Annotated in this window: 39 protein-coding genes and 1 pseudogene (1 of these 40 running past the window's edge); 28 read left to right on the forward strand and 12 right to left on the reverse strand. The window is 59.9% G+C overall.

The genetic code is table 11. The features are described 5' to 3' along the window. Positions 1–114: pseudogene (locus tag E5J99_RS15440) on the forward strand (IS5/IS1182 family transposase); the annotation flags it as partial. Positions 115–319: 205 nt separating this feature from the next. Here the strand turns inward: E5J99_RS15440 and E5J99_RS15445 are convergent. Then, positions 320–1318 carry an aspartate-semialdehyde dehydrogenase gene (locus E5J99_RS15445; RefSeq protein WP_135498715.1) on the reverse strand — a complete coding sequence of 333 codons (999 nt, stop codon included), beginning with the start codon at positions 1316–1318 and terminating at the stop codon, positions 320–322. A 129-nt stretch (positions 1319–1447) separates the two neighbouring features. On the opposite strand from E5J99_RS15445, the gene E5J99_RS15450 reads away from it, so the two are divergent. The 3 genes from E5J99_RS15450 (at position 1448) to E5J99_RS15460 (ending at position 7846) form a co-directional block, all read left to right on the forward strand. After that, positions 1448–4915, forward strand: coding sequence for a lamin tail domain-containing protein (locus E5J99_RS15450; RefSeq protein ID WP_135498716.1), 3468 nt, complete (start codon positions 1448–1450; stop codon positions 4913–4915). Positions 4916–5007: 92 nt separating this feature from the next. Beyond that, entirely contained in the window at positions 5008–6465 is a 1458-nt protein-coding gene (locus E5J99_RS15455; RefSeq protein ID WP_135498717.1) for a DUF1800 domain-containing protein, read from the forward strand. Between the two features lie 169 nt (positions 6466–6634). Next, positions 6635–7846: a DUF1501 domain-containing protein gene (locus tag E5J99_RS15460; RefSeq protein ID WP_135498718.1), complete on the forward strand. Its 1212-nt coding sequence runs from the start codon at positions 6635–6637 to the stop codon at positions 7844–7846. A 96-nt stretch (positions 7847–7942) separates the two neighbouring features. Here E5J99_RS15460 and E5J99_RS15465 read toward each other — a convergent pair whose 3' ends face one another. The 3 genes from E5J99_RS15465 to E5J99_RS15475 all read right to left on the reverse strand — a co-directional run bounded on the left by E5J99_RS15465 (position 7943) and on the right by E5J99_RS15475 (position 13015). Beyond that, positions 7943–8800: a transporter gene (locus E5J99_RS15465; protein WP_167852165.1), complete on the reverse strand. Its 858-nt coding sequence runs from the start codon at positions 8798–8800 to the stop codon at positions 7943–7945. 275 nt (positions 8801–9075) lie between these two features. Beyond that, the gene (locus E5J99_RS15470) at positions 9076–11538 is read right to left on the reverse strand and encodes a TonB-dependent receptor (RefSeq protein WP_245319041.1); all 2463 of its coding nucleotides are present in this window, start codon (positions 11536–11538) and stop codon (positions 9076–9078) included. 112 nt (positions 11539–11650) lie between these two features. Further along, positions 11651–13015 carry an Nramp family divalent metal transporter gene (locus E5J99_RS15475; protein ID WP_135498721.1) on the reverse strand — a complete coding sequence of 455 codons (1365 nt, stop codon included), beginning with the start codon at positions 13013–13015 and terminating at the stop codon, positions 11651–11653. A gap of 167 nt (positions 13016–13182) precedes the next feature. Here E5J99_RS15475 and E5J99_RS15480 point away from each other — a divergent pair, with 167 nt between their 5' ends. Beyond that, positions 13183–14169, forward strand: coding sequence for a cation diffusion facilitator family transporter (locus tag E5J99_RS15480; protein WP_135498722.1), 987 nt, complete (start codon positions 13183–13185; stop codon positions 14167–14169). Positions 14170–14497: 328 nt separating this feature from the next. On the opposite strand, the gene E5J99_RS15485 is transcribed toward E5J99_RS15480, so the two are convergent. Beyond that, positions 14498–17062 carry a gliding motility-associated C-terminal domain-containing protein gene (locus tag E5J99_RS15485; RefSeq protein ID WP_135498723.1) on the reverse strand — a complete coding sequence of 855 codons (2565 nt, stop codon included), beginning with the start codon at positions 17060–17062 and terminating at the stop codon, positions 14498–14500. 309 nt (positions 17063–17371) lie between these two features. Here E5J99_RS15485 and E5J99_RS15490 point away from each other — a divergent pair, with 309 nt between their 5' ends. Then, on the forward strand, positions 17372–22183 hold the full coding sequence (locus tag E5J99_RS15490; protein ID WP_210114460.1) for a fibronectin type III domain-containing protein: 4812 nt from the start codon (positions 17372–17374) through the stop codon (positions 22181–22183). A 76-nt stretch (positions 22184–22259) separates the two neighbouring features. Here E5J99_RS15490 and E5J99_RS15495 read toward each other — a convergent pair whose 3' ends face one another. Continuing rightward, the gene (locus tag E5J99_RS15495; protein WP_135498725.1) at positions 22260–23636 is read right to left on the reverse strand and encodes a PQQ-dependent sugar dehydrogenase; all 1377 of its coding nucleotides are present in this window, start codon (positions 23634–23636) and stop codon (positions 22260–22262) included. Between the two features lie 150 nt (positions 23637–23786). Here E5J99_RS15495 and E5J99_RS15500 point away from each other — a divergent pair, with 150 nt between their 5' ends. The 4 genes from E5J99_RS15500 to metK all read left to right on the forward strand — a co-directional run bounded on the left by E5J99_RS15500 (position 23787) and on the right by metK (position 29148). Continuing rightward, the gene (locus E5J99_RS15500) at positions 23787–24251 is read left to right on the forward strand and encodes a GNAT family N-acetyltransferase (RefSeq protein WP_135498726.1); all 465 of its coding nucleotides are present in this window, start codon (positions 23787–23789) and stop codon (positions 24249–24251) included. Between the two features lie 48 nt (positions 24252–24299). Then, positions 24300–24950: an HD domain-containing protein gene (locus tag E5J99_RS15505; RefSeq protein WP_135498727.1), complete on the forward strand. Its 651-nt coding sequence runs from the start codon at positions 24300–24302 to the stop codon at positions 24948–24950. A 118-nt stretch (positions 24951–25068) separates the two neighbouring features. Beyond that, positions 25069–27558: a S9 family peptidase gene (locus E5J99_RS15510; RefSeq protein ID WP_135498728.1), complete on the forward strand. Its 2490-nt coding sequence runs from the start codon at positions 25069–25071 to the stop codon at positions 27556–27558. Positions 27559–27885: 327 nt separating this feature from the next. After that, the gene (gene metK / locus E5J99_RS15515; protein ID WP_135498729.1) at positions 27886–29148 is read left to right on the forward strand and encodes a methionine adenosyltransferase; all 1263 of its coding nucleotides are present in this window, start codon (positions 27886–27888) and stop codon (positions 29146–29148) included. Positions 29149–29284: 136 nt separating this feature from the next. Here the strand turns inward: metK and hpf are convergent, their stop codons facing one another. The 4 genes from hpf to E5J99_RS15540 form a co-directional block, all read right to left on the reverse strand. Then, positions 29285–29587, reverse strand: a complete 303-nt coding sequence (hpf, locus tag E5J99_RS15520; RefSeq protein ID WP_135498730.1) for a ribosome hibernation-promoting factor, HPF/YfiA family — start codon at positions 29585–29587, stop codon at positions 29285–29287. 36 nt (positions 29588–29623) lie between these two features. Continuing rightward, positions 29624–30511, reverse strand: a complete 888-nt coding sequence (locus tag E5J99_RS15525; RefSeq protein ID WP_135498731.1) for a tyrosine-type recombinase/integrase — start codon at positions 30509–30511, stop codon at positions 29624–29626. Positions 30512–30647: 136 nt separating this feature from the next. Then, positions 30648–30842 carry a 30S ribosomal protein S21 gene (gene rpsU / locus E5J99_RS15535; RefSeq protein ID WP_135498732.1) on the reverse strand — a complete coding sequence of 65 codons (195 nt, stop codon included), beginning with the start codon at positions 30840–30842 and terminating at the stop codon, positions 30648–30650. A gap of 91 nt (positions 30843–30933) precedes the next feature. After that, the gene (locus E5J99_RS15540; RefSeq protein WP_135498733.1) at positions 30934–32073 is read right to left on the reverse strand and encodes an acyl-CoA dehydrogenase family protein; all 1140 of its coding nucleotides are present in this window, start codon (positions 32071–32073) and stop codon (positions 30934–30936) included. A 233-nt stretch (positions 32074–32306) separates the two neighbouring features. On the opposite strand from E5J99_RS15540, the gene E5J99_RS15545 reads away from it, so the two are divergent. The 9 genes from E5J99_RS15545 to E5J99_RS15585 all read left to right on the forward strand — a co-directional run bounded on the left by E5J99_RS15545 (position 32307) and on the right by E5J99_RS15585 (position 43463). Beyond that, complete coding sequence (locus tag E5J99_RS15545) at positions 32307–33287, forward strand: polysaccharide biosynthesis/export family protein (protein WP_135498734.1); 981 nt, start codon at positions 32307–32309, stop codon at positions 33285–33287. 65 nt (positions 33288–33352) lie between these two features. Next, positions 33353–35818 (forward strand): GumC family protein, encoded by a 2466-nt coding sequence (locus E5J99_RS15550; protein ID WP_135498735.1) that lies wholly within the window; start codon positions 33353–33355, stop codon positions 35816–35818. 31 nt (positions 35819–35849) lie between these two features. Beyond that, positions 35850–36617, forward strand: coding sequence for a tyrosine-protein phosphatase (locus tag E5J99_RS15555; protein WP_135498736.1), 768 nt, complete (start codon positions 35850–35852; stop codon positions 36615–36617). Positions 36618–36671: 54 nt separating this feature from the next. Next, positions 36672–37691: an NAD-dependent epimerase/dehydratase family protein gene (locus tag E5J99_RS15560; protein WP_135498737.1), complete on the forward strand. Its 1020-nt coding sequence runs from the start codon at positions 36672–36674 to the stop codon at positions 37689–37691. Between the two features lie 89 nt (positions 37692–37780). Further along, positions 37781–39178 carry a tetratricopeptide repeat protein gene (locus tag E5J99_RS15565; protein ID WP_135498738.1) on the forward strand — a complete coding sequence of 466 codons (1398 nt, stop codon included), beginning with the start codon at positions 37781–37783 and terminating at the stop codon, positions 39176–39178. A gap of 181 nt (positions 39179–39359) precedes the next feature. Continuing rightward, on the forward strand, positions 39360–40190 hold the full coding sequence (locus E5J99_RS15570; protein WP_135498754.1) for a phosphosulfolactate synthase: 831 nt from the start codon (positions 39360–39362) through the stop codon (positions 40188–40190). Between the two features lie 288 nt (positions 40191–40478). Further along, positions 40479–41822 carry a PQQ-dependent sugar dehydrogenase gene (locus E5J99_RS15575; RefSeq protein WP_135498739.1) on the forward strand — a complete coding sequence of 448 codons (1344 nt, stop codon included), beginning with the start codon at positions 40479–40481 and terminating at the stop codon, positions 41820–41822. Positions 41823–41950: 128 nt separating this feature from the next. Next, the gene (locus E5J99_RS15580) at positions 41951–42625 is read left to right on the forward strand and encodes a DedA family protein (RefSeq protein WP_135498740.1); all 675 of its coding nucleotides are present in this window, start codon (positions 41951–41953) and stop codon (positions 42623–42625) included. 97 nt (positions 42626–42722) lie between these two features. After that, the gene (locus E5J99_RS15585) at positions 42723–43463 is read left to right on the forward strand and encodes a shikimate dehydrogenase family protein (RefSeq protein WP_135498741.1); all 741 of its coding nucleotides are present in this window, start codon (positions 42723–42725) and stop codon (positions 43461–43463) included. Between the two features lie 361 nt (positions 43464–43824). On the opposite strand, the gene E5J99_RS15590 is transcribed toward E5J99_RS15585, so the two are convergent. After that, on the reverse strand, positions 43825–46374 hold the full coding sequence (locus E5J99_RS15590; protein ID WP_167852168.1) for a TonB-dependent receptor domain-containing protein: 2550 nt from the start codon (positions 46372–46374) through the stop codon (positions 43825–43827). Positions 46375–46826: 452 nt separating this feature from the next. Then, entirely contained in the window at positions 46827–47441 is a 615-nt protein-coding gene (wrbA, locus tag E5J99_RS15595; protein WP_135498743.1) for an NAD(P)H:quinone oxidoreductase, read from the reverse strand. A 743-nt stretch (positions 47442–48184) separates the two neighbouring features. Here wrbA and E5J99_RS15600 point away from each other — a divergent pair. From E5J99_RS15600 to E5J99_RS15640, 9 genes are all read left to right on the forward strand, one after another. Further along, positions 48185–48865, forward strand: coding sequence for an RNA polymerase sigma factor (locus tag E5J99_RS15600; RefSeq protein ID WP_135498744.1), 681 nt, complete (start codon positions 48185–48187; stop codon positions 48863–48865). Continuing rightward, positions 48846–50552, forward strand: a complete 1707-nt coding sequence (locus tag E5J99_RS15605; protein WP_135498745.1) for a hypothetical protein — start codon at positions 48846–48848, stop codon at positions 50550–50552. Before E5J99_RS15600 ends, E5J99_RS15605 begins: the two co-directional genes overlap by 20 nt. A gap of 863 nt (positions 50553–51415) precedes the next feature. Next, positions 51416–51994, forward strand: a complete 579-nt coding sequence (locus E5J99_RS15610; protein WP_135498746.1) for a hypothetical protein — start codon at positions 51416–51418, stop codon at positions 51992–51994. 42 nt (positions 51995–52036) lie between these two features. After that, the gene (locus E5J99_RS15615; RefSeq protein WP_135498747.1) at positions 52037–52612 is read left to right on the forward strand and encodes a hypothetical protein; all 576 of its coding nucleotides are present in this window, start codon (positions 52037–52039) and stop codon (positions 52610–52612) included. Positions 52613–52658: 46 nt separating this feature from the next. After that, complete coding sequence (locus E5J99_RS15620) at positions 52659–53141, forward strand: hypothetical protein (RefSeq protein ID WP_135498748.1); 483 nt, start codon at positions 52659–52661, stop codon at positions 53139–53141. 62 nt (positions 53142–53203) lie between these two features. After that, positions 53204–53923 (forward strand): lipase family protein, encoded by a 720-nt coding sequence (locus E5J99_RS15625; RefSeq protein WP_135498749.1) that lies wholly within the window; start codon positions 53204–53206, stop codon positions 53921–53923. Positions 53924–54103: 180 nt separating this feature from the next. After that, positions 54104–56137: an excinuclease ABC subunit UvrB gene (gene uvrB / locus E5J99_RS15630; RefSeq protein WP_135498750.1), complete on the forward strand. Its 2034-nt coding sequence runs from the start codon at positions 54104–54106 to the stop codon at positions 56135–56137. A 283-nt stretch (positions 56138–56420) separates the two neighbouring features. Then, the gene (locus E5J99_RS15635) at positions 56421–56804 is read left to right on the forward strand and encodes a hypothetical protein (RefSeq protein ID WP_135498751.1); all 384 of its coding nucleotides are present in this window, start codon (positions 56421–56423) and stop codon (positions 56802–56804) included. A gap of 627 nt (positions 56805–57431) precedes the next feature. Beyond that, on the forward strand, positions 57432–57671 hold the start of the coding sequence (locus E5J99_RS15640; protein WP_135498752.1) for a tetratricopeptide repeat protein. Its footprint extends 360 nt past the window's final position; only the first 240 of its 600 coding nucleotides appear in the window; it begins with the start codon at positions 57432–57434; the stop codon falls past the right edge of the window.

The following is a 57671-nucleotide window of genomic DNA, read 5'->3' on the forward strand; positions in this document are numbered from 1 at the left end:
CGGCTCATGAACCGCCTCAAACAGTTTCGGCGCGTGGCCACTCGATACGATAAGCTCGCCGATTCCTACGCCGCGTTTGTCCAACTACGCGCCATCATGCTCTGGCTAAATTGAGAACACGCCCTAGCTGTGTGGACAGTAAGAAAAAAGATCGTCCTGCCGAGCAACGTGAGACCTCTCGCGTGCGGTCGTGTGAGTAGTAATTCTACGTCCGCACGCGAGAGGTCTCGTTCGCTGCTTGATGCGCAGAATGCTCGACAGGACGTTCACTAAGCATTCAGGGCTGCTTTTTCGATTACTGTCCACACAGCCTGGTGACTTACACCTTCAGCAACCCCAGCTGAATCATGTGCTCGGCAATCTGCACGGCGTTGGTGGCGGCACCCTTGCGCAGGTTGTCGGCTACCACCCACATATTCAGGGTGCGGGGCTGCGACTCGTCGCGGCGCAGGCGGCCCACCAGCACGGCATCTTTTCCGTGGGCGTCTTTGGGCATCGGGTAGCGGTTGTGGGCCACGTCGTCTACCACTTCCACGCCGGCGGTGGCGCGCAGGATGCGGTAGACATCCGCCAGCTCGTATTCCTTTTCAAACTCCACATTGATGGCCTCCGAGTGGCCGCCCATCACCGGGATGCGCACGGCGGTGGCCGTTACCTGAATGGAGTCGTCGCCGAGGATTTTCTTGGTTTCCTTCACCATCTTCATTTCCTCCTTGGTGTAGCCGTTGTCTTCGAACACGTCGATGTGGGGCAGCACGTTCAGGTCGATGGGGTGGGGGTAGGCGGGGTTAGAGGCCACCTGGCCGGCGCGCTCTTCCAGGAGCTGGTCCACAGCTTTCTTGCCGGTGCCCGTCACGCTCTGGTAGGTGCTCACCACGATGCGCTTGATGCGAAAAGCCTCGTGCAGCGTGTGCAAGGCCAGCACCATCTGAATGGTGGAGCAGTTGGGGTTGGCAATAATCTTATCCTTCGGCGTCAGCTCCTTGGCGTTGATTTCGGGCACCACCAGCTTTTTGGTAGGGTCCATGCGCCAGGCCGAGGAGTTGTCGATAACCACGGTGCCGGCCTCGGCAAAGCGCGGGGCCTGCTCCTTGGAGATGCTGCCGCCGGCCGAGAAAATAGCGACATCGGGGCGGGCGGCCAGGGCCGTATCCATGCTCACGACCTTGTATTTGACGCCCCGGAACTCAATTTGCTGACCCACGGATTTCTCCGAGGCTACGGGAAGTAATTCAGTGACCGGAAAATTGCGCTCGGCCAATACTTTCAACATTTCGCCCCCGACCAGACCGGTGGCACCTACTACGGCTACTTTCATGGCAATTACAGAGAAAAAAGCGGCCGCCGATGGGGCCAGCCGCGTGGCAAATGTCGGGAAAAGCAAGTTACTTAGGCAGTTCCCTCGCCCAAAGGCCGGCAACGGCTCCGGAATTCTCACAAACCTACTATGCAGATACCTTCTACCCTGAAAAGGGCGGCTCTTACCCGGTATTTTAAGGCACGAGCGGTGGGGCTGCTACTGGCGCTGCTCTGGCTGACTGGCTCGGCGCAGGCGCAGCTCACCGATTCTTTTGCCGACGGCAACTTCACCCAAGATCCGGTCTGGACGGGCAACGTGGCCGACTTCCAGGTGAATGCCACCCAGCAGCTGCAAAGCAACGGCCCGGCCGTGACGCCCAGCGCCACGCAGCTCGTGACCGTGAGCCAGGCTGTTACGGGCACTGTGTGGGAATTTTATGCCAGGCTGAACCTGGCAACCTCGGCCGCCAACTACGCCGACGTATGGCTGCTGTCCGATCTGGCCGATGTGCGTGCTACCGCCAACAAAGGCTATTTCGTGCGCCTGGGCAACACGGCCGATGATATTTCCCTGTACCGCAAAAACGCCGCTGCCACGGCCGTCAGCATCATCGACGGTACCGACGGCACGCTGGGCCTCGCCACCAACAACGTGGTGCGGGTGCGCGTCACGCGCTCCGTGCAGAATGTCTGGACTCTGGAGCGGGATTTGGGCGGTACTCAGAACTACACCACCGAAGGCACCGTGACCGATGCCACCCACCAGCGCAGCAATTATTTCGGCGTGACGCTCACGTATTCGGCCACCAACAATCGTAGCTTTTTCTTCGACGATTTTCGGATAACCGACGCCACGCCGCCCGCTGTGCAAAGCGCCGTCATCAGCAGTGCCCGGCAGATTGATGTGCTGTTTACGGAAGCTGTGGCCGCCCCCCAAAGCCCCGCGAGCTACCGCCTCACTACCCCGGGAGCCCCGGCCGTGACTGCCGCTCAGCGCGACGCCACCGACCCGGGCCTCGTCCACCTCACCTTTGCCGCCGACTTGCTCGGCGGGCCCAATACCCTGGAAATCCGCAACGTGGCCGACCTCTACGGCAACGTGGCCACTGGTCCTTTCACCACTACGCTCACCTACACACCGCCCCCGGTGGCGCCGGGCTACTACCAGCTGCTCATCACCGAAATTCTGGCCGACGAGCTGCCCGTAGTGGGCCTGCCAGCTTCGGAGTTCGTGGAAATTCATAATCCGTCGGTCACGCGGGTGCTCGACCTGGGCGGGGTGCGGCTGCTGCGGGTGAGTAGTACCGGGCCGGCGGCGGTGTTTCCGGCCGGAGCCCAGCTGCTGCCGGGCGAGTACGCGGTGGTGTGTGGCAGCACTCGCGTGGGGCAGTTTGCGAGCTACGGCAAAGTGTTTGGGCTGAGCAATTTCCCGGCCTTGAGCAGTGCCGGCGACGAGCTGCTGCTGCGGGGCCGCGACGGGCGCACTGTGTTTGAGGTGCGCTACTCCGATGCGTGGTACCGCGACGCGACGAAAAAAGACGGCGGCTGGACCCTGGAAATGATAGATACCGCCAACCCCTGCGGCGGCGCGGCCAACTGGACGGCCAGCACCGACGTGAGCGGCGGCACGCCCGGCCGCGCCAACTCGGGGCGGGCCGCCAACCCCGACCGCACTGCCCCGCTGTTGCGTCGCGCCACTGTGGTCAGCCCCACGGTAGTGCGGCTGGAGTTCGACGAAAAGCTCGACAGCGTGCAGGCTGCCAATCCGGCGCTGTATAGTGTGCAGCCCGGTCTCACGATTCAGCGCGTGGCCCCGGTGCCGTTCGATTTTCGGGCCGTGGAGCTGACGTTTGCTACGCCCTTGGTGGCCCAGCGCGTGTATACCGCCACCGTGCAGCGCGCCGTTGACTGCGTGGGCAATGCCACCGGCGCGGCGGTATCCGTCACGTTTGGGCTGCCTGTGGTGCCCAGTATCGGGCAGGTTGTTATCACCGAAATCCTGGCCGATGAAACGCCCACGGTAGGGCTGCCGGCCTCCGAGTACCTGGAAATTCACAACCCGACCGCCAGCATCCTGGACCTGGGCGGCGTGCGCCTTCTGAAGCCGGGCAGCAGTAGCGCGGCCGTGTTTGCGGATACGACGCGCCTGGCGCCGGGGCAGTATGCGGTAGTGTGCAGCAGTACCCGCACGGCGCTGTTTGCCCGCTACGGCACGGTGTTCGGCGTCACTAACTTTCCCAGTCTTTCGAATGAAGGCGACCAGCTGGTGCTGCGGGCCCGCGACGGCCGCACGCTGTTTGAAGTAACGTATTCCAGCACTTGGTATAAAGATGGTGCTAAGAATGATGGCGGCTGGGCCCTGGAAATGGTGGATCCTGCCAACCCCTGCGGCGGCATCGAGAACTGGACGGCCAGCACCGACGTGAGCGGCGGCACGCCCGGCCGCGCCAACTCGGGGCGGGCCGCCAACCCCGACCGCACCGCTCCAGCCTTGCTGCGCGCCGTAGCCATTACGCCCACGGTGGTGCGGCTGTTTTTTGCCGAAAAGCTCGACAGCGTAGCCGCCGCCAACCCCGTGCTGTACACGCTTAGCACGGGTACTACCGTCACCAAAGCCGCGCCGTCGTCGCCCGATTTTCGCAGCGTTGATCTGACGCTGGGCTCGGCCCTGACGGCAAGTCAGCCCATAACCCTGAGCGTGCAGCGGGCCACCGATTGCGTGGGCAACGCTACGGGCGCAGTGGCCACGGCTACCTTCGGACTGCCCTCGGCACCAGCGGAGAATGACGTGGTTATCAACGAAGTCCTGTTTAATCCGCGTACCAACGGGGTTGACTTCGTAGAGCTGCTGAACCGCTCGGCCAAGTATCTGAACCTGCAGGGCTGGGAGCTGGCCAGTATTCCGGCCAGCTCCCAGCCCGACGCTAAGCCTATAAGCAGCGGGCCTTACGTGCTGGCTCCGGGCCAGCTGGTGGTGCTTACTACCCGGCCCGACATCGTGCAGAGCCATTATCCGACCAATGACCCGGCTGCGTTTCTGGCCATGCCGGCTCTGCCTACTTTCCCCGATGATGCCGGCACCGTGGGGCTGTTCGACTCGCAAAAACGCCCGATAGACCGCTACCGCTACGATGAGGCGCAGCAGCTGGCGCTGCTCGATTCCAAGGATGGCGTGTCGCTGGAGCGCATTCGGACCGAAGGGCCCAGCACGGCGGCCAACTTTCACTCGGCGGCCAGCACGGTGGGCTACGCCACGCCCGGTCGGCGCAATTCCCAGTACCAGGACGACCCCGGCGGTGACAAGCTGTTTCGGCTGGAGCCGGAGGTGTTCACGCCCGATGCCGATGGTCTCCAGGACTTTACGACCCTCAACTACACGCTCGATCAGCTGGGGTATGCGGCCAGCATTACGGTGTATGATGCCCAGGGACGGTCGGCCCGACGCTTGGTGCGCAACGAAACGATGGCCACCAGCGGATTTTTCCAGTGGGACGGCCTCAACGATCAGGGCCGGAAAGTGCCCGTGGGCTATTATATTCTGCACATTGAGTTGCTGCGCCCCGGCGGCGAGAAGAAGGAGTACAAGAAAACCGTGGTGGTAGGAGCGCGCTTTTGAGTCGGGAATACGGCACGACAATTTTCTGCCGCCGCCGTGGCTCTGTTGGGTAAAGTCATTAAACCATGGGCGCTTAGCTGCATCCAAGATGCATGACGAACCAACAGCAGTTGCAGCATCTGTACTGGCGCGCAGGCTTTGGCCCCCGCCCCGCCGACATTGCCGCGAACCTGAGTCCGCGCAAGGCGCTGCGGCAGTTGCTGCACGATGCCGAGCAGTACCAGCCGCTGGCAGGAGCCACCATGCAGGCGGCCCAACAGCAGGCCATGACGCCGGCGCCCACGCCCGACCTGCGCCAGGACCCGCAGGCCCCCACCCTGAAAAAAGGGCAAATGACGCCTGCGGAGCGCAAGGAGCAGAACCGCCAGATTCGGGGTGCTTTCTATGCCATGAACACGGGCTGGGTGGAGCGCATGGCGACTTCGCCGGCCCAGCTGCGGGAGAAAATGACCTTTTTCTGGCATGGACACTTTGCCTGCCGGGTGCGGCGACCCGATGCCGCGTTGCAGCTCAACAATACGCTGCGCCGCTTAGCCCTGGGCAAGTTTGGCGACCTGCTGCTGGCCGTGTCAAAAGAGCCGGCCATGCTGCAGTTTCTCAACAACCAGCAAAACCGCAAGCAGCGGCCCAACGAGAACTTTGCCCGCGAGGTACTGGAGCTGTTTACCATCGGGCGCGGCCACTATTCGGAGCCGGATATCAAGGAAGCGGCGCGGGCCTGCACCGGCTGGGGCTACGACGAGCAAGGCCGGTTTGCGTTCCGGGAGCGGCAGCACGACGACGAGGCCAAGACGTTCATGGGGCGCACCGGCAATTTCACGGGCGAGGACATCCTGAAGATTATTCTGGCCCAGCCCCAAACCGCCGAGTTTCTGACCACGAAGATCTACCGGTTTTTCGTGCACGACACGCCCAACGCGGCCCACATTAAGCCGCTGGCCACGGCCTTTTTTCAGAGCGGCTACGACATCGGCGACCTGATGGAGCGCCTGTTCTCGGCCGACTGGTTTTATGCGCCGGCCAACGTGGGCACCCGCATTAAGTCGCCGATAGAGCTGCTGGCCGGTATCAAGCGCACGCTCGGCGTGGAGCTGGCCGATAAGCGGCCCCTGATTGTATTTCAAAAAGCCTTGGGCCAAACCTTGTTTCAGCCCCCAAACGTGGCGGGCTGGGCTGGGGGGCGCAGCTGGATTGACAGCTCCACGCTGCTGTTTCGGCTGCAGCTGCCCCAGGTGCTGCTGAAAAACGCCGAAATAAACATCGCGCTGAAGGACGACGAAAACGATATCGACCCCCAGATGGCGCGGGCCGACCGCACTTTTCGGCAGCCGGTAGAGGCCAAGGTGAAGCTGGCTCCGCTGGGGCTGCTGCTCGCCGGCACGCCCGAGGCCCAGCAGCCGGCTCGGCTAAGCGAGTTTTTGCTGCAAGCACCCATTCGCCCCGACAACCTGCAGCTCGTGCAGCAAGTGGCCGGCAATGCCCCCGCCGAGGGCCGGCTGCGCACGATGGTCACCAGCCTGCTGAGTCTGCCCGAGTATCAGTTGATGTGAGAAGGTATTTCTGCCATCAACAACACTAAGAACGTCATGCTTGATCTGGCGTCCGCGCAGCCGAAGCATCTCTACCGCTTCGTTGCAATGCAACTCATTTACCACTGCGGTAGAGATGCTTCGACTGCGCGGACGCCAGATCAAGCATGACACAAGACCTAAAAATGCTATGACTACTTCCCGCCGCGACTTTCTGAAAACTTCGGTGCTGGCCAGCTCCCTGCTGTTCGTGCCCAAATTCCTGCACGCCCTCGACCGGCAGGGCGTGCAGCCGCTACGCAATTCCAACGGCAAACGCCTGGTAGTGGTGCAGCTCGGGGGCGGCAACGACGGCCTGAACATGGTGGTGCCCTTCCGCAACGACTTGTATTACAAAGCCCGGCCCACGCTGGGCATTCGGGCGCAAAGCGGCCTGCTGACGCTGGACAAAGATCTGGCTTTCAACCCGGCCATGACGCAGCTGAAGGCCTTGTATGACCAGGGCCAGGTGGCGGTGCTCAACAGCGTGGGCTACCCCAATCCCGACCGGTCGCACTTTCGCTCGATGGATATCTGGCAGAGCGGCTCGGCGGCCGACCAATACGTAACGACCGGCTGGCTGGGCCGCTACCTCGACTCGAACTGCCCGGCCTGCGCCGTGCCCTACAACGGGCTCGAAGTAGACGACACGCTGAGCCTAGCCATGAAGGGCAGGCAGCGTAAAGGTCTGGCGCTCAAGAATCCGGAGAAGTTTCACCAGGTCACCCAGAACCGGTTCATTAGGCAGGTGAGCGGCAAAGCGGCGGGCACCAGCGGCTCCGAGCTGGATTACCTCTACAAGACGCTGGCTGAAACGACTTCCTCCGCCGAGTATCTGTACCAGACGTCGAAAGTGTATAAGTCGAGCATTGCCTACCCCAACACGGAGTTTGGCAAAAACCTGAAGACAACTGCCGAGCTGATTAATTCCGGCATCGAGTCGCGGGTATTCTATGTGTCGTTGACGGGCTTCGATACGCATGTGCGGCAGCAGGAGCAGCAGGGCAAGCTGCTTGGCGACCTATCCGGCGGCCTGGGCTCTTTTGTGGAAGACCTGCGGAAAAGCGGCCAGCTGGACGACACCCTGATTCTGGTGTTCTCCGAGTTTGGCCGCCGCGTGACCCAGAACGCCAGCAACGGCACCGACCACGGCACGGCCAACAATGTGCTGCTGTTGGGCGGCGGCCTGCGCCAGAAAGGCATTCTCAACGACGCGCCCGACCTGCTCAACCTCGACCAGGGCGACCTGAAGTACCAGCTCGACTTTCGCAGCATCTACGCCACGCTGCTCCGCGACTGGCTCGGGGCCGACGACAAGGCCATTCTGGGCAGCAAATTTGCCCGGCTGCCGGGCCTGGTGTAGCCTGCACTAACCCGCCCACGGTATTTTTCAGCGCTTTTGAATACGGATTAACAGGCCCGGTTGTGCAGCAGCCGGGCCTTTTTGTAGGCTGGCTGGCTAGCGGCGGAAGCTGAAGCCCAGAAAATACTCTTGGTCAATTTCTGTGGTCAGGGCCAGGTGCGTGCCGAAATCTACGATGACGTTGTCGCTCAGATGCAGCTGGGGCCCCACATTGAAGGAGGCTTGCCAGGCCGCCTGGCGCGTGTCCCAGATGCCGACTACTTCAGCAAAAGCCGATAGGAACGCAGAAAACTCGTAGTCGATGGCCGTGCTGGGAGCCAGCATCAGAAAGCGCTGCCGCAGGTCACCATCGTAGCTCAGGTCGCTGCGAAGCTGGAGCTGGAGGTTGAGCTGTTTGCTGAAATCGTGGCTATAGGGTGCCATAAGGCCATATTCGGTGGCGCTGGTACCCACGGCGCGCCCCACCGGCAGGCGCGCGAAGCCGATAAGGGCCAGTGCGTCGGCTTGGCCGTCGGCCCCCAGCAGGTTGCGCTTCACCCGCACCGTCAGGTCCCCGAAGCCCTGGTGGCGCTCAGGCTCCTGCTGGTCCCGCGTGTGCTTTTTCCAGGAGTAGGAGCCGAACTCTGCCTGCACGTCAGTGTGCGTCGTCAGGCCCAGTTTGAGCAGCATGTAATTGAGGTAAATATCCTGCTTGCGGCCGTCTGACTCGCGCCGGGTCAGGAGCCGAAACACGTCACTTTCCAGCTGAAAATGCCCGGCATCAACTGTAAACGGGCTTTCAGAATAGCCCGGCCGGTCGGGCCGCAGCTCTTCCAGCGAGTCGCGCGGCACCGGCCGGAACAACGTGTAGGCCTGGCCTTTGGCGGGCGTATGCTGTGCCGTTTGGGCCCAGACCGATACCGATAAGGGGAAAAAGCCAGCCGTAGCCAGTGTGAGCAGTAAAAAAAAGCGCAAGAAGAAGCGGTTTAGGGTAGAGTTGGTGCAAATACGCAGCTAGCCGCCGCCAGGATATACCGCCGCCTGGAGTGGTGGCAGTAGTGGCGCCCGGCTGCTGCCGGAGCGGCCTAAGAGCGTGTTTGTAAATTTAAAAAAAGTCGATTCCGTCATGCTGAGCGCAGTCGAAGCATCTCTACCGCAGTACTAATTGACTTTATCATTGCAGTAGAGATGCTTTGACTGCGAAGCCGCCAGATCAAGCACGATATGAAAAGCAAAATCTCAAACCCGCTCTAAAACGGCACCATCACTTTCACGCTCAGGTTGCGGCCCATGTTGTAGATTCCGCTGCGGCCATCGGGTGAGGCGGTGTAGTACTCGAAGTATTTCAGGCGGTTCAGGTGCGACTGATAGGTGGTATTGAACACGTTATCGAGCTGCACGAAGAGCTGGCACCACTCGCGCCGCTGGGGCCCGGCCACGATGGTGGTGCCCGCACCCAGGCCCAGCAGCGTGTAGCCAGCCGTGCGGGTTTCGGTGTTGTCGACGGCGTAAAAATTGTTCTGCGCGGCGCTGTAGTCCACCACGGCCCGCACGTAGCTGCCCGTCAGCGGCCCCACGGCGCGGGGGCTGGTAAAGCGCACTTCGGAGCGGGTGCGCAGCGGCGGAATGAAGGGCAGGTATTTGGCCGCCGCGCCGTTGGCTTCGAGTAGCGCGGCTTCCTTGTTGAGGCCCGTTACGTAAGCCAGGCTGTTGTTGAATTCCAGCCCCGGCAGGCTTTTCGGATGCAGGTTCACGGTGGCCTCGGTGCCGTAGAGCTGCGCCCGGCCCTGCTGATATTGGTAGGTGGTGTTGCCCGGCACGATGACCACCGGCTGGCCATCCGCATCGTTTAGCCGGGCCTGATAGATGTAGTTGTCAATCTGATTGTTGAACACGCTTACGCTCACTTCCGCGTCGGGCAGGTAGACGCTCAGGCCCAGGTCTTCCTGCAGGCTGAATTCGGGCCCAAAGCTGCGGTTGCCCAGATACACGATGTGCGCGCCGGGGTCGAGGCCGTTGGAGCCCACCTCCGTAATATTAGGAGCCCGGTAGCCCCGCGCCACGTTGGCCCGCAGCACCAGCTTCTCCGACAGCAGATACGTGGCGCCCACGCTGGCCGATATGCCTTGGTAGCGGGTCCGGAAATCGGCGAACTGCGGGGGCGTGCCGGCGGCATTCTCCGCGCGGCCCTGGCGGGCAAAGCCGGTGGCCGGATTATCTTCCACGTAGAAATCGGGCCACTGCAGCGTCCGGGTGTCGTAGCGCAGGCCCCCGGAAAGGTCGAGCTTGCCGAAGGTGCGCTTCAGAAACACGTAGCCGCCCACGTCGAAAAGCGTGTAGTCCGGAATCGGGAAGTCGGTGGCATCCCGGTTGGTGTTGGTTTGGTACATTCCGTTCAAGCCTACTGTAGTTTCAAGGCCCTGCCAGGTGGGAGCGGCGTAGCGCAGGTCGTAGCTGTAGGTGTTCAGGGCCACGTGCAAGCCAGCTTGCCGGGGCGCGGTGGGGTGGTTATACTCGCGCCGGATGTTCTGCTGCGCCCCCAGCAGGGCGTTTACCTCGCCCTGGCCCAGCCGAATGCGGGTGCGGCTGAGCAGCCGGTAGTGCTGAATGTGCTGGTGCAGGTCATTGATGCGGTACGTTCCCAGCTGCTCGGTCGGCACCACGGGCCGATTCTTCAGAACATCCTGGCTGCCGTCGAAGAGCTGGCGGGTAAACCGGCGGCTCAGCGAGTCGCGGCTGCCATCCGGAATTTCCTGCAGGTTGTCGTATAGCGTGGCGTATAGGTGAGTCGAGCCCCAGGCTTTTTCCACGCCCGTCATCGTTGTCAGGTTCAGCTCCCGAAAAGCCGTGCCGTACACGCGCCCATCCAGGGCATTGCGGTAGGCCTGGGCCAACCGGTAGGAGGCGCGCGCCGCGTACTGCCAGCCGTGCTGGTTGTAGTGGAGCCCCAGCGAGGTTCCCACGAGGTTATTGTTGGTCTGATACTCACTCAGGGCTTCGCCTTGCAGCGTACCCGCCGGGCCGCTGGGCAGGCGCGGCAGCATGTTTATAACGCCTGCCACGGCATCGGAGCCATAAATCAGGCTGGCTGGGCCCTTCACCACCTCAATCCGGTCGATGTCGTATTGGTCGATTTCGATGCCGTGCTCGTCGCCCCACTGCTGGCCCTCCTGGCGCAGGCCGTTGTAGAGCGTCAGCACGCGGTTGTAGCCCAGCCCCCGAATGAAGGGCTTGGAAATATTGGGGCCCGTCGTCACGGCGCTCAGGCCCGGCACGCCCTTCACGGCCGCGTCTATCACGTTGCCACTGTTGTTGAGGCTGATTTCGCGCCGGCTCAGCACCGCTATGGGTACCGGGCTCCGCCGAATTTCGGTGGCCCGCGACACACCCGTAACGACCACTTCCGCCATGTTGGCGGGCGTGACCTGCAGCTCCGTATTCACCGTGGTCAGCTGGTTGGGCTGCACGGTGGCCGAAACCTTGCGCGTGGTGTGGCCCAGAAAGGAAAAAACCAGCTGGTAGGGCCCCGGCGCAACTTCCAGCCGATACTCACCCGCGCTGGTGGTGGTAGTGCCGGTGGTGGTGCCAGCCAGCGCTACGCTTACCAGCTCCAGCGGCTGCCCAGCCGCCGTTACGCGGCCTCCAATGGTACCGGTTTGGGCCACCGCCGGGGCCGCCCCGGCCAACAGGCTGCCGATTACGACTAGAAGCAAACGGATAGTAAGGTGTGTAGTCATTTTGAGTGCAGCTTAAAAGTATTTTTAGACTTGTCTAAAAGTATGCGTACAAAAAAGCGCAAGACCAGATCGGCCTTGCGCGTAGAGGCTACTTGAAAAAGGTGGTGAACAGCAAGTAGGAGTTGAGCAGAATGATGATGCCGGATACCGTCCAGGCCAGCACCTGCAGAGCCATATGATTGGCAAAAACGCCCATTTTGGCCTTGCTGCCCGTGAACAGTACCAGCGGCACCACCGCGAAACTAAGCTGCAGCGACAGAATAACCTGGCTCAAGACCAGCAGGTCGGCGGTACCTTTCTCACCGTACAAAATCGTGACAATCAGGGCCGGAACTACGGCTATGCTGCGCGTCACTAGCCGCCGCAGCCAGGGGCGCAGCTTCAGGTGCAGGAAGCCTTCCATCACAATCTGGCCGGCCAGCGTGCCGGTCAGGGTCGAATTCTGACCCGATGCCAGCAGCGCAATGGCAAACACGGCACTAGCCGCGCCAGCTCCCAGTACCGGAGCCAGCAGCTTGTGCGCATCGTTGATATCGGCTACGTCGAACATGCCGTTGCTGTGGAAGGCCGCGGCGGCCGTTACCAAAATGGCGGCATTCACGAAAAAAGCCAGAAACAGCGCTACCGTCGAGTCGATGGTGGCGAATTTGATGGCCATGCGCTTGCCGGGCTCGGTCTGCTCAATCTGCCGCGTCTGCACGATGCTGGAGTGCAGATACAAGTTGTGGGGCATCACGGTAGCGCCCAGAATGCCGATGGCAATGTAGAGCATGCCCGGATTGGTAATAACCTCTTTCTGGGGCACCAAGCCTTTGGCAATACCCAGATAATCGGGGTGGGAAACCAGGATTTCGTAGAGAAAGCAGCCGAAAATAATGACGATAAGCCCCGCCACAATGCTTTCAATGACCCGGAATCCTTTGTTCTGAAAAAACAGCACCACCAGCACATCCAGAATCGTCAGCACCACGCCCCAGGGCAGGGGCAGGCCAAAGAGCAGATTGAGGGCAATGGCCGAGCCAATGACTTCGGCCAGGTCGCAGGCGGCAATGGCTATTTCGCAGAACACCCACAGCACCATGGCCACGGGCTTGGAGTAATGGTCGCGGCAGGCCTGGGCCAGGTCACGCCCCGTCACGATGCCCAGCTTGGCGGCCAGGTGCTGGAGCAGCATGGCAAACAGGTTGGAAATCAGAATAACCGACAGCAGCGTGTAGCCGTAACGAGAGCCGCCGGCAATGTCGGTAGCCCAGTTGCCGGGGTCCATGTAGCCTACTGCTACCATGAGGCCCGGCCCCCAGAAGGCCATCAGCTTGCGCCAGAAGGAAGCATTGGCCGCGGGCACCTTGATGGAGGCGTATACTTCACTCAGGGAAGGAGCCCGGCGCTCATGACGCCAGCCAGGATGCTTTTCGATGGGGGTAGGGGTGGGGGTTTGTACGAGTGGCGGCATAACGAATAGAGGCAAAGCGCTCTACAAAGAAACGGATTTTTAGAGTAGCCTAAAATCTTTTTTAAGCCCACTTAAATACCGTCTCAGTCGAAAAAAGTTGCGAAGCGCCCGGGGGTAGTTTTTTTTCCTGGACCTTTGCGGGCCTTTCCCGTGCCTTTTACCCCGTTATGGCTTTTCCCCGCGCCAAGCTTCGCCTTGGAATATTGTCGCTTGTCGTGAGCCTGGGGCTGGTAGCCATCAAGTTTTACGCCTACTTTCTAACCACCTCGCAGGCAGTGCTCACTGATGCGCTGGAGTCGATTATCAACGTCGTAACCAGCGGCTTCGCGCTCTACAGCCTCTACCTGACGGACCTGCCCAAGGACGAAAACCACCCGTATGGGCACGGCAAAGTGGAATACCTGTCGGTGGGCTTCGAGGGAGCCCTGATTCTGATTGCCGGGGTCTATATCTTTTATAGTGCCGTGATGGCCGTGCTGGAGCCGCACACGGTGGCCCGCCCCGACGCGGGCATGGCGCTGCTGGCCATTACGGCCCTGGTGAATCTGGGCGTGGGGTTCGTGCTGGTGCGTTCGGGTAAGAAGATGAACTCGGTGGCAATGGTCGGCGACGGGCAGCACTTGTACATCGACGCGCTCAGCACCCTCGTGTCGTGCGTGGCGCTGGTGCTGGTTATTCTCACCGGCAACGTGCTCTTTGATGCCGGCGCGGCTCTGTTGCTGGGCGTGTTCATCGTCGTCAATGGCTTCCGGATGGTGCGTCGCTCGGTGTCGGGCCTGATGGACGAGTCGGATGTATCCACCGTGGAGCAGGTAATTGCCGAGTTGCAACGCCACCGCCTGCCGCCCTGGATTGATGTGCACAACTTGCGCGTGCTGCGCTACGGGGCCAATCTGCACATCGATTGCCACATGCAGATGCCCTATTATTTCAGCCTGGAAGAAACCCACAACGAGCTGAACCGCATCGAAGACCTGATTAAGCGGCGCTTCGACGTGGAGGTCGAAATGTTCGTGCACGCCGACCCGTGCACGTTTGTGGCCTGCTCGCTGTGCCACATGCCCGAGTGCCCGGTGCGGCAGCACGCCTTCGCCCAAGAGGTCAGCTGGAACCTGACCAACGCAGTGAAAAACGAGCGGCACCGGCTGGGCTAAGCTGCCGCAACAGCCCTGGATAGCCATAAAAAAGGCGCTACGGGTTTCGCAGCGCCTTTTTTATGTGTTACTACAAAAGTCAATTAAGCTGTGCCAACAGTACGCAAAGAGAACGTCATGTCGAGCACAGCGAGACATCTCGCGTGCCGTCGTAAGGGCGTATTTGGGATGTTGATTTTCGGGTCCTGCCTGATCTGGCGTCCGCTTGCTGAAGCACCGCTACCGCCACAGTGCTTGCGTTTACCACTGCGGTAGCGATGCTCCGCCAAGCGCAATATGACGTTCAAAACAGATAAAATGCCTGCCAAAGCGCCCCTGCTCACCGGCTCTAGCGGAACAATTCTACCCAGCCTTTGGTGGTCGTGCCGCTGGCATCGGTGAGCAGGTAATAGTACAAGCCGCTGGGTTGGGTGTCGCCGTTCCAATCGTTGTTGTAGTTAGCGGCCTCTTTTACCAGGCGTCCCCAGCGGTTGAAAATCTGGATTTTGCTGTTGGTCGGCTCAGTCGATAACACGAAAACATCGTTCAGGCCGTCGCCATTGGGCGTGAAAACGTTGGGTATTCTCGACTCGGGCACCCGGATGTTGACCTCGGCCAGGGTTTCGTCGCAGGGCGCCGCATTGCCGATGGCCACCGCCGCCCGCAACCGAATCCGGTAGATGCCCGCTACGTCGAATTGCTTGGTAGCCGCAGTGGCGGAAGTGGAAAAGAACTGCTCGTCATCGGCTGTAGGCTGCCCGTTGCCCGCCACGATGCGCTGATACGACCACCGGTAGCGGGCCGTCGTGGTGGGCTGGCTTGCAGTGGCCTTCGTGTGATTGGTGAAGGTGAAAACCAGCGGCGGCAACGAGAGGCTACGCCCCGCCAGGGCCGCCGAGTCGGCCCGGAAAGCGGGCGTGAGGGGCAAGGCTACCCGCACGAGCACGGAAGTGGTATCGGTGCCGCAGGCCGTGGCCTGGCTGCCCGTAACGGTAAGCTTGTAGCGGGTCGTGGCCAGGGGCTTGACAGTAATAAGTGCTCTATTCAGATCGTTGCTGCTCAGTCCGTTGGCAGCCGCCCACTGGTAGGTAAACGTCTCCTGGGCGTTGCCGGCGGGGCGGGTGGCGCTGGCCGTGATATTGACCGGGGAGCCGGCACACACCACGGGCTGGGCGGCACGGGCTTGGGCCTGCAGGCGCTGCTGCACGCGTACCAGCACCGAAGCCGTATCGGAACAGGTGCCTTCCCGGAAGTCGAGGCCCAGAATCCGGACTTTGTAGCGCGTCGTTACCGCCGGGGTCACTACTACATCCGGGCTGTTGAGCTGGGCGGTGGGGAGCCCCGGCGCGGCTTCCCACAGGTAGCCGTAGCGCGTCGTGGTGCCGTTGATGGAGTCGGGCCGGAAGGGCGCGGCGCGGAGGCTGACTGAGCTGCCACTGCACACTTCGGGACTAGCCGAGCCGGCCACGATTTTGGCAAAATTGCCCTGCTCGATTTTTAGAACAATAGTGCGGTACTGAATGCCTTTAATAGGGCAGGCATTGTCCTCGATTTTGAGCGGGATGCGGTACGTTTTGCCCAGAAAAGCTTTGTCGGGCTGAATGCGCAGGATAGCCGCCGGGGTTTTCGTACCATTGCCCAGCAGCTGCAACGTGGCCACATCGGACGGCAAATACGTAGGGGCGGCCAGCGTCGGGAGCGGCGGGTCCAGCTCCGGATACGACACCGACAGAATATCACTGGGGTTGAGGTCGGTGAAGCGGAAGCGGACTTCGGTGTAGTTGCAGGTGTAGGCCGTAACGAAGGTAGAATCGCGGGAGTTGACGATGCGGACCCCCGACTTGGCGAAGCCGCTGCCGATGGGTGGTTCCGGCTGCTGGTTGGTGTTGCAGTCGATAACGACCACCAGCATATCGCGCCGCACCTGGCCTACTTTGTAGTACACGCGCTGGCCGTTGGTGCTGGTGGCCCGGCGGTATTCAGCTACTTGGCCTACTACCACATACTTGTTATCGGGCGAGTTGATGGCCGGGTTATAGAGGCTAGGTGTGAAGGTGAAGCTGCCTTGGCTCGGGTCGAAGTTGAAGGCTGGGGTAGCTGCTTTCAGGGGGCAAGTCCCGGTGATGTTGAAGGATGGAATGGGGTAGGTGGGGCTGTAGGTACCTTGGCTGGTAGCAATATAGGCCCCGCAAGGCACGCCGTTCGGGGGCGTCAGATCGATGAAGCGGCCGGCCGCGGTGTAGGACTTGTAGCTGTTGGGCTCGTTGCAGCCCACCAGCGGGTTGGCCAACGTATACACCAGCGAATCGCCGTCGGGCTCGGTGGCGGCAAACGTAATGGTGCGCTGCTGCTGATAGCACACAAACGGAATCGGAATATCGAGAGGCTGGTACTGGGCCGAGGTATTCTGAATGGTCTGGCCGTTGGGCAGCAGGTTGTTCAGCCGCGCCTCCAGATAGATACGGCCCCCGTTGGCGTTGATGTTGGCGACGGTAGGACGGGCGTTGTCCGTTACGCTCAACACCCATTCGGCGGCCGGCGGCAGGGTGAGGGTTGCCTCGAATGTGCCCTTCTCGTAGTTGGTGCGTAAGCCGCTGCCGCATTGGCTGGGGCCGCCGGCAATGTTGGCGCAATACGGGCTGCCGGCTTCCACGCTGCCCGCCAGATTCATCTGCACGGTGCTGCCGCCGGCGCAGCCCGTGGCCCGGTAGTTCAGGCTTGGCTTGATGGCGCTGAACAGCTCACCGCCGCAGTCCCGGAAGATGGTGAGCGAAACCTTGTAGCGGTTGTTGCCCAGAGCTTCATAAGTGAGCTGGCCTCCCTGCAGGTGAGAAGCCTGGGCGCGCGACGCCCCCACCAGCACCATACCCCAGGCAATGATAAGAATGTAGGTAGCATAGAGAAGTTTCTTCATGCACGAAACGAAGAGGTAGGCACTAACAAGATGAGTAGCGGGAACAGGCAAAGCAGTGCCGTAAGATAGGTATATGCCGTTTTACCAGTATAGAAAACGAGTGTTGTTGTTTGCTGCCCACTGAAGTTGAATAGAAAGATGATCCAATACAACACATGCAGCCTGCCGGTTTCTGTACTTAGGCAGTATGTCTTAGCTTTAGCCCATCCGCTCCACTCCACTAGCTGTTTCGCGTGGCTCTGTGGCCCACGCCACTTCACTTCTCCCGTTTTGCCGAGGGTTTTTTCGCCCTTCCGTTCGTTTGCGTTCATGAAGAAAAAAGTACCCCAGCTAATTTTTCGGGTCACTGGCGGGGCTGCAGGTGTGCGGCAGCCATGGCGGAGCACGGTGCTTCTGCTACTGTTGTGGATGGGGCTGGTGGGGCCCGCCACCGCTCAGGTCGATACCTATGCTTTCACTTCTTCACAAGGCACTTTCACGCCCATCAGCGGCGGCACGGTGCTGCCCGCCCTGGCCGCCGATACGTATCTGTCCGGCGTTATTCCCCTGGGCTTTAGCTTCGTTTTCGACGGGGTGCCCCACACGCAGGTAAAAGCCTCGTCGAATGGCTGGCTGACCTTCAATACCAGTGGCACCAGCAATACCTCGGGGGCGCTGGCGGCGGCTCCGGCGGCTACCCGCCCGCTGGTAGCGCCCCTGCTCGACGACCTGGACGGCAACCCCGCCGGGGCCACGGCCACGGGCAGCTACCTCACTACCGGTACGGCCCCCAATCGGGTGTTCACGTTTGAGTGGTTGAACTGGGAATGGCGCTGGAATGCCGTGGGGCCGGTTATTTCGTTTCAGGTGAAGCTCTATGAGAGTTCCAACCGGGTGGAGTTCAGCTACCGCCAGGAGTCGGCCCCGGCGAATGCTACGCCCACGTTGGGCGCTTCAATTGGGTTGGCGGGCACTGGCACCGGCAGTGGTTCCTACCTCTCGCTGAGCGATGCTACCGCTGCTCCGACGGCCAGCCCAACCACCGAGAATACCAGTATCAATGCCAAGCCCGCCACCGGCCAGGTGTACGCCTTCACGCCCGCTCCGCTGGCCGCCTGCCCGCAGCCCCGCACGTTGCGGGCCACCGCGCTGACCAACACTACCGCCAGCCTGACCTGGGCCGCGGCCGGCAGCGGTACCTTCAGCCTGCAATATGGCCTCTCTGGTTTCACGCCCGGCTCCGCGCAGGCTACCACGGTGGCCACTGCCACCAATACAGTTACCCTCACCGGCCTGACCGCCAGTACCAGCTATGACTTTTACGTCACGCAGGTTTGTGGCACCAGCGGTACCAGCAGTATCAGCGCCCCAGGCACCTTTATAACCCGCGCCGTAGCTCCGCCCGCCAATGATGGTTGCGACAATGCCGTGGTGCTCACGCCCACGGCGGCTAACGCGGCTTGCTCGGCGGCCACCGGCGGCACCCTGGAAGGAGCCGGTGCCACGCTCGCGCTGGCCACGCCGGTAGGCACGGCCGACGATGACGTGTGGTACCAGTTTACGGCCACCAGGGCCCTGCACACCGTGACGCTGACGGGCACCGGCGACTACGTGCAGGAGCTGCTGGCCGGCAGCTGCGCCATGCTCACCTCAGTAGCCTTTTCCGACCCCAACGCCCGAACTTATACCGGCCTGACTGTGGGCAATACCTACTTCGTGCGCGTCTATTCTTATGGGGCCACGCTGCCCACGGCTACGGCAGCGGCGTTTACCATCTGCATTACAACTCCCGTTGCTCCCGCCAATGATAGTTGCGACAATGCCGTGGTGCTCACGCCTACGGCGGCTAACGCGGCCTGCTCGGCGGCCACCAACGGCACCCTGGAAGGGGCGGGGCCGACGGGGGGCTTACCCACGCCGGTAGGCACGGCCGACGATGACGTGTGGTACCAGTTTACGGCCACCAGGGCCCTGCACACCGTGACGCTGACGGGCACCGGCGACTACGTGCAGGAGCTGCTGGCCGGCAGCTGCGCCATGCTCACCTCAGTAGCCTTTTCGGACTTCAACGCCCGAACCTACAGTGGCCTGACCGTTGGCATGACCTACTTCGTGCGCGTCTATTCCCGCCCCGACACGCCGCCGACCGGAACGGCTGCCGGTTTCACCATTTGCGTAACAACCCCGGTTTCTCCGGCCAACGACGAGTGTGCTGCTGCCGTTACGCTCACGCCCGAAGCGTTGAACGCTGCCTGCTCGGCACCTACCAGCGGCACAGTGGAAGGGGCCGGGGCTACGGCCGGACTGGCCGCCCCGGCGGGCACGGCCGACGATGACGTATGGTATAAGTTCACGGCCACCGGCACCAGTCACACCGTGTTCCTGACGGGCAGCGACATGGTACAGCAAGTGCTGTCGGGGGTGTGTGCCAGCTTGGCCCCAGTCGGCTTCTCCTATTCCAACGCCCGCACCTACACCGGCCTGACTGTGGGCGCTACCTACTTCGTGCGCGTGTATTCTCACAGTGCCGCGCCGCCTGCCACTACCGCCGCGGCGTTTTCAATTTGCATTACTACTCCCGCGCCCGTTGTAGCGCCTGTCAATGATGCCTGTGTCGATGCGGTAACGCTTACGGCCAACGCTGCCGCCGCGTGTTCGGGTGCTACCGCTGGAACGGTAGCCGGCGCGGGCCCCACGGCGGGCCTGGCCACGCCGGTAGGCACCGCCGACGATGACGTGTGGTATACGTTCACGGCCACCGGCCCGGGCCACGTCATCACCCTGGCTGGCTCGGGCGACTATGTACAAGAGGTATTGTCGGGTACGTGTGCTACGCTTGCTTCCGTGGCTTTCTCCGATCCAAACACCAAAGCCTACCCCGGCCTCACGGCTGGAGCAACGTATTACGTACGCGTGTATTCCTACGGGGCGGCCGTACCTACGGCTGCCGCCGCTGCTTTCACGATTTGCATCACTTCCCTGCCGGTCAATGATGAGCCTTGCGGGGCCATTCCGGTTCCGGTAGCTGCCGGCTGCGTATCATCTGTTCAGGGCTCCACTAGTGGCGCAACGTTTACTACGCCCCGCGGCTATGCCACGCCCGGGTGTGGAAATGCGGCGGAGCCAGTCGACGTCTGGTTTAAGTTTGTGACGGCGGCGGCCGGCCCCGGCAGCACTGCGGGTAGCGTTAGTGTGAATGGTACGCCGGCCGGACAGGTTCGCGTATTTTCGGCGGCTTCCTGCACTGGCCTGCTCACGCAGGTGGGCTGCAAGGCAAGTGCTGCCCCCGGCGGAGCGGGTACTCTGGAGCTGACCGGCCTCGTGCCCAATACAACTTACTATGTGCTTGTGGCGGGCTATAGCTCGACCAGCGCGCCGGGCTCTTTTACGATTTGCGTAACGCCACCGGCCACCTGTGCGGCTCCTGCGGGCCTGTCGGCTGCGACTATCACGCTAAGCTCCGCCACGCTAAGCTGGACGGTAAATACTGGCAGCGGCCCCTTCACCGTCGAATACGGCCCGGCGGGTTTCACGCTTGGCACGGCGCAAGGCACGGTCGTTACAGCCACGGCGGCCACGCTGGCCCTGACTGGCTTGGCGGCTAACACCAAATACGAATTCTACGTGACCCAGAATTGCGGCGGCACCAACGGCAACAGCATTCGCTCCGGCCCGGCTGCCTTCACGACGCTGGCCCCGCCGCCAGCCAACGATGAGTGTGCTACGGCTACCAGCGTGGCCGTGCAGTTTGGCAGCTCTTGTGGCACTCGGGTCGTAAGCAGCAACGCTGGCGCTACGGCTTCGGCTGGCGTCGCTGCGCCTAGCTGCTCCGGCTACCGGGGCGGCGACGTCTGGTTTCGGGTGGTAGTGCCCGTCACGGGTAGCATCATTGCCTCCACCGACTCGGTGGCCGGCAGCGACGTTGCTGCTACGGGGCTGGTCGTTTACGCGGGTGCCTGTGGCAGTCTCACGCAGGTCGGGTGCGACAATACTAGTGGGCCTGGGGATTTCTCGTTGGTTGAGCTCAATAGCCGCACTCCCGGCGAGGTGCTGTATATCCGCGTGTTTGCTTACGATAATGCGCAGTTTGGCCGCTTCCGGCTCTGTGTGCGCTCCACTACGGTTTGCCCGGCCCCCGTGGGACTGAGCGCTACCAACGTGGCCACCACCAGCGCCCGGCTCACCTGGGCCGTAACCGACCCGATTGCCGGTGCAACGTTCAGCGTGGAATACGGGCCGCAGGGTTTCACGCCGGGTTCGACGGCGGGCACTCGCCTCACGGGCCTCACGGGTACTTTCACCGATATATCCGGCTTGACGGCCAGCACAGCGTACTGCTTCTACGTGACCCAGAGCTGCGGTGCTTCGGGGGCTACCAGCGGGGTCAGTGCTGCTGCTGGCCCGGTGTGCTTCACCACCTTGTCGCCGGTGCCGGTCAATAATGAGGTGTGTGGGGCCGTGGTGCTACCAGTTGCGGTGAACTCCTGCACGCCCGTTGCGGGCTCTACTTTCGGGGCCACGACTACCGCGCCTACCGGCTACGCAAACCCCGGCTGCTCCACCTCGAATGCGCCGAAAGACGTGTGGTTTGCAATGACGACGCCCACTGGCCCCGCCGGCTCAGCCCTACAGCTCACTACCACAGGCAACCCGGCGGGCCAGGTTCGTATTTTCACGGCTGCTACGTGTTCCACGGCGCTTACCCCGGTGGCGTGCCGGGCCAGCGCGGGCAACAACCAAACGGTAGGCTCGTTTCAGGTCGCCGTAACGCCCGGCACCCGGTATTACGTGATGGTGGCGGGCTATGCCTCCAACGATGCCACGGGCAGTTTCACAATTTGCGCCCAACAAACCGTTCTGAGCAATGCGCCGGAGCTGCCGGGTGGTGAGGTAAGCGTATTTCCGAACCCTAGGAGCGCTGGGGCAGTGCTGACCTTGCGCATTCGCGGAGCCGAGCAGGCGCGCATGGCCCAGGCCACGCTGCTCAATACGCTGGGCCAGCACATCCTGACTCAGTCGGTGGCCGTGCGCGGCGGAGTGGCAGAAGCCCCGCTGGCCGTGCCAGGACTCGCCGCAGGCATCTATACCCTGCGGGTGACGGTGGGCGATTATATTATCACCCGAAAAGTGGTGCTGGAATAGGCTGGCCGCGGGCACTAGTCGGCATAAAAAAGGCTCCACGGGTCTCGTGGAGCCTTTTCCTGTAGCAATGTCTTTCCTATTCGATTACCAGCTGCTGCGTGTACCGCGCCGTTCCGGTTTGGGCCCGCACGGCATATAAGCCGGCGCTCAGGCCGCTGATGTTCAGCTGCAAATCAGATTGCCCGGCCACGAAGTCAGCGCTATACACCTGTCGGCCCAAGGCGTCCACCACGGTGGCCTGCACCGGGGCCGCTGAAGCTATAGGTAGCCTTACTGTTACGGTTCCCTGGGCTGGGTTGGGCCACAAACTCAGCTTGGGCACGCTCGCCTGAGAGCCGGTAGCCGTGGCGACATACGCCCGGTTCTCGAGCACGAAAAGCCGGTCGTCGCGGTTGCTGGTCGATAGGTAAACGCGGCCCGCCGGCGACACGCAAATGGCCCGCAGCCGCCCGAAGCTGAGGTAGCCATTGTCGGTGGAAATGGCGGTGCCGGCGGCGTTCAGGGGCATGTGTACCAGCTGGGAGCCTTTCAGCGTGGCCATGAGCAGGCTGTTGCGCCACTCCGGTATGGCCGGGTGGTCGTAGTAAGTGAGGCCCGCCGTGGCAATGGTGGGCGTCCAGGACCGCAGGGGCTGCGCCACGTTGTTGGCCAAGCAAAAAGTTTGCTCGGCGGGCAGGTTGCAGCTGCCTTCCACATTGGGCCAGCCGTAGTTGCGCCCCGGCTCAATAAGGTTAATCTCATCATCGTTGTTGGGCCCGTGCTCCGAGCTGTAAACACGGCCACTGGGTGCCCGCACCAGGCCCTGCGGATTGCGGTGGCCCAGCGTGTACACCCGGCTGCCGGGCGTGGGGTTGTCGGCCGGAATGGTGCCATCCAGATTCAGGCGCAGAATCTTGCCATTGAGCGAATTTATATTCTGCGCTTCGCCGGCCATTTGCGCGTCGCCGGTGGTCATCAGCAGGGTGCGGTCGGGCAGAATCAGCAGCCGTGAGCCGCTGTGCGTGGTCGCCGCCGGGATATTGCTCAGCAGCACCAGCGGGCTGCCAAGGCTACTGGTAGCGGGCGCATAGGTGTAGCGCACCAGCTTTTCTTTTAGTACGCTGCCATCGGTGTAGTTATACACAATATAGATGAACGGGGAAGTGGCGAAATCGGGGTGGAGCACCATACCCAGCAGGCCACTTTCGCTGACCCTCGTCACGTCCGGCACCGTAAGCAGCGGCAGCACCTGGCCGGAAGTAGGATTGACGCGGCTAATGCGGCCACCGTGCTCTGTCATCCAGATAAAGTTGTCGGGGCCCCATATCAGCTCCCAGGGTATGTCAAGGTTAGTAGCCAATGGCGTCACCGATACGGTAGTAGCCCCCACCTGGAAAGTGGTGGTCTGGGCCCGAGCAGCGGGGTAGCTCACCAACAGGGCCGATAAGGCGGTTAGTGCGGCAAAACGTTTCATAGGTAAATAGTTGAGAGTGAAAGAATAAGAATGTACCTAAGCTAACGAAATAGCGCCACTTACGGATTAGCTTGCTTGTGAGCCAGCGGCCGGTAGCTTTGCAGAAAGTCCTGAGCGGCTACGAACCCGGCTTTTTAATCAGCGTTTCCCATGCCTTTTACCGAGTACCACCACCCGCATCAGTACCGTATCAGCACCGACCCAACCCAGCTCGACGTAACGGCCATTCACCGGTATTTGGCCGAGGATTCGTACTGGGCCGCCAATATTCCACGCGCCACCGTGGAGCGAGCCATTCAGCATTCCCTCAACTTCGGCCTGTATGCGCCCGATGGCCGCCTGGCCGGCTTTGCCCGCGTCATCACCGACTATGCGTCGTTCGCTTGGCTGTGCGACGTATTCGTGCTGCCCGAATTTCGGGGTCAGGGCCTCTCGAAGTGGTTGATGACGTGCCTATGGGCCCACCCGGAGCTGCAGGGCCTGCGCCGCAAAATGCTTGCTACCCTGGACGCGCACGGGCTGTACACGCAGTTTGGCTTCGTACCGCTGGCGGCCCCCGAGCGTTTCCTGGAGCTGCGCACGGCCAACCCCTATGGTGCACCCACTGCCAACTAGGGCCGCCGCCCGGAAATCCATTCGCTACGCAGCCGAGTACATAGCCACATGATGCCTACCACTTTGGCCGCCCGCTGGCAGCAGCTCACCGCCACGCTCGGCATATCAGATGCCTTGCGCGAAGCCACTTTCCGGCAGCTGACGGCGGCCTACGAAGGCTCCGGCCGGCATTATCATACCCTGACGCATATTCGGGCGCTGCTCGAAACGCAGGAGCGGCACAAGGAGCTGATCCGCGAACCGGCGGTGGTGCAGCTGGCCATCTGGTTTCACGACGTGGTGTACAGTCCCCGGCGCACCGATAACGAGGCGCGCAGTGCCGTGCTGGCTCAGGACTTTATGTTCCAAACCAATCTGACAGCCGAGCAGCGCGCCCGCGTGGCCTTCCTCATTGAGCGCACCAAAGACCACACCCAGCCGCAGCTAGCCGCCGATACCGACCTGCATTTTTTCCTCGATGCTGACCTGCAGATTCTGGGCGCACCCGAAGCCGACTACTGGCAGTATGCCCGGCAGGTGCGGCAGGAATACCGCCTGGTACCGGATATGCTCTACCGCCGAGGGCGTCGGCAGGTGCTTGAAAAGCTGCTGCTAGCGCCCATTCTCTACCAGACCACCCTGTTTCGGCAGCTGCTGGATACGGCGGCGCGGCGCAATCTGCGCACGGAGTTGCGGCAGTGGGAGAAAGGAAGCTTGTAAGCATCAGCTGCTGAGCCAGCAGCGCGAATGTGCCTGATTGCAACGTGCGTTGGGGCGGTGGTGTCCTTGGCCCAGGCTTGCGTATGTTGCAGGCTCTTCCCGCTTTTCTCTGCTGCCAATGCGTTCTACCAATACGATCCTTCTGCCGCTGCTGGCGGGGCTGCTGCCCACGGCGGCGACTTTCGCCCAAACCCGGCCCGCAGCCGCCTCATCGGCCACGCCGCTCACCACCCTGACGGTCGATAAAATAATGCGCGACCCGGCCCAGTGGATCGGCAGCTCGCCATCCAATATTGGCTGGAGCGAAGACAGCAAGCGCATTTATTTCAGCTGGAACCCCGAGAAGGCCCGCCGCGACTCGCTCTACTCCACCACGCCCGACGGCCGCGCCATCCGCAAAGTCAGCCTGGCCGACCAGCGCGCCCTGCCCTCCACCGCTGGCGAATACGACCAGAAATACACCCGTAAGGTGTATGAGAAAGAGGGCGACATTTTTCTGCTGGATCTAACATCCAACAAGACGCGCCGCGTAACGCGTACTGCCGAGCGGGAAACCGACCCGGGCTTTGCGTTGCAGGGCAAGCTCATCAGCTACACCCGCGCGGGAAACCTCTACACCTGGGACCCCGCCACCGGGGAAACCACCCAGCGCACCGACTTCCGGCGCGGCAGCAAGCCCGCCAGCGGCCCATCCACCGATAAGGCTGAGAAGTTTCTGCGGGCCCAGCAGCTGGCGCTGTTCGATGTAGTTCGGCAGCGCGACCAGGACCAGAAAGCCCGGCAGCGCCTGCAGAAGGCCGTAGCCCGGCTAAGCCCGAAGGCCATTTACCTGGGCCAGCAAACAGTAGAAAACCTGCAGCTCAGCCCCGACGGCCGCTTCGTAACCTACCGCCTGGCGCAGGAGCCGACCGGCGAGAAAGTAGCGCTGGTGCCCAATTTTGTTACAGCTTCGGGCTTCACCGAAGACATATCGACTCGTACCAAAGTAGGAGCCCCCCAAACGGCGTATGAGCTGGGTATCTACGACATCGGCCGCGACACGACCTTCGTGCTGGGCTATAAGGAGCTCAAAGGCCTGGATGAGCTGCCCGCTTACCGCAAGGAATACGCCTTGCCCGCCAAGGCACCCATGCCCGCCGACTCGGCCAAAAATACCGCTGCCGCCAAGAAGCCAAAGCCCGCCACCGAAGTGCGCCGGGTGGCATCCTACGGCCCGTTCTGGTCCGAGAACGGGCAGCGCGCCTTCCTTGTCATCCGCTCCGCCGACAATAAGGACCGCTGGATTGTGAGCCTGGATCCGAGCACGCAGAAAATCAGCTTGCTCGACCGGCAGCGCGACGAATCCTGGATCAACGGGCCCGGTATCGGGTACGGGCCGGGCAACGTGGGGTGGCTACCCGACAACAAGCGCGTGTGGTTTCAGAGCGAAGAAACGGGCTACTCGCACCTCTACACCGTCGACGTGACCAGCGGCCAGAAGCAGGCCCTGACCAGCGGTCCTTTTGAAGTGCAGAAAGCGCAGCTGAGCCGCGACAAAAAGCGCTGGTACATCACGGCTAATAAAACGCACCCCGGCGAGCAGCATTTCTACCGCCTGCCCCTGGAAGGCGGTAGCCTCACCCAGATTACGACCATGCCCGGCGCCAGTGAAGTCACGTTGTCGCCGGATGAGAAAACTCTGGCCGTGCGCTACAGCTACACCAACCAGCCGTGGGAACTGTATGTAATGGACAACAAGCCCGGGGCCAAAGCCCGGCAGATTACGAACTCCCTGACCGAGGAATTTAAAAGCTACCCCTGGCGCGACCCCGAAATCGTGACTATCAAAGCCCGCGACGGGGCCGATGTCTATGCGCGTCTGTATCGGCCTGCCAAAGCTGAAGCCCAGGGGCCGGCGGTTATTTTCGTGCACGGAGCCGGCTATCTGCAAAACGCGCATAAGTGGTGGAGCACCTACTTCCGCGAGTATATGTTTCACAATCTGCTGGTCGATAAAGGCTACACGGTACTCGATATCGACTACCGCGGCTCGGCCGGCTACGGCCAGGCCGTGCGCACGGGCATCTACCGCTACATGGGTGGCAAAGACCTCACCGACCAAGTAGACGGCGCGAAGCTGCTGGCCGAGAAGTACGGCGTCAGTCCCCAGCGAATCGGTATTTATGGCGGTTCCTACGGCGGCTTCATTACCCTGATGGCTATGTTCACCCAGCCCGACGTGTTCAAGGCTGGGGCCGCGCTGCGCTCCGTCACCGACTGGGCGCACTACAACCACGGCTACACCGACAACATTCTCAACGAGCCTTATAACGACAGCATCGCCTACGCCCGCTCGTCGCCCATCTACTACGCCGACGGCCTGAAAGGAGCCCTGCTGATGTGCCACGGCATGGTCGATACCAACGTGCATTTTCAGGATATCGTGCGCCTCAGCCAGCGCCTGATTGAGCTGCACAAGGAAAACTGGGAGCTGGCCGTGTTTCCCGTCGAAGACCATGGCTTCGTGGAGCCTAGCTCCTGGACCGATGAGTACAAGCGCATCCTGAAGCTGTTCGAAACCAACTTGCGGCCCGGCGCGCCGGCTGCCGGTAGCAGTGGCGGCAACTAGAAAAGCTACTGTAGTCAACAGCCCGATTACGCGAGTAACCGGGCTGTTTCGTAGAAACGAAGCGCGACACAGTAGCGCCTGATAGCCACGTTACAGGTTGCGACAAATGGCCGGGGAAAACCAGGGCGTAGGGGAAAGTGTCTTTCCCGTCGCAAACCTTAAGCCACGCTAAGCGCTGCGTAGCGTATACCGCTCGTTTTTCGTCGCATTGCCCTTTGATATTCACAACGCCTTGCTTCGTCTTTTTCCGTTAGCTTTGCGGCCCGTTGCTTGACTGTAGTGGGCCACAAGCTTTGTTTTTCGACCCTGTCGCTAGATTGAACCCTGATGCCGTATCTATTTACCTCCGAATCTGTTTCGGAAGGCCACCCCGATAAAGTAGCCGACCAGATTTCCGACGCCATTCTCGACGAGTATCTGCGGCAGGACCCGGCTTCCAAAGTAGCCTGCGAAACGCTCGTCACCACCGACTTTGCCCTCGTGGCGGGCGAAATTAAGTCGACGGCGCACGTCGATGCCGAGCCTATTATCCGGGCCGTCATCAGCCGCATCGGCTATAATAAGCCGGAATATCTCTTCAACGCCGACACCTGCGAGGTGATGAACCGCCTGCACGAGCAGTCGCCCGACATCAACCAAGGGGTGGAGCGCGCCAGCGACGAGGAGCAGGGGGCCGGCGACCAAGGCATGATGTTCGGCTACGCGACCCGCGAAACGGCCAACTACATGCCATTGGCGCTGGATCTGTCCCACCGCCTGCTCGAAGAGCTGGCCAAAATCCGCAAGACGGGTCAGGAAATGACTTACCTGCGCCCCGACGCGAAAAGCCAGGTCACGATTCGCTACGCCGACGACAACACCCCCGAGGCTATCGATACCATTGTGGTCAGCACCCAGCACGACGACTTCGACGCCTCGGAGGATACCATGCTGGCCCGCATTTCCGACGACATTCGCCACATCCTGATTCCGCGCGTGAAGGCTGGCCTCGATGCCGAAACCCAGCTGCTCTTCACCGACCAGATTACTTATCACATCAACCCCACGGGGAAGTTCGTTATCGGTGGCCCCCACGGCGACTCCGGCCTGACGGGTCGTAAGATCATCGTGGATACCTACGGTGGCAAAGGAGCCCACGGCGGCGGTGCTTTCTCCGGCAAGGATTCGTCGAAAGTAGACCGCTCGGCGGCCTACGCCACGCGGCACATTGCCAAAAACCTGGTAGCGGCCGGCGTTGCCGATCAGGCCCTGGTGCAGGTTGCCTACGCCATTGGCGTGGCCGAGCCGGTAGGCCTCTACGTGACTACCTATGGCACCACCAAAGCCAAAGGTGCCAACGGCCAACTGCTCACCGACGGCGAAATCGGCGATAAGGTCAACAAGCTGTTCGATATGCGTCCCTACGCTATTATTCAGCGCTTTGGCCTGCGCAATCCTATCTTCGCCGAATCGGCTGCTTATGGTCACATGGGTCGTCCATCGGGTACCAAGGAAGTGACGATGGGCTCCGGCGAAACCAAGATTTTCGAAACCTTTACCTGGGAAAAGCTCGACTACGTTGATAAAATCAAAGCTGAGTTCAGCCTGTAGCTTACGGGTCGCTTAAGATTCCCGCAAGTATACCCCCCAATGAGAAGCCCCGCCGGATGCATCCGGCGGGGCTTCTCATTGGGGGGTATACTTGCGTTCAGAGTAAGTGGCAACTGCCACACGGCAGCGCTTAGCGTTACAAGTGACTCGTGACTTTCTCTTTGTGCTTCGTAATCTGACGGCGCAGGTTGTCAGAAGCCGCATCGGCCGCCGCTTCAAACGAGGCGGCGTCTTCCTGGCTGAAAAGGGTGGTACCCGGAATATGAAGCTTGATTTCGACGGTCTTGTTGTCGATTCCGTCTTTGTTGTTGAGTTTCATGATTACCTCGCCTTCCGTGACGCGGTCATAGAAGGTTTCGAGCTTGTCGAGGCGCTTCTGGATGAAATCGAGCAATTTTTGGTCGGCGTCGAAGTGCACCGAATGCATCTTTACTTTCATCGGTCGTAGGGTTTTGGGTAGAAAGAATGGAAACAACTAGGCCTTCGGATGGGCCTTCTCAAATACTGACTTGAGCTTATCGATCGATAAGTGCGTGTACACCTGGGTAGCGGCAAGATTAGCATGCCCCAGCAGTTCCTTAATAGCATTCAGATCAGCGCCCTTGCTGAGCAGATGCGTGGCAAAGGAGTGCCGCAGCACGTGCGGGTGCTGCTGGGAGGAAGCTGTCGTTATCTGGCCTAAATAATGCTTCACGGTACGATACACAAGCTTTTCGTAAAGGGGCTCTAGCTTATCCGTAACGAACAGGGGCCCGCGGGCGTTGTCTGAAGCGCCAAATTCAACCTGTTTCTGCGCTATATAGCGTTCTAGCACTAGAAGCAATGTTGGGTTCAAGGGCACGAGGCGCTGCTTGTTGCCTTTGCCAGTTACGCGCACGGTTTTGCCGCTCAGGCTTAGGTCTTCGTGCTTGATGCCTATCAGCTCGGAGAGCCGGATGCCGGTGCCATAGAGCATCTCCAGAATCAGCTGGTCGCGGGAGCCGACGAAAGTGGGGGCAAACGCGAAGGAGTTCAGCAAGCCGTTGAGCGAGTCTTCGGGTACGAAGTCGGGCAGCTTCTTGGCTACCTTCGGCGACTTGATGCGCAGCATCGGATTTTTGGTAACGACTCCAGTGCGCAAAAGAAATTTGTAGTAGGAGCGCAGGCAGGCAATTTTCCGGTTCACGGTGCGTGGGTCCATTTGCTGCTGCATCAGGGCCACCACCCACGAGCGGATCAGGGTGTGGTCAGCCTCGGCGGGTTCTGCTAGCTCAAACTCCGCTTTAAGGTAGGCGCTAAATTGCCGCAAATCAGTTTGGTACGACAGCACCGTGTGCGGACTATACCGTCGTTCGAACCGCAGATAATCAAAAAATAATTCCATACGCTGGCTGTCCTGCCGCTGGGGCCGGATACCCAATGTATGGAATTAAATCGGAAAGTACGAACGCGAAAAAACCGCCTGATTCGCTTGGAAAAGCAAATCAGGCGGTTTTTTCTACGAAGCAGCAAGCTGCGCCCTAGTAGTTATCGGTAGCGTACATCGTCTGCTTATACACCGCCTTTTCCTTCTGCTTACGCTTGGTAATAGAAGGCTTCTGGAAGAACGTGCGACGACGCAGCTCTTTCAGAACGCCGGTGCGCTCGAACTTCTTCTTAAAACGCTTCAAGGCACGGTCAACAGACTCGTTATCCTTAATCTGGACGATGATCATATGCTCAGTTGGAATGAAAAACTTTCTTCTTTAGGGGTTGCAAAGGTAACAGGCTCTTTCTTACTACGCAAGCCCTAATGAAGTTGCTTACTTACTTCAGTAACGTGCGGGCAATTACGAGCTTCTGAATCTCGGAAGTGCCTTCGCCGATGGTGCAGAGCTTGGAGTCGCGGTAATACTTTTCGGCCGGGTAGTCTTTGGTGTAGCCGTAGCCGCCAAAGATTTGCACGCCTTCGTTAGCGCAGCGCACGCACACTTCGGACGCGTACAGCTTGGCCATTGCCGATTCCTGGTTCACGTTCAGGCCCCGGTCTTTCATGTCGGCGGCGCGGTAGGTGAGCAGGGAAGCCGCTTCGATTTCGGTAGCCATATCGGCCAGTTTGAAGGAGATGCCCTGGAAGCTGGAAATCGGCTTGTTGAACTGATGCCGCTCCTGCGAGTACTGCAGCGCCGCTTCGAACGCACCCTGCGCGATGCCCAACGACAGCGCGGCAATAGAAATCCGGCCGCCGTCCAGCACCTTCATCGACTGGATAAAGCCTTCGCCCACCTTGCCCAGAATGTTGGCTTTCGGCACGCGGCAGTCGGTGAAGATCAGCTCCGTGGTTTCGGAGGCGCGCATGCCCAGCTTGTCGGCTTTCAGGCCGTGGGTGAAGCCTTCGGTGGGCTTTTCAATCACGAAGGCCGTCATACCATGCGAGTCGCCGACTTCGCCGGTGCGGGCGATAACAACGGCGATGTTGCCACTCTTACCGTGGGTAATAAAGTTCTTGGCGCCGTTCAGGATGTAGTCGTCACCATCTTCGATGGCCACCGTGCGCATATTGCCGGCATCCGAGCCCGTGTTGGGCTCCGTCAGACCCCAGGCTCCGATCCACTCGGCGGAGGCCAGCTTGGGCAGCCACTTATGTTTTTGCTCCTCGGAGCCAAACTGCAGGATGTGACCGGTGCAGAGCGAGTTGTGAGCCGCCATGCTCAAGCCGATGCTGCCGTCAATCTTGGCCAACTCGGCAATGGCCGTCACGTATTCGACGTAGCCAAATCCCGAACCGCCATATTCCTGTGGTACCAATACGCCCATCAGGCCCAACTCGCCCAGCTTTTTGAAGATTTCCACCGGGAACTCCTGGCTTTCATCCCACTTCATCATATCGGGTTTGATGTGGGTCGCGCCGAAGTCGCGCACCATCTGGGCAATCATTGTTTGATTTTCGGTGGCTACAAGTTCCATGAAAAAAGTGGTTGGGTGGGGGTACGTAGGTATAACTGGCTAAGGCCGGTTTTGGGTTTGCGAAAGTACGATTTTCGTCGCACAGAAGCCAGCGTCGGAATAACTGCCAAGCCCCGGATTTTGAAAGGGCGTGCCAATTCGGTTACTTTGAAGGTTTTTTAGGGGAAAATGCACCTGTTTACGCAGGGCGTTTCCATTGTACTCGAACCAGATCTTCGGCTTTATCAGCCTGCATGCAACAAACCGCTTTTCACCGTCTCCTGCGCCTCTGGCTGCTGTGCGTGCCATTGGCCGTACTATTCTCTGCCTGCACCACCTCCAAGTATTACCGGCAGAACATCATGTTCCGAACCCCAACCGGGGAAGGCGTGGATACTATGAAGCTGCGCAGTGTGGTAGGCCGCGCGACCCGCAACTATGTTATTCAGCCCAACGACTACCTGGAGGTGCGTGTATACACCAACAAAGGGGAGCGAATTCTGGACCCCAATGGTGAGCTGCAGTTTGGTGCTCCGGGCGGCAGCACCGGCGCTGGGGTTGGTGCTGCGAGTGGTGGCACCAGCGGCCGAGTCGGCCAAACGAGTGCTGGCGGCCGCAACAGCGGCGCAGTGGGCCGGCCCGGCCAAGGTGGCGGGCAGGCAGCAGGCGGCAGCGAGTTTCTGGTGCAAGCCACCGGATTTGTGAACCTGCCGATGGTAAATATGGTGAAGATGAGCGGCCTGACACTGCTCGAAGCCGATAGCACCCTGAAAATTAAGTACGACGTCTTTTATAAGGACTCCTACGTTGCCACACGGGTCACCAACAGCCGCATTGTGGTGCTGGGCGCTGCCGGTGGGCAGGTCATCCCGATGTTTAACGATAATATGAATCTGCTGGAAGTGCTGGCCTCGGCCGGTGGTCTGGAAGGCGGTGGCAGCTTTGGCGGTGGCGGCGGTGGCGGCGGCGGCGGTGGCCGGGGGCGTGCGTACAACATTCGCCTTATTCGGGGCGACCTGCGTAATCCGCAAGTACAGATAATTGATTTGTCCACCATTGAGGGCATGCGCCGGGCCAATCTACAGGTAGAGCCTAACGATGTGGTCTACATCGAGCCCGTGCGCCGTCCTTTCTTTGAGGCACTTTCTGATGCCGGATCCGTGTTTGGCCTGATTGGAGGCCTAGCAGGTATTCTGACCACCTACATCCTGGTGAAAGATCTTGTTGCTAAGTAGCCCACCCAGATCCGTATTGGAGGATTTGAGCCCGGAAGGCTCCACGACTAACTTGTAACGACGGAATGGCAGTAAACGAAAACGCGGAGCTGGAAGAGCTTATTCGCAATGCCGGTGGCACCGAGACCAACGCGGCCGAAGATGAAGGAGACGGGATAGACATTACCACCCTGCTGCTGGTGGCCCGTCGCAGCTTGCTCTGGATCGTGCTGCTCATCGCGCTGGGCCTTTCTGCTTCCTGGCTGCTTTTGCGCTACACCAAGCCGGTGTACAAGTCTTCGTCGCTGCTGAAGATTGATGAAAAAACTGAGGCTGGTGCCTTGGGCCTCGATGGTCCGCTGGGGCAGGCTGTGGGTGCCAGCAGCCTCAACAAGCTCTCGGGCGAAGTGGAGCTGATTAAGTCCAATATCATTTATGAGCGGCTCAAGGATTCGCTGGAGCTGGACGTAAATTACTATGTGGAAGGCACCGTGCTCGAAAATGAGCTGTATGGCGTGTCGCCTTTCAATGTAGAGTACAAGATTAAAGATCCTTCATTCTACAACACCAAGTTCAGCCTCACTTTCACCGGACCCCAGCAATTCCGGTTATCCTATCTCTATCAGGGCCAGGAAAGGACGGCTGATCATGCCCTGGGCCAGCCAGTACTCGTGCCGGGCATGGAACTGCTGCTGACCGCTACGCCGCTGCTGACGGATGAATCGCGGGAGAAAAACTACCATTTCGTTATCAACGACGAGGGCGCGGTTAACAACTACCTCAACACCAACCTGAGTGTGGACATTGTCAATCCGGATGCGAATACCATTCAGATTGGCTTCACAGACTTTAACCCCGCTAAAGCCCGGGCCATCGTCAATAAGATTGACACGGTATACCTGCAGGAAAAGCTGGCCAAAAAGCAGGAAGCTACGGCCCAAACGCTGCAATTCCTGGATAAAACCCTGACTGAGAATCAGCAGCAGCTACAAGGTGCGGAAGAGAATCTGCAGGCTTTCGTGCGCGAGAACAAAACCTACGATGTTAAATCGGAGCTGGCATTAATTACCGGGAAGCTGGCCAAGCAGGAAGAAGAGCGCCTGAAAATGGTGGAGAAAGCCCGGTTGCTGGGCGAAATTACCCGATTAGTAGAGGAGGACCGGCTCACCCAAAGCGAGGATGCTACTCTGGAGCAAAGCATTCCTGGTATTGCTGCCTTCGAAGACGGTCAGCTCACGGGCCAGCTTGCCGAGCTGAACAACCTGCAATGGAACCTGCGCCGGCTGCTGCGCTCCTATAATGAAACGACGGAGGCCGTAAAGCAGCAGCAAGCGGCGCTGGCCTACGTGAAAAATAACATTCGGCGCTTGCTGCAGCAAAACCGCCGCCTGCTGCAAGAGCAGATTGCCACCATGAACCGGCAGCGCGACCAGTTTGCGGCCGAGCTGCAGACGCTGCCGCAGAAGGAAACGGAGCTGGCCCGATTGAAGCGCCCCTTTGAGCTCTACGAGAAGTCGTATCTGATGCTGATGGACAAAAAGGTCGAGTTCAGCATTGCCAAAGCCGGTACTACTCCCGACTTTCAGATTTTGTCGCCGGCCAGCATGCCGAGCGCACCTATTTCGCCGGTCCGGACGATGATTTATGCCATCGGGCTGGCGAGCGGTATCGTGCTGGGCCTGGCCCTGGTGGCCGCGCGTTATTTCATGCACAACACGGTCACCAACGTGCGGGAGCTGGAACGCTCCACCTCGGCGTCGGTGCTGGGCGTGATTCCGACCTACGACAAGGAGAAGATGACCGTGTCGAAGCTGGTGGTGGACAAGAACCCAAAATCGGCCATTTCGGAGTCTATCCGCTCGATTCGAACGAACCTGGACTTCATCAGCTCGGCCAAGAAGAAGCGGCTTATCTCGGTTACTTCTACTATTTCCGGCGAAGGCAAAACCTTTGTTACCGTCAATCTGGGCGGCATCATTGCCTTATCGGAGCAGCGGGTGGTTATTCTGGACCTCGACATGCGCAAGCCGAAGGTGAACCTGGCCTTCGGAGCCGAAAACGTGCGCGGTGTCAGTACCATTCTCATCGAGAAACACACGGTGCTGGAGTGCGTGCAGCATACCAGCATCCCGACGCTGGACTTCATCTCGGCCGGGCCGACACCGCCAAATCCGTCGGAGCTTATTCTGAGCGCCAAGTTTGACGAAATGCTGGAAGAGCTTTACCAGCACTACGACGTGATTCTGATTGACACGCCGCCAGTGGGCCTTGTTACGGATGGCATCCTGATTATGCGCAAAGCCGATATTCCGATTTACATCGTGCGGGCCAACTATTCGAAGAAGACCTTCCTCAAGAATATCAACAAGCTGATCCGGGCCAACAACTTTACCCGCCTCTGCGCCATCCTGAACGACTCGACAGCCAGCGGTATGTACGGGTATGGCTACGGCTACGGGTATGGCTACGGGTATGGCTACGGCCAGGGCTACTACGAGGAAACCCGTCCTGTAACCAGCATGTTCTCCCGCCTGCGTAAGCGTTTCTCCTAGTCGGTGCTTACCACTGCTTACTACTCTCGGCATGGCCTCATTTTTTCAGAAGCTTTTCAGCAGCTCCTCGGCGTCGGTAGCGTCTAGGGCGGCTCTGGCCGAGTTGGAAGTAGATATGCACTCCCACCTGCTGCCGGGCATCGATGACGGTGCCGAAACGGTGGAGCAGTCGGTGGAACTGCTGCGGGCCCTGCGCGACCTAGGCTACCGCAAGCTCATTATGACGCCTCACATTATGGGCGACTTCTACAAAAATACGCCTACTGGTGTGCGGGCGGCGTTGCAAGAGCTGCAAAACGCCGCCGCCGCCGCTGGGATTACGGATGTAGCGCTGGAGTGCGCGGCCGAGTATTATCTGGATGAGTGGTTTCAGCCCAAGCTCGATAGTGGGGAGCCCCTGTTGAGCTTCGGGGGCGACAAAAAGTACCTGCTTTTTGAAACCTCTTATATCAATGAGCCTTTCAACTTTGCCGAAACCGTTTTCAATCTGAAGTCGGCAGGCTACCAGCCAGTGCTGGCCCACCCCGAGCGCTACACCTATTTCTACGGCCGTTTTGCGGACCTGGAAAAAGTGCGGGCCAGCGGGGTGCTGTTGCAGATAAATCTCAACTCGTTGGCCGGCTATTATTCGTCGGGGGCCAAGCGCGTGGCCGAAAAGCTGATTGATGCGGGCATGGTCGATTTGCTGGGCACCGATGCTCACAACCTGAAGCATACCGACACGCTGCTGCACAAAGTGGTGCCGACTTCTTACCTGAAAAAAGCGCTGGCGCTGCCGCTGCTCAACAAGTTTCTGTAGCCGAGGTGCCGAAGTACGCTCAGGAAGGCACAGGTCTACATTTATTCTGGAACAATGGTCTTCGTTACCGGTGGCAGCGGCCTGATTGGTAGTTTTCTGATATCTGCTTTGGTGGCGCGTGGGCACACCGTGCGGGCGCTCTATCGGGGCCAGATTCCGGCCACTACCGTTGCCATGCAGGTCGAGTGGGTGGAAGGCGATATACTCGATGGCCTGCTTATCCGGCAGGCGTTGGATGGCGTGACCCACGTTTTTCATTGCGCCGGCTTGGTTTCCTACGCTCCCCAGGATGAGGATGCCTTGCAGCAGATCAACGTGGAGGGTACGGCCAACCTGGTCGATGCCTGCCTCGACCGGCCGGGTATTCGGCTATGCCACGTATCGTCGGTGGCCGCGCTGGGCGGGGGAAGCTCGACTCCGGAGCACGCGCCGCAGCAGCCCCAGGTGCTTACCGAAGACGCTAAGTGGGATTTGGGGGCCTCACACGGCGCCTATGCCACCTCTAAATACCTGGGAGAGTTGGAGGTGTGGCGGGGCGTATCGGAAGGCTTGTCGGCGGTGATGGTGAATCCGTCGGTGGTGCTGGGGCCGGCCGACTGGGAGCGGAGCAGTACGCGGCTATTTCGGTACGCCTTCGACGAGCATGCGTTTTATACTCCGGGGAATATTAATTTTGTGGATGTGCGCGACGTGGTGGAAGCCATGCTGCGGCTGCTGTTTGATACTGCCATTTCGGGCCAGCGGTTTGTGCTGAGTGCGGGAGCCGTGCCCTTGCACGACTTTTTGGCGCAGGCAGCAGCCTGTTTCCACAAGAAGGCCCCGCGCGTGGCGGTGCCCGATTGGGCGGCGGAGGTGATTTGGCGCGCTGAGCACCTGCGCTCCTTATTGACCGGAGCCCGCCCGCTGATTACGAAAGATACGGCGCGAGCGGGCCGCAAATCGGTGCTATACCAGAGCAAAAGCCTCCAGCAGGTTACCGGACTGGTCTTTCGGCCCTTGGCCGATTCGATTCAGTGGTGCTGCCAGGGGCTGAATAAGAACTCCGTTGGCTCCGGTGTGGTTGTTGTATATTAGGCTGATGAGCTGCGGTAGCTTGGCAACCTGAAAAAATAGTCGTGAAGTCTGCCGTTTTGGCTTTTCGCGTAGCTTGTAGTAGAATGAGAATGAACGAGAATTTCGAGGACCAGGAGCAAGTGCTGGACACCGTACGCCGTTTTGAGCGGATGGTGGCGAACAACGAGCCCGTATTTTTTGACCTGGCCGATTTTGAAAATATTATCGACCACTATACTTCCAACACGCAGTACGATAAGGCTTTGCAGGCGTGCGAAGCAGCCATTGCGCAATATCCTTTTTCCACGGAATTGCTCATCGACCGGGCGCAGGTACTGGCCATGAAAGGCGAGTACACCACGGCTGCCCAACAGATTGAGGAAGTAGCCCAACTCGACCCCGCCAACCCCGATGTGGCCGTTACGCGCGGTATTATTGCCACCCAGAAAGGCGACTTTGCCCAAGCCGTCGACTTTTTTCGGGATGCGGCCGAGCGGGCTCCGGAGCGGGATGATATCTACTTCAACTTGGGTCTGGCCTACCAGAGCTGGCAGAAATTCAAGAGTGCCGCCAAGTACTACAAGATGAGTCTGCGTTTGAACCTGGACAATGATATTGCCGTGCAGGAGCTCTTGTATTGCCTGGAAATATCGGAGCGCCTGGAAAAGAACCTGGAGTTTTTCCGCCGCTTCACCGACGAAGATCCGTACTCGGCTATTGCCTGGTACAACCTGGGGCAGGCCTACTTTCGGGCCGGCAACTTTGACGAAGCCGTGGCGGCGTTTGAGTACGCCATCCTTATCGATGCCAAGTTCTACGACGCTCACGGTTTCCTGGCTAGCACCTATGTGGGGCAGGAAAAATACCAGCCGGCCATCGACGAGTTCCTGCTCAGCTACGAGGACGACCAGCCCACGCCCGAAGCCTTGTGCAACATCGGGGAGTGCTACGAAAAGCTGGGCGAGTGGGACCAGGCCCGCAAAAACTACCAGCGCGCCATCGACCTCGACCAGACGATGGATGAGGCGTGGTTCGGCATTGGCATCGTGCTCAATGCCCAGGAGCGCTGGTTTGAAGCCATTCATTTCTTCCGCAAAGCGGTGGCTTTGTACGAAGACAGCGTGGAGTACTGGCTGGCCCTGGCGGCGGCCGAATACCAGATAGGAGCCGTCGTCAGCGCCATCGAGTGCTACGACAAGGCGACGCAGGTGGGCCCCGATAACAAGGACGCCTGGCTGAACTGGAGCATCATTCTCTACGAGCAGGGCAATTTCGACGGTGCCATCGACCTGATGCGCAATGCCGTGGAAATTCAGCCCGGCGAGGCGGAGCTGCATTACCGGCTCTGCGCCTATCTGCTGGCGGCGGGCCGCTACCGGGAGGCGTACGAGAATCTGGAAAACGCCCTGGTGCTGGATTTTGACAAGCACCGGCTCCTGTTCGAGTATTTTCCCGAGCTGGAATCGCAGCGCGCTCTGGCCCGCCTGATTGACCAATACCGGAAATAGCAGCTGCTAGGGGAAGAATACGGGGTCTTGGAAGGTGGTTGAGTTGCCACTATCCAGGACCCTTTTCCTGTGCCGCACCTTACAAAATTCGGGCGTACTTTTGCCGTATTGCCCGCTACGGCGGCGGGCGCTCCGGCGCTCCGACAAGCGCTTCAACATCCAAGAATCCACGACTCTGACCATGAACTACACGCTCAACAACCTCCCCGAACGCACCGCCAAACCCCGCGAACAAGGCTATACCATGGTCATGGATAAGGGCTTGAGCGTGCGCGAAGTCGAAGATTTCCTGGAAGTAGGCGCTCCGTATACCGACATTGTGAAGCTGGGCTGGGCTACCTCATTCGTAACGCCCAATCTGAAGCGCAAGCTGGCTGTGTACAAAGAGGCGGGAATACCGGTGTATTTTGGCGGAACCCTGTTTGAGGCGTTTATTATCCGCAATCAGTTCGACGACTACCGCCGCCTGCTGGAAGAGTACGGCATGGACTACGCGGAAGTCTCCGACGGCTCCATTGACCTCAACCACGACCGGAAGCTCGACTATATTCGCACGCTGTCCCAGCATGTAAACGTGCTGTCGGAAGTAGGCTCGAAGGACGCGGAGAAGATTATTCCGCCCTACAAGTGGATTTCGCAGATGAAGACGGAGCTGGAAGCCGGAGCCATAAAGGTCATCGGGGAGGCCCGGGAAGCGGGCAACGTGGGCCTGTTCCGCAGCACCGGGGAAGTACGCTCGGGCCTGGTAGAAGAGATTCTGACGCAGGTGCCGGTAGAGAAAATTCTGTGGGAAGCCCCGCAGAAGTCGCAGCAGGTGTGGTTCATTAAAATGATGGGCGCTAACGTGAACCTGGGCAACATCGCGCCCAATGAAATCGTGAGCCTCGAAACCATTCGCCTGGGCCTGCGCGGCGACACCTTCACCCAGTTCCTCGACATGGATGCCGTGGATGAGATGTTCAAGCCCGAAGCCAAAACCGGCAAGCCCGGCACGTCCATGCCGCGCGGCTAGTGGGCCTGAATACGACGTGTTCTTTGGCCGGGGCCTAGGTACGGGCTGCTGCCGCAACTTCGAGTTGCGGCAGCAGCCCGTACTGCTTAGTAGCGGTTTTGGATTCAATGTACACCATTCGCGCTACTAGCCATGGCCTCCGAAACCGCGCTGGTAGCAGTTTGGGCGCATTGGGCTGGTGCATTTGCCTGGAATGATGCTCTCCGAGCTGAACCGCAACCAAGGCAGTAAAATCGGCAACAATCCTGACGTAAGGCAGTAAAAAGCAGAAGCCATTCTTCCTGCTTCATGAAAAATTTATTTAGTTACGCCTCTCTGGTTGCGTTGCTGGCCGCCTGCAGCGGCCCCAGCCAACAGGAGAAGGCCCAAGCCGCCGCCGATACGCCGGCCGATACGGTGCCTACCGCCGCCACTGCCGTCGAGCTGCCTGTGCCCTACGCTACGGAGTCGGCTACCAAGCGCAGCAAGGTCATCGGCTGGCCGGCCGGCCGAACGCCCGTGGTGCCAGCGGGCTTCACCATCACCGAATTTGCCGGCGACTTCAACTCTCCGCGCTGGACCTACGTGACGCCCAATGGCGACGTGCTGGTAGCGGAGTCGAACACGGTGCCAACGGATACCAAGAAGAGAATAGCTGCGGCGCTAAAATTGGACACGTCGAAATCGTTGAAATCGACCAGCGCCAACCGCATCACGCTGCTGCGCGACACCAACAAGGATGGCAAGCCCGACGTGCGCGAAACTTTCCTGGCCGACCTCAACCAGCCGCTGGGAATGCTGGTGCTGGGCAACTACTTCTACGTGGCCAATACCGACGCCTTGCTGCGCTATGCCTACCAGCCGGGCCAAACGAAGATTACCGGGCCGGGCCAGAAGATTCTGGCGCTGCCGGCTGGCGGCTACAATAACCATTGGACGCGCAACCTGCTGGCCTCGGCCGACGGCTCCAAGATCTACATTTCGGTGGGCTCGGGCTCCAACGTGGGCGAAAATGGCATGGACAAGGAAGTGCGCCGGGCCAATATTCTTGAAATCAACCCCGATGGCTCGGGCGAGCGGGTGTACGCCGCCGGCCTGCGCAACCCCGTGGGCATGGACTGGGCACCCGGCACCACCACGCTCTGGACGGCCGTGAACGAGCGGGATGAGCTGGGTGACGAATTAGTGCCCGACTACCTGACCAGTGTGCAGCAAGGCGCGTTCTATGGCTGGCCCTACGCGTATTTTGGCGCCCACGAAGACCCGCGCCGCAAGGGCGAGCAGCCCGCGCTGGTGAAGAAATCGGTGGTGCCCGACGTGGCGCTGGGGCCGCATACGGCGTCGCTGGGGCTGGCTTTCTACGACCAGAAAACCTTCCCGGCCAAATACCAGAACGGGGCGTTTATTGGGCAGCACGGCTCCTGGAACCGCTCTAGCTTCTCGGGCTATAAAGTTGTTTTTGTGCCGTTCAGCAATGGCCGCCCGGCTGGCAAAACCGAGGATTTCGTTACGGGCTTCATTGCCAATGAGGACAGCAAGGAAGTGTATGGCCGGCCCGTGGGCGTTACGGTGCTGCCCGACGGAGCCATGCTCGTGGCCGACGATGCCGGCAACAAAGTGTGGCGGGTAAGCGCGGCCGTGGCGGGCGGGTAAGGCGGGAATAAATCGGGTCAAATTATCCGGACAGGCTGCCACTTTCCCGGCAGCCTGTTTTCTTTGTAGGATATTTGCCGGTCGCGCACCGTCTGTAGTTCAGTCATTTCCCTCTTATACTTCCCTCAATGGAGCTTCTCAAGCACTTTCTCGACATTGTTCTGCACCTCGACGTGCATCTAAAGCTGCTGGTGGGCGAGTATGGCAACCTGATTTATGTGATTCTGTTTCTCATCGTTTTCGTCGAAACCGGCGTGATTGTAATGCCTTTTCTGCCCGGCGACTCTTTGCTGTTCGTGGCGGGCACGCTGGCCGCGCAGCCAGTGGTGACGGGCTCCCCCGAAACGCTGCTGAATGTTTTTTACCTCATTCCGCTCCTCATTGCCGCTGCCTTCCTGGGCGACAACCTCAACTACTTTGTGGGCGACTACCTCGGGCCGCGCGTATTCCGGGAAGATTTCCGGTTTCTGAAGCGCAAATACCTGGAGCAGACGCAGGCGTTTTATGCCAAGCACGGCGGCAAGACCATTATCATGGCCCGCTTCATTCCTATCGTGCGCACATTCGCGCCCTTTGTGGCTGGTGTAGGCACCATGAAGTATAGCTTCTTTATCGGCTACAGTATCATGGGCGCGCTGCTGTGGGTTATTTCGCTCACCCTGGCCGGATTTTTTCTGGGCAATATTCCGTGGGTGCAGCACAATTTCACCTACGTGATTTACGGCATCATTCTGTTCTCGATTCTGCCGCCGGCTGTTCAATTTCTGAAAGAGAAGTTTAGCGGCAACTCGGTAGCGGCTTAAGCTCAGCAATTGGACTTATTTTTTCAAAACCGTCCCGAAACTCATGGTTGGGGACGGTTTTTTTTGCTTTTTCGGGACGCTATTCATTGTCAGCATTATGCGCCAGTTTGGACTTATCGGGCTGAAGCTCGAACACTCGTTTTCCCAGAACTACTTCACCCAAAAGTTCGATACGCTGGGGCTGGCCGACTGTAGCTACGCTCTCTACGAGCTGGGCGGTATCAAGGAGCTGCCGGCCCTCATGGCGCGCCATCCGCATCTGAAGGGGCTGAATATTACCATTCCCTATAAAGAGCAGGTGTGGCCTTACTTGGATGAAGTAGCGCCTTCGGCGGCCCGCATTGGGGCCGTCAACGTCGTGGAGTTTACGACCGATGGCCGGCGCGTGGGCCACAACACGGATTATATTGGTTTCCGGGACTCGCTGCGGCGGTTTTACCCGGTGCGGGGCGACGCGGCCGGGGCGCTGGTGCTGGGCACGGGCGGCTCGTCGAAGGCGGTGGAGGCGGCGTTGCGGGAGCTGGGAATTCGCTATTGGCTGGTGTCGCGCAATCCGCTCAGCCGAGGCCTCACCTACGACGACCTGACGCCGGCCATCGTGTCGGCTCACTCCCTGATTATCAATACGACGCCGCTGGGCACGTTTCCTGCCATGGACCAGTGCCCACCCATTCCTTACGCGGAGCTCACGGCCCGGCACTACCTCTACGACTTAATCTACAACCCCAGCGAAACCCTGTTTATGGCCAAAGGAGCCGCTCAGGGAGCCCACACGAAAAATGGTTTTGAAATGCTGTGCCTGCAAGCCGAGGAATCCTGGAATATCTGGAGTCGATAAGGTTGAGGAGTAGTGTAGCCGGCTGTTTCTTGCTTCGTTGTTATACGCGTCGCGAAGTGGCTTGCGAAAATCAGGCAGATGTAGAGACGCATACTTGCGTCTCGTCGTTGAACGAAACCGCTTGAATACTACCCCCGCAAGCCGTTCAACGACGAGACGCAAGTATGCGTCTCTACATCGGGCTCGCAAAGCACTTCGCGATAAGTATGTTATCGTGTTTGCGTTGACCCAGTCCAGAGAAAAGCTACATAAGCACAACGCCCTTTACCGACACATCGGTAAAGGGCGTTGTTGTAGTAACAGAGGGTATTAGGCAAGCGTCTTCGCCTGGTAGCAGCACGGCTGCTTGCCACCGGCTCGGCTACTGTTGTCCCTGGCCGCTTTCGCCCTGCTTGGCGTCGTCGTTCTGAATGCCTTTGCGGCGGCGCTGGGGCTGGGTGCTGACCTTGCCGAAGCGGTAGTTGAAGGCCAGGCGCACCCCGCGCAGGTAGATGTAGTTGTTGGCTTCCTGGCGGAACTGGTCGGTGTTTATCGTCGAGTTCAGGTTGCGGGTGGCGCTCAGGAAGTTGTCGGCGTTCAGGGTTAGGTCGGCTTTGTCCTTGAGCAGGTTTTTGCGCAGCCCCATGGAGTAGAACGTCCAGGCGGCCTGGTTGCCCTGCAGCTGCACCCGGCGCGAGTTCAGCCCACCCGAGAACTGCAGGCTCAGGCCTTTCTCAAACTTATAGCTCGAATTGGTATTCAGGCTGTACATCACGCCCGAGTTGCTGAGGCCCAACGAAGGGCTTTTCAGCGACACATAGTACACGTTCAGCGTGCCGCTCACGTCCCACTTCGGCAGGGGCTTCACCGAGCCAAACACGCTCATGCCGTAGGTGGCATTGCGGCCGATGTTGCGGAACGTCTGGTTTTGTACCAGGCGGGGCTCCCGGCCCGGCACCTTCACCTGCTCCACAAACCGGAAGGTTTCGATGGCGTTGCCGGTGCGGCGGGTGTAGGCCGAAATATTGAGTACTGACCCCTTGATGAAGGTGGTGTAGTTCAGCTCGTAGCTGTCCGTCAGCTCGGGCTGCAGCTGGGGGTTGCCGTAGCTGATGTTGAGCGAGTCAGTAGCGTTAATGAAGGGGTTGAGATAGAAAATCTGGGGGCGCTGGATGCGGCGCGAGTAGGCAGCGCGCAGGCTCTGGCCAGGCTTTTTGGGGTTGCCGGGCTGGAAGCTCAGGCTCACGTTGGGCAGCACGTTGGTGTATTCCTGCGTCACGCCCTTGTCGGTGCCCTGCTGGAAGCTGCCGTCGATGCGGGTTTGCTCCACGCGGGCCCCCACCTTGGACGTCAGCTTTTTGCTCAGGCTGAACCCGTACGAGCCGTAGGCCGACAGCACGTCCTGGTCATAGCGAAACTTATCGGACCGGGCCACATTGTAGGCTAGGCTGCTTTGGCCGGTAGGGTCGGTCTGCACCGTGTAGTCGCTGCTCACGCGGCGCATAATGGCTTTGGCGCCGGCTTCAAGCGTAGCGGTTTCCGACACTGGGTGCGTATAGTCGGTCTGCAGCGTCGTTTCCAGGTTGCGCGACAAGTTCAGGCTTTGCTCGCGGTAGTTGATGGCCTCCCGTGCGCCCGTGCCCTCGCCGGCGTACTGGTCGAGGCGGTAGTCCTGGTTGTTGCGGTTGCGGGTGTGCTGGGCCAGTACGCTCCACTCGCGGCGCTTCTGCTCGAAGGTGCGGGTGTAGCTGCCGCTCACATCATAGCTCTGGGTGCGGAATTTTCGCTCCGAGTCCCGGGTAAACTCCGTGGCGGAAATCAGCGTCGGCATGCTGCGGTTGAACAGCTCATTGTCGCCGCTGTTGCGGAACATGCTGCCCTGCACCCCCAGCGTGAGGCTGTGGTACTGCGCCGGGTCGTAGTCGAAGCCCAGCCGACCGAAGCCGCCGCCGCCGAGGCTATTGCCCTCGCCGCGCTGCTCCAGCACCAGGCGCTCGGTGCCGTCCCCGTTGTTCAGGTAGCGGTTCAGGTCGTTGCGGTTGGGGCTGTAGTAGGCAAAGCCGCTGGCCGAGCTGGTCAGCCCTATTTTGCCCTTGCGGTAGTTTAGCGAGGCGTTGCCGTTGGAGCTACGCGTGCCGGCGGCCGCCCCCACGCTGCCGTTGGTGCCCTGCAAGTTGTTTTTCTTCAGGATGATGTTGATAATGCCGCCGGTGCCTTCGGCGTCATATTTCGCCGAGGGCGAGGTAATTACCTCCACGCTTTTAATTTGGTCGGCCGGAATCTGCTTCATGGCATCGGCCACCGAGCTGGCCACGATGCCCGAGGGCTTGTTGTTGATGAGCACGCGCACGTTGCTGGTGCCGCGCAGCTCCACGTTGCCGTCGGGGTCCACGCTCACCAGGGGCACTTTGCGTAGCACGTCGGCCGCCGTACCACCGGCGTTGGTAATGTCCTTTTCGGCGTTGTAGACGATACGGTCGGGCTTGGTTTCGATAACGTCCCGCTCCCCGGTCACGGTCACTTCGCCCAGCTTCTGGGTGGCTCCGGTCAGCTGGAGCGTGCCCATATCGGTGGCGCCTTCCGTGATGGTGGCGGTTTCGGTGCGGGTCACGTACCCCACAAAGCTGATCTGGACCCGGTAAGTGCCTGCGGCCCGGCCCTTGAGCACGAAGCGGCCTTTGTCATCACACACGGTTCCGTCGATGGGCGTGGTACCGATGGCAGGCAGCAGGGCTACCGTGGCAAACTCCACCGGCTTCTTGGTGGTGGCATCCAGTATGGTTCCCGCGAGGCGGCCGGTGCCCTTAGGGGCAGCGGGAACGGCGAGCGGCTTGGGCGCGGCCGAAGGCGCACCGGCTGGGGGCGTGGATTGCGCCCAAACCGGCGAAACCAACAAACTGCCTACTACAGCAAAGGGTAAATAACGTTTCATACGAAGGAGGGAAGAAAAGCACATTGGGCCAGAAACCCATTCTGCCATGCACCGGGCCGTTGAGTGCCGGAGCAGCCGCTTTCCAGGGTCGGCTAATACAGCAGGGAGGTTGCACAGCGAAAAGGATCAGCAAAGAATTTTGCTAGCTCCTGTATCGCCGAACCGGGCCGGGAATTACAGAAGGCGCCCCAATACTATAGGCCCAGACAAATTTACGGAGCCGCCCGTGCCTGCTCTAACTTATTCTGCCAACCCGTGTAAAGCACCGGATGACCTGTCGGATTTGCTGTATGAATAGGTGTTGAGCGGCCCCGCGCCCGGCCCCGCGCTACGCCTGCACAGCGGCCAGCACACGCATGCCGCGCAAAAAAAAGCAGTCACTTCCAAAGAAGTGACTGCCTGGGGTTGCAGGTCGGTGTGTCAGGGAAATATTTGGCTAATATAACATTACGTTAGTAAGCCGCTAGCTTTTTAGCAATTTCCGAGGTGTGCTTCCCCTGGAAGCGGGCTCCTTCCAGCTCGTTGGCGCTGGGCTGCCGCTCGCCTTTGGCCCCGGCTATGGTACTGGCTCCGTAGGGAGTGCCGCCGGTTATTTCTTCGAGCCCCATTTGGCCTTGCCAGGCATATGGCAAGCCCACTACCACGAGGCCCAAGTGCAGCAGCGCGGTGTGGAACGCCCGAAGCGTGGTTTCCTGCCCCCCGTGCTGGGCAGCCGTGCTCACAAATGCCGACCCCACTTTGCCCACCAGCGCGCCACTGGCCCACAACGACCCCGTGCCGTCCAGATAGGCCTGCATCTGGCCACACAGATTCCCGTAGCGCGTCGGCGTCCCGAAGATGAGGTTGTCGTAGTCGCTCAGCTCGGTGGGCGTGGCCACCGGAATGTGCTCGAAGGCCTTTTGCGCCTGCGTGGCCCCAATCTGGTCGAGTAGCGCCGGGGGCAGGGTTTCGGGCACCCGCTTAATCACTACCTCGTTGCCGGCTACCTGCCGCGCGCCTTCCGCTATGGCTTCCGCCATTTTGTAGATGTGACCATACGTGGAGTAAAACAGAACAAGCGTTTTCATGGGCCGTGGTGTAAGGTGAATGTTGAAAAGACTACGGACGTGCTTCCGGTTGGTTGGCCGGGTCATGGCTGTGGCTCCTCGGGCAGTTGCCGGGTCAGTGTACCGGCTCTGGCTAACGTGCAGTTTCTCTTCGCGCGTCGTTGTGGCCGGCCGTAGCCGACTTGTGGCGGGCGTCGCGCAGGAAGAGCGGGTTTGGGCAGTGGTAAAAGCCCCGTTTGCGTCCTGCTTCGACTCCGCTGCACTTAGCATAATAACGCCCAAACACGCTCTGCCATTTCGCGGTGCGGCAGCCACGGACTGCGAAACCGCGCTAGGGCGTGAAGACAAGTAGCCGGCAGAGGCATCACAAGACTGCAACGCGAAGCTTTGCCTCGCGACCGTTCGCGCTACTTGCCCGGCAAGTGGTGTTACGCGACGTCCTGACGGTCGCGAAGCAGAGCTGCCCGTTGCAAGTCATTGATTGTCCTCACGCGCTGGTTTCGCCTCGGGAGGAAAAGGTATGGGGTTACAGTAAAATAGTTGGTTTATTTTCAGACGGTTAACGCCCAGCCCGGTATTTTTATAGCTGGGGTGCAACCACTCGGCAATGTGCTGCCTCTTGCTACTATACCACACCTTCCAGGTAGGCTCCCTTCCAGATTCTATCCGCACCCTATGCTAGTATCGGTTACGTACATTTCCCGGCCGCACTTCTCACCCCCAAAGCTGGGGCTTAACGTGGGCCAGGTGGGCCACCTGCGCTAATGGGTGCTCTTTCTGCTGCGCTGGGAAATAGGGGAGGACTGCGCAGCCTGCTCCCCGACGGGCTTTCTGCTACCAAGCCCGCCACCGCGCCGGCTCCCGTGCGCCACCTCACCCCGCCTTCTTCCATGACCGAGGCCGAGATAATCGACGGCTGCCTGGCGGGCAGCCGGGCCATGCAAAAACAGCTCTACGACCGATTCGCCGGCAAAATGATGGCCGTGTGCATCCGCTACGCCCAAACGACTTTCGAGGCGGAGGACGTGTTGCAGGAGGGGTTCATCACGGTGTTCAACAACCTGCGCAACTTCCGGCGCGAGTGCCCGCTGGAGTTCTGGATTCGCCGCATTATGGTGAATGCCGCCCTGCGCCAGCACCGCCGCAACGCGCCGCTGGTAGCCGTAAGTGAGGGCGAGTACCCGGAGGCGCTGGCCGGTGAGGAGTTTACGCTCTCCAACTACGCCTTTGAGGAAATGCTGGCCATGGTGCAGGAGCTGGCTCCCCGCTACCGGATGGTGTTCAACCTGTTTGCCATCGAAGGCTACGGCCACAAGGAAATCGGAGAGCTCATGGGCATCTCCGAAGGCACCAGCAAATCACAGTATGCCCGCGCCCGGGCAATTTTGAAGACTAAATTAGAGCGTCTCGAAGCTCGTCATGCCCATGGTACCTTCCGCCAATAACCACACACCGACCCCGGAACCTACCGGCGACCTGGAGCAGCTGTTTCGGCAGAAGCTGGGCGAAGCTGAGGTGGCTCCCCGCCTGCAGCTGTGGGAGCAGATAGACCATGAGCTGCTGATTCAGCAAAACGAGACTTACCGCCGCCGCCTGGTCTGGCACCGGTGGGCGGCCGCGGCCTGCATTCTGCTGTTTCTGGGCGCGGGTAGCTGGTTCACGCTGCGGCAAGCGGCGCTCCCCGGTACTACAGCGGAAGTGGCTGTTGTCACTTCCCCAGCAGAGGCGCTTCGCCAACGTACGTCGGCCGCCGGTACTTCCCTGGCATCAGCCCGCAGCAGCCACACGGCTACGCCCGAGGCCGATGAGCGGCCAGTAGCTGCCGGTAGCGCTGGCGCTGCGAATAGTGGCGTTGGTAGCACCAGTCAGAACACCCGGGCGGAGCTGGCGAGTATGCAGGCTGTAGCTGGCACGGTGACGCTCGGCCGCCAGGACCCAAGTGCGGGGCTGGCGGCCTCAGCTGGCTATACTCAGGAGCTGGATGCCGCAACGCGTAGTCAGAGCCTTGCTAGTGGAAATAGTGCCGGCGCTGGCCGCCGCTACACGCTGCCGGTAGCTTTCAGCCCGGCTGCTTCCACGGGCTCGTTCTTTGATCGGGTGGCGGCGGCGGCTTCGCACTCGTATGCCGAGACGATTGCGCGGGCCTCATCCTTTGCCGGGCTCATGGCAAGAAACGGGGTTTTGGCTACCGGTTCAGGCAGTGCCCTGCCGGGGCATCATCCCGATACGCTCAAGCTGGCCCTGCCAGGTGCCCCGGTCATTGCTCAGTCGCAGGCGCTGGCTGCAACAGCAACGGCTCCCACACAAAAAGAGCAGCCTGAAACGCTGCCCGCGCGCCCCAAACGGTGGCGGCTGCTGGGTTCCTATGGAGCTTCGGCCTACAATCCGAACATGAGCTTCGCGTCGGCCTCGGGGGCCGGCGCACCTTCTATGCCGCAGCCTACCGGAGTGGGCCCGAGCACCGATTGGCGCAGTGCGAATACCTACGATAAGGCCGCGCAGGAGTACCGGCAGAATCTGCGGCCCGGCTTTGCGCAGCGCGTGGCGCTGACGGTTAGCTACGCCGCCACCATGCGCTGGACCATGAGCGCCGGGCTGGCTGCCGCCGAGCAGCGGGCAACTTCCCAAACCTCCTATTATTTTCTGGACGGCAGAATAGCCAGCACCCCCGAAGCAGTGACCAGCAATAAATACGTGAATCTGGCTCCCCCGCGCACTCCCCAGCTGCGCACGGCGCAGTACCGGTACCGCACGGCCGGTATTCCGGTGAGCCTGCGCTACGGCTCGGCCAAGAATGGCGTGTCGCTGTACGCGAAAGTGGGAGCGGCCGTGCATGTGCTGCTACAGGCGCACTCTGAGCTGGAAGGGGCCCCGGAAGCTACTACGACTTACTCGCTCACTTCCGCTGGCTCGCCCTACCGCAAGGTGCAAAGCTCGCTCAATGGCGGGGCTGGCGTGCGCTACAAGCCCGCCACGGCCCAGTGGAGTCTGGCGGTGGGGCCCACGGCCGAAGCAGGTCTGTCGACGCTTAATGTCGATGCGGCCCAGTCGTCCTCCCAGGCCCGGCCCTATGCGTTTGGCCTGGAGGCCAGCATGGAGTTTGGCGGCAAAGCGGCGGCTGTTGCTCACTAAGCTGTGTGGACGGCAGCCCTTTCGAAGTGTGTTGCCTTCTCCAGTGGTCATGTCTTATACAGCGGCCGCAAAGTCGAAGCATCTCGCGTGCAACAGTCGTCAGGTACGATGGCAACAGTAGCACGCGAGATACTCCGACAACCGGACGCCAGATCAAGTATGACGTTCTCTTTGTTTACTGTCCACACTGCCTGGAGCAGTTACCACGTTCGTATCCCCTTTTTAGCGTCGAGCAGAAGTAGCGCGAACTTTGTAGTTCGCGTCTCCACGCCGTTCGGCCGGCTTTGATGCTGTGAGGACGCGCGCTACAAAGTTTGCGCTACAGGTACACGGGCATGAAATCCGCTTCAGATTGGCCGGCAGCGTACGGCGGTAGGCCTGAAAAGGCCACCGTTGGATCGGCTCTCCCGTCAGTACACGCGCATGGGCTGTAGCGCGAACGGTGTAGCGCGCGTCCCCGCGCCAAAGGGGCGTTCTGTGGCACGAACCACACCGTTGACGCTACAGTATCCTGACCTGAGAGAAGCTCCAGGTTTTTCTTGTTCCTGATTTCCAGAACCGATAGGTTTGGCAACCTGTCCCTCTCTATTCTCTCTCTCTACTCAGCGACGCTCTAAGCGCTGATACCTATTGCTCATTTCCTGACATATTTCGTCTCCGCGTTTCGGTGGATGGCGAAGCTGTAGGAAATGGGCTTTTTGTTTTTACGGTATTCACTTTCCTCTGGCCCGCACCGAACTGGTTTTACGACCCTGAAGTCTGGTGCTGCCAGCAATGGGGCGGAGAGTGGCCCGCCGACCATCCGGGTTTGCAAACAACTATTTCCTCTTGGTTCTACCCCTTTTTCCTTACCCACCAGCTGTATGACTACTCGTTTTTCCTGCCTGCTGTGTGCCGCGCTGCTGGGCCTGAGCCACTGCAAAAAGAAAGAGGTTACGCCCGACGACCAGCTGCCGCCGGCCACGCAAACGGGCCAGAACACGGCCGGCTGCTGCGTGGATGGCATTCCCTGGGCCGCCCGTGTTGAAGGCTTGTTCGGTCCCACGCCCATTTCCGCGCAGTGGCTCAAATCGCTCACTACGGGCAAAAAACAGTTGAGCCTCCTATTCAACAAAGCGATTTACGACAAATCGCACGTGCACGCGGGAACCAGCCTTTATTTTTTCGTGCCCGACCTGCGCAGTGCCGGCACCTTTGTGCTCGACCAGCCCGCCAACCCCCAGCTCGCTAGCTCTAACCCCGCCTACGGAAAATTCACCTTCGGAAAGCCCGCGCCCGACCAGGTACTGCTGACTGGCCCCCAGGCCACGGGCCGCCTGGTCATTACGCGGTTCGACTCCGCCAGGCGGGTCGTGGCCGGCACCTTCGAGTTCACGGCCCGCGAGGCCGCGGGCACGGCCACCGTGCAGGTAAGCGAGGGGCGCTTCGACTGCCAGTTTTAATGATTTATCCTTTTCATCCCCCATCCCTTACCCACTGCCTGTATGCCCATCCGCTTTTCCTGCCTGCTGTGTGCTGCGCTGCTGGGCCTGAGCCACTGCAAAAAGAAAGAGGTTACGCCCGACGACCAGCTGCCGTCGGCCACGCAAACGGGCCAGAACACGGCCGGCTGCCGCGTAGATGGCATTCCCTGGGCCGCCCGTGTTGAAGGCCTGTTCGGTCCCAAGCCCATTTCCGCGCAATGGCTCAAATCGTTTACTACGGGTAAAAAACAGTTGAGCCTCCTGTTCGCTAAGGAAACTGATGACTCCCACGTGCATGCGCAGACCCGCCTTTATTTTTTCGTGCCTGATCTGCGCAGTGCCGGCACCTTTGTGCTCGACCAGCCCGCCAACCCCCAGCTCGCTAGCTCTAACCCCGCCTACGGAAAATTCACCTTCGGAAAGCCCGCGCCCGACCAGGTACTGCTGACTGGCCCCCAGGCCACGGGCCGCCTGGTCATTACGCGGTTCGACTCCGCCAGGCGGGTCGTGGCCGGCACCTTCGAGTTCACGGCCCGCGAGGCCGCGGGCACGGCCACCGTGCAGGTAAGCGAGGGGCGCTTCGACTGCCAGTTTTAATGATTTATCCTTTTCATCCCCCATCCCTTATTCCCCAGCATAGCATATGAAGCATTTTTCCTTTCTGTTTTTTCTGCTCTTCCTACTGGCCCGCACCACCGCCTACTCGCAGCAGGCCGGGGCCGTTGTAGAATCTGTCGGTCCCTACACGTCGCTGGTAGACAGCCTGATCAGCAACCTGGACAAAACCCGGGTTCCGACGGGTATTCTCTACGACCGGGTGGCCGGGTTGTCCAGCCTGGACGACTTCACGGCCAGCTCGTCCAGCTCGGCCGGCCACTTCTTCCAGCGCTACTACGACCTCTCCACGGCTGCCTACAGTAAGCCCACCGCTATGTTTCCGTATACCCAGACGGAAATACATGCCACGGCGGAGCAACAGATCCGGGGCGGGCAGTTGCCCCTGGGCGTGCTGGACGTTCGTTTTGCGGTCCTCGATACGTTGGCCGAAGACCGCGGCACCATCGTCGAGTCAGGTGGGCTCTCGACGGTGCTGGCTCCCCGTACCAGATACGCGAGCTGTGCCTGATTGCCCCGTTGGCGGATACCGTTGGCAGCAGTGTTCAGTTTACACTGCCCCAGGCGCTGTTCTTGCAAAACACCGGTCGCTCACTGTCCTATCTGGAAGTAACGGTCGATAACAAATCGTTTACGCTCCGTCCCGGTGGCGCCTACCGAGTCTATTTTAGCAGTGGCGGAATCAAAAACCTGCGGTTCAGGGCCGTTTTTTCCAACGGCGCTGCCTCCCAGGCGCAAGCGCAGCTATACGTCAGGCAGGATGTGTACTACCGCCCTACCGATGCGGTAGTCCAACCCATCAGCCCCAACATCATCGGCCGTAGCTGGAAAGACTACTTTGATTATAACACGTACGGCGAAGGAGAAGCCGCAAGCTATCTGCAACACCCCCAAAGCAAAGCCGATGGCAAGCTCCGCAACGTAGTCGTTTTGCTGGATGGGTATGACCCGATAGACGAAAGAAAAATAGATAGAATCGCTGATGAAGTAGGTCCCCTGCTGGAGGTGCTGGAAACTACTACCGGTAAGGAACGGGACGTCGTCATTCTTAACTTTATAACCAGCCGCCGTACCGTTTCGCGCTACGGCTCGGCTTACGCGCAGGAAGTGGAAGGCGGCGCGGATTTTATAGAGCGAAACGCCCTCGTACTGGTGGAGCTGCTGAACCGGCTTAAGCCGATGCTGGCCGACCCCACCCAAAAGATTACCGTGCTGGGCCCGTCGATGGGCGGCCTTATTTCGCGCTACGCCCTGGCAGGCACCCTGCTTTCCCTTGGTTCGCCTGCGTCCTAATTCCCGGGCGGGGCTGCCAAATGGTTTTGTCAGACCCGTCCGAAGCGCTAGTGACCACACCGCCCAGACAAACGAAAAACCTGTTCGATTCGCTCGAACAGGTTTTTTCGTTTCGGAAGAAACCTACCTTGCGGCAATGGAGTTATCCTAGGCTGTCTTAGCTGCCACTTTTTTGCCTGAATGGACTATCAACTAACCTCCGAATTCAAACCCACCGGCGACCAGCCCAAAGCCATTGCCCAGCTCGTATCGGGGGTGGAAAGCGGGGAGCCGGCCCAGGTGCTGCTCGGTGCCACGGGCACCGGCAAAACCTTCACGGTAGCCAACGTAGTGGCCCAGACCGGGAAACCTGCGCTGGTGCTGTGCCACAACAAAACCCTGGCCGCGCAGCTCTACAGCGAGTTCAAGTCGTTCTTCCCCAACAACGCCGTCGAGTACTACATCAGCTACTACGACTACTACCAGCCCGAGGCCTACATTGCCAGCACCGACGTCTTTATCGAAAAGGACCTTGCCATCAATGAGGAAATCGAGAAGCTGCGGCTGCACTGCACCGCCACGCTGCTCAGCGGCCGGCGCGACATTATCGTGGTGGCCTCCGTGTCGTGCATCTATGGCATCGGCAACCCCGAGGAGTTCAGCAAAAACGTGATTTACCTGGCCCCCGGCCTGAAATACTCGCGCAATAACCTGCTCTACCAGTTCGTGCAGATTCTGTACTCGCGCACCGAGGTCGAGTTTACCCGGGGCACGTTTCGGGTGAAGGGCGACACGGTGGACCTGTTTCCGGCCTACGCCGATTTTGCCTACCGCATCTATTTCTTCGGCGACGAAATCGAAGCCATTCAGCGCATCGACCCGGTGAGCGGCAAGAAGCTGGCCGATGAGGACAGCGTGACCCTCTACCCGGCCAACCTGTTCGTGACCGGCAAGGACACGCTCAATCAGGGTATCAAGGAAATCCAGTTCGACATGGTGCAGCAGCACGCCTATTTCGAGAAGGAAGGGCGCGACTCGGAAGCCAAGCGTATCATGGAGCGCACGGAGTTCGACCTGGAAATGATCCGGGAGCTGGGCTACTGCTCGGGCATCGAAAACTACTCGCGCTACTTCGACGGCCGCCAGCCCGGTGGCCGGCCGTTCTGCCTGCTCGACTACTTCCCCGACGACTACCTGATGGTGATTGACGAGAGCCACGCCACCATTCCGCAGGTGCGCGCCATGTGGGGCGGCGACCGCAGCCGCAAAACGGCCCTCGTGGAATATGGCTTCCGCCTGCCGTCGGCGATGGACAACCGCCCGCTCACCTTCAACGAGTTTGAGAGCATGTACCGGCAGGCCATCTACGTGTCGGCCACGCCGTCCGACTACGAGCTGACGCAGGCCAACGGCGTTATCATCGAGCAGATTATTCGTCCTACCGGCCTGCTCGACCCCGAAATCGACGTGCGCCCCAGCGTCAACCAGATCGACGACTTGCTGGATGAGGTGGACAACCGCGTGAAAATGGGTGACCGGGTGCTGGTCACCACGCTCACCAAGCGCATGGCCGAGGAGCTGCAGAAATACATGGAGCGCCTGGGTATCAAGTCGCAATACGTGCACTCCGACGTGAAATCACTGGACCGGGTGGAGATTCTGCGGCAGCTGCGGCTGGGTGTCATCGACGTGCTCATCGGCGTAAACCTACTGCGCGAGGGTCTCGACTTACCGGAAGTAAGCCTGGTCTGTATTCTGGATGCGGACAAGGAAGGCTTCCTGCGCGACCAGCGCAGCCTGATTCAGACCATGGGCCGCGCCGCCCGGAACGACAAAGGCAAGGTCATCATGTACGCTGACCGGATGACGGGCTCCATGCAGCGGGCCATTGATGAAACCAACCGCCGCCGCGCCGTGCAGCAGGCCTACAACGAGGAGCACGGCATCACGCCGCGCACCGTCAAGAAGTCGCACGACGAGATTATGGGGCAAACTTCCCTGTCGGATAAGCGCCGGATGGAGCCCGCCGCCTACGCCGGCCCCGACACCGATACCCTGATGCTGGCCGCCGAACCCGTCATTGCCCTCATGACGCGCACCGACCTGGAAAAGCTGATCAAGCAGACCGAAAAGCACATGGAAGCCGCTGCCAAAGACCTCGACTTCCTGCAAGCCGCCAAATTTCGCGACGAGCTGGCCCAGCTCCGGCAGCTGGTGAAAACCAAGCGTGACTAAGAGCGGGTTTGGGAATTTTCTTTTCCTGTCATGCTGAGCTTGCCGAAGCATCTCGCGTGCTGACGTTGGAATACCAGTCCAGTGTCAGCACGCGAGATGCTTCGACAAGCTCAGCATGACGTTCTAAGTCATATTTTTTACTTCATGAACAAGTCTACAGAGTAAGGTTGGGGATTAGCAGAGAGATGAATCGTTGGGCACGAGCCTGAAAATAGGCCGGATGAAAAGGAACTGGTACTTTGCCTCTTCATTTTACTGTTTTCACTTCTTACCCTTTCTCTCTATGCAGGCATCTATTACCCGTTTCGCGCTTTTCTTCGCCTTGGTGGTAGTATCATTGGTACCACGGCAGGCCGCCGCCCAGGCCGGCAAATACTCATTTATGCAGATGACGACCATCGAGTCGGTCATTGCCGGCGGTATGGGCCGGTCCAAGGTTTCCTTTACCCCCGAATTCAAAGGCGCCAAGGAAGGAGTGCTCGAAAACCTGTTCAGCCTCACGGGCCTGAATCTGGGAAACTTGCGCAAAAACGAGGAGTCTATCAACACCTACATGCAGCAGATTTCGGATGACGGGTGGGAGCTGGTTTCCACCGTGCCCCTAACCTACTCCTTGCCCGGCAGCGGCTTGTTCATGACGCGCTACGTCTTCCGCAAAGCCAAATAAATAATCAGCCCATCTGAAATGCAAAAAGCCCCCGAAAGCAATTTCAGGGGCTTTTTTTAGTGAGAAATGTGCTGTTTGATGCTGTTTCCGGGTCGGGGTATTGCCTCTGAGCAACGCAAAGCATCACCGCAGTTCTGTTCCGTTACCATTGCGGGAGAGATGCTTCGGCTTCGCTCAGCATGACCCGAAAAGTGAAATTTCAGACACCCTCTCAGATGGAGTAGCTCAGCGTAGTAGATATGGCGGTTCCGTGAACGGTATGCCCACCGGTCGGACGGCGAAAAAAGCCGTCCGACCGCCGCCCCTGGCTCCGGGTACACCGTTTGCGAAACCGCTATAAGATGGGCATTAGAATGAATGGTGAGCTTAAGAGCGGTTACCATAGTGTGGAGGTCAACATATAGCGGTTTCGTGAACGGTGCAACCCGGCTGATGTAGAGACGCGTATTCGCGTCTTGTCGGCCGCGCCGCCTGCACGGTTTCGTTCAACGATGAGACGCGACTACGCGTCTCTACATCGGGTGTCTACGGTTCGCGAAACCGCTATAGGTGTAAGAGCTGACTTTGATCCAATAAAATGGTATATTCTTATTGGACCTGGACTGCTTTTGCCAAGAAACTAGCTTTATGAAAAATAAACCCAAATTCCTTTCCTTTCTTTTGCTTTTGCTGGGGTGTTCTAACGACGATTGCTTACAGCAAGCCCAGAGTAATTTTATCAAAGGCAACTATCAGTCTGCTCTTGTAGCCTACGAATGCGTTGTAAGGAACAACCCTGAAGATTATATAGCATATAATATGATCGGTATGATTTACGGCCAGATGGGGAATAGTGAAAAAGTAGGCAAGTATATTGATACAGCATTG

This window comes from Hymenobacter elongatus (genome assembly GCF_004745955.1).
Lineage (GTDB): Bacteria > Bacteroidota > Bacteroidia > Cytophagales > Hymenobacteraceae > Hymenobacter > Hymenobacter elongatus.

Coding starts and splice junctions, on each gene's coding strand:
- E5J99_RS15445 (WP_135498715.1), bottom strand. CDS start 1,318: ATGAAAGTAGCCGTAGTAGGTGCCACCGGTCTGGTCGGGGGCGAAATG.
- E5J99_RS15450 (WP_135498716.1), top strand. CDS start 1,448: ATGCAGATACCTTCTACCCTGAAAAGGGCGGCTCTTACCCGGTATTTT.
- E5J99_RS15455 (WP_135498717.1), top strand. CDS start 5,008: ATGACGAACCAACAGCAGTTGCAGCATCTGTACTGGCGCGCAGGCTTT.
- E5J99_RS15460 (WP_135498718.1), top strand. CDS start 6,635: ATGACTACTTCCCGCCGCGACTTTCTGAAAACTTCGGTGCTGGCCAGC.
- E5J99_RS15475 (WP_135498721.1), bottom strand. CDS start 13,015: ATGCCGCCACTCGTACAAACCCCCACCCCTACCCCCATCGAAAAGCAT.
- E5J99_RS15480 (WP_135498722.1), top strand. CDS start 13,183: ATGGCTTTTCCCCGCGCCAAGCTTCGCCTTGGAATATTGTCGCTTGTC.
- E5J99_RS15485 (WP_135498723.1), bottom strand. CDS start 17,062: ATGAAGAAACTTCTCTATGCTACCTACATTCTTATCATTGCCTGGGGT.
- E5J99_RS15490 (WP_210114460.1), top strand. CDS start 17,372: ATGAAGAAAAAAGTACCCCAGCTAATTTTTCGGGTCACTGGCGGGGCT.
- E5J99_RS15495 (WP_135498725.1), bottom strand. CDS start 23,636: ATGAAACGTTTTGCCGCACTAACCGCCTTATCGGCCCTGTTGGTGAGC.
- E5J99_RS15500 (WP_135498726.1), top strand. CDS start 23,787: ATGCCTTTTACCGAGTACCACCACCCGCATCAGTACCGTATCAGCACC.
- E5J99_RS15505 (WP_135498727.1), top strand. CDS start 24,300: ATGATGCCTACCACTTTGGCCGCCCGCTGGCAGCAGCTCACCGCCACG.
- E5J99_RS15510 (WP_135498728.1), top strand. CDS start 25,069: ATGCGTTCTACCAATACGATCCTTCTGCCGCTGCTGGCGGGGCTGCTG.
- metK (WP_135498729.1), top strand. CDS start 27,886: ATGCCGTATCTATTTACCTCCGAATCTGTTTCGGAAGGCCACCCCGAT.
- hpf (WP_135498730.1), bottom strand. CDS start 29,587: ATGAAAGTAAAGATGCATTCGGTGCACTTCGACGCCGACCAAAAATTG.
- E5J99_RS15525 (WP_135498731.1), bottom strand. CDS start 30,511: ATGGAATTATTTTTTGATTATCTGCGGTTCGAACGACGGTATAGTCCG.
- rpsU (WP_135498732.1), bottom strand. CDS start 30,842: ATGATCATCGTCCAGATTAAGGATAACGAGTCTGTTGACCGTGCCTTG.
- E5J99_RS15540 (WP_135498733.1), bottom strand. CDS start 32,073: ATGGAACTTGTAGCCACCGAAAATCAAACAATGATTGCCCAGATGGTG.
- E5J99_RS15545 (WP_135498734.1), top strand. CDS start 32,307: ATGCAACAAACCGCTTTTCACCGTCTCCTGCGCCTCTGGCTGCTGTGC.
- E5J99_RS15550 (WP_135498735.1), top strand. CDS start 33,353: ATGGCAGTAAACGAAAACGCGGAGCTGGAAGAGCTTATTCGCAATGCC.
- E5J99_RS15555 (WP_135498736.1), top strand. CDS start 35,850: ATGGCCTCATTTTTTCAGAAGCTTTTCAGCAGCTCCTCGGCGTCGGTA.
- E5J99_RS15560 (WP_135498737.1), top strand. CDS start 36,672: ATGGTCTTCGTTACCGGTGGCAGCGGCCTGATTGGTAGTTTTCTGATA.
- E5J99_RS15565 (WP_135498738.1), top strand. CDS start 37,781: ATGAACGAGAATTTCGAGGACCAGGAGCAAGTGCTGGACACCGTACGC.
- E5J99_RS15570 (WP_135498754.1), top strand. CDS start 39,360: ATGAACTACACGCTCAACAACCTCCCCGAACGCACCGCCAAACCCCGC.
- E5J99_RS15575 (WP_135498739.1), top strand. CDS start 40,479: ATGAAAAATTTATTTAGTTACGCCTCTCTGGTTGCGTTGCTGGCCGCC.
- E5J99_RS15580 (WP_135498740.1), top strand. CDS start 41,951: ATGGAGCTTCTCAAGCACTTTCTCGACATTGTTCTGCACCTCGACGTG.
- E5J99_RS15585 (WP_135498741.1), top strand. CDS start 42,723: ATGCGCCAGTTTGGACTTATCGGGCTGAAGCTCGAACACTCGTTTTCC.
- E5J99_RS15590 (WP_167852168.1), bottom strand. CDS start 46,374: ATGAAACGTTATTTACCCTTTGCTGTAGTAGGCAGTTTGTTGGTTTCG.
- wrbA (WP_135498743.1), bottom strand. CDS start 47,441: ATGAAAACGCTTGTTCTGTTTTACTCCACGTATGGTCACATCTACAAA.
- E5J99_RS15600 (WP_135498744.1), top strand. CDS start 48,185: ATGGGTGCTCTTTCTGCTGCGCTGGGAAATAGGGGAGGACTGCGCAGC.
- E5J99_RS15605 (WP_135498745.1), top strand. CDS start 48,846: ATGGTACCTTCCGCCAATAACCACACACCGACCCCGGAACCTACCGGC.
- E5J99_RS15610 (WP_135498746.1), top strand. CDS start 51,416: ATGACTACTCGTTTTTCCTGCCTGCTGTGTGCCGCGCTGCTGGGCCTG.
- E5J99_RS15615 (WP_135498747.1), top strand. CDS start 52,037: ATGCCCATCCGCTTTTCCTGCCTGCTGTGTGCTGCGCTGCTGGGCCTG.
- E5J99_RS15620 (WP_135498748.1), top strand. CDS start 52,659: ATGAAGCATTTTTCCTTTCTGTTTTTTCTGCTCTTCCTACTGGCCCGC.
- uvrB (WP_135498750.1), top strand. CDS start 54,104: ATGGACTATCAACTAACCTCCGAATTCAAACCCACCGGCGACCAGCCC.
- E5J99_RS15635 (WP_135498751.1), top strand. CDS start 56,421: ATGCAGGCATCTATTACCCGTTTCGCGCTTTTCTTCGCCTTGGTGGTA.